This window comes from Pseudomonas sp. PLB05 (genome assembly GCF_021106615.1).
In the GTDB taxonomy this organism is placed as follows: Bacteria; Pseudomonadota; Gammaproteobacteria; order Pseudomonadales; family Pseudomonadaceae; genus Chryseomonas; species Chryseomonas benzopyrenica.
In genome coordinates this window covers 1-54,944 of the sequence record NZ_JAJOHO010000006.1, presented here as the reverse complement: position 1 = coordinate 54,944, position 54,944 = coordinate 1, and the positions used below count along the sequence as shown (strand labels likewise).

Genomic DNA, 54,944 nt, shown 5'->3' with positions numbered 1-54,944 from the left:
CGAGGAACCGGCGGCCTGTGCGGTTCCGGCCAGGAACAGCAGCAGCGCGGCCAGCAGCAGCCCTTGCCCCGCAGGGCGGGCCAGGCAGCGCAGCCGCGCAAGACGCAAAGCCGGATTTGCAGAAAAACGGAAAGCAGGAATGGTCATCTGCGTCATGGCAGTTCTCCAAGTGAGTCAGGGGATGGGGAAGTCGCCGCAGCGGGTGCGGCATCGGGAAGTGGCGGCAGCTCGGGAAACGGCGTTTCCAGCGCGTCCGCCAGTTGGTAGCCCACGCCGTCGAAGCCGACGACGCGAGCGATGCTCTCGATGCGGCGCTTGCGCCCGCGCCCGGCGATGTGGATCACCACGTTGACCGCTTCGGCGATCAGCGCACGGGGCGGATTCACCGCCACTTCGAGAATCAGTTGCTCCAGGCGCTGCAGCGCGCCGAGCGCGGAGCCGGCATGGATCGTGGCGATTCCGCCCGGATGGCCTGTGCCCCACACCTTGATGAGATCCAGTGCCTCGGCGCCGCGCACTTCGCCAACGACGACGCGATCAGGCCGCAGGCGCATGGACGAGCGAACCAGCTCGGTCATCGACACCACGCCTGCGCGGGTACGCAGGGGAACGTGGTCGCGGGCCGCGCATTGCAGCTCCACCGTGTCTTCGAGCACCAGCACGCGGTCGCCGGTGGCGGCGATTTCGGCGAGCAAAGCATTGGCGAGCGTGGTCTTGCCGCTGCTGGTGGCGCCGGCGATCAGCACGTTCTGCCGCTCGCGCACGGCGCGAACGAGAAAGCCCGCTTGCGCGCTGGTCATCATCCCGTCGATGACGTACCGCTCCAGCGGAATCACGCCGATGGCGCGCTTGCGCAGCGCGAAGACCGGCCCCGGCGCTGCCGGCGGCAAGATGCCCTCGAAGCGTTCGCCCGTTTCGGGCAACTCGGCGGACAACAGCGGCTGGCCGCGATGCACTTCCGCGCCAACGTGGGCGGCCACGAGGCGGATGATTCGCTCGCCGTCCGCCTCGGGCAGTTCCACGCCCATCGGCGCGCGCCCACTGGAAAGCCGATCCACCCAAAGGGTGCGATCGGGATTCAGCATCACCTCCACCACGTCCGGGTCTTCGAGCGCGGCGGCGATCAGCGGCCCCATCGCCGTGCGCAGCATCTGGATGCGGCGGTCGAGCGACGTGGCGGTTATGGATTGGGGAACGGCGCTCATGACGCACGCTCCCGCGCTTGGGCGGCTGCCGCCGCGTCCTCCATCCGCATCGGATCGGGATGCAGTTCCTCCACCACGTCGCGCACCAAGCTGCGGCCCCGCAGCAGGTGGCGGCCAAGCTTCTCGGTGAACTGCTCGAAGCGCGCTTTGCCCTGCGCGCGTGCCGCGTCTTGGTGCGCCTCGGGAACCGGCGTGCTCACGGTCAGGTAGTAGCGGATGAACAGCGCCAGCGTTTCGATGGCGATGTTCTGGTCGCGCTCCATTCGCTCGGCCTGGCGCGAGAGGCGATCCAGCCGCTTGGCAATGGCCGCCTCGCGCTGGTCGGCAGCGTCGGGCGACAGCCACGATGCGAGCGCCGCCGCGACAATGGACGACTTGGACACGCCTTTCTTGGCGGCCAGCTCGTCCAGGCGCTTGGCGTGCTCCGGCTGGATGAACAAGTTGAGGCGGTAGTGGCTCATAGCTCGATTCCGTCGTTGGGGTCGAGGGAAGCCAGCCGGGCCGTGCGCTGCATGGCTGGATCGAGCTGGCGAGGAAGGGGAAGCGGCAAATCGTCGTCGTCATCGAGTAGCCCAAGGTCGGCCGCGGGCGCGGCCAGCTCGGGGTCGTAGGCGACGGTTTCGGAGAGTTCGGGCTGACGGCGCGGGCCGCCGTCGTCGGCCGAAGCCGAGTTCTCCAGGCCATCGGCGGATGCCGTGGCAGGTGCAGCGGGCACGGACGGAATCGCCAGCCCGCTCCAGTCGTCGGGCCGCGACGGCGGCGCGTCGGCGTACTGCTGGTTCGCCAGCGTGGGCGGTGGCAGCACGCGACGCTTGAAATTGGCGTCCGCGTAGTAGCGCAGTTTCTTCGCCTTGATCGGCGCCACGCTGGACACCATCACCACGGCCTCGTCGGGCGGAAGCTGCATCACCTCGCCGGGCGTGAGGAGCGGTCGGGCCGTTTCCTGGCGCGACACCATGAGATGCCCGAGCCACGGCGCCAGCCGGTGGCCCGCATAGTTGCGCTGGGCGCGCAGCTCGGTGGCCGTACCCAGCGTCTCGGAGATGCGCTTGGCGGTGCGTTCGTCGTTCGTGGCGAACGTCACGCGCACATGGCAGTTGTCGAGGATGGAGTGGTTTTGCCCATACGCCTTGTCGATCTGATTGAGCGACTGCGCAATGAGGAAGCTGCGGATGCCATAGCCGGCCATGAAGGCCAGCGCCGTCTCGAAGAAGTCCAGGCGCCCCAGCGCCGGGAACTCATCGAGCATCAACAGCAGCTTGTGGCGGCGCTCGATGCCGTCGGAGCCGTCGAGCGATTCGGTGAGGCGCCGGCCGATCTGGTTGAGGATCAGGCGAATGAGCGGCTTCGTCCGCGAAATGTCCGAAGGCGGCACCACCAGGTACAGCGACACCGGATGCTCGGCAGCGATCAGGTCGGCGATGCGCCAATCGCAGCGCGAGGTGACTTCGGCCACCGTCGGGTCGCGGTACAGACCGAGGAACGACATGGCGGTGCTCAACACGCCAGAACGCTCGTTGTCCGATTTGTTGAGCACTTCGCGCGCCGCAGAGGCGACGACCGGATGCGGCCCATCGCCCAGGTGCGGCGTGGTCATCATCCGGTGCAAGGTCAGCTCGAACGGGCTGGCCGGGTCGGACAGGAAGTTGGCGACGCCGCGCAGCGTCTTGTCCTCGCCGGCGTAGAGCACATGCAAGATCGCACCGACCAACAGCGCGTGGCTGGTTTTCTCCCAATGGTTCCTGCGCTCCAGCGCGCCTTCGGGATCGACCAGAATGTCCGCGATGTTCTGAACGTCGCGCACCTCATGCGCGCCGCGCCGCACCTCCAGCAGCGGGTTGTAGGCCGCCGACTTCGCATCCGTGGGGTTGAACAGCAGGCAATGAGAGAAGCGCGAGCGCCAGCCGGCGGTGATCTGCCAGTTCTCGCCTTTGATGTCGTGGACGACGGCGGATGCAGGCCAGGAAAGCAGTGTCGGCACCACGAGGCCGACACCCTTGCCCGATCGCGTAGGCGCAAAGGTCAGGACGTGTTCCGGGCCTTCGTGGCGAAGGTACTGGCGGTCGTGCTGGCCCAGGAACACGCCGGCCGGCAGCGTGAGGCCCGCTTTGCGAATGTCATCCGCGTTCGCCCAACGGGCCGAGCCGTAGGTCGTGACCAGGCGCGACTGCCGCGAGCGCCAGATCGACATGCCGATGGCGACCACCACCGCCAGCAGGCCGCTGCCGCCCGCGATGGCGCCGCCGGTGTCGAACACGCGCGGCGCGTAGGCGTCGAAGAAGAACCACCACTCGAACAGGCGCCATGGGTGGTAGATCGGCGTGCCGAGAAGATCGAACCAGGGCGAGCCAAGGCGTAGCTGGTAGCCAAGGGCTGCTGCTGTCCATTGTGTGGCGCCCCACACTCCGGCGATCACGATGCCAAATACCACGGCGATCTGACCGAACAGCACGCTCGTCCCTTGCATGACCTGGCCTCCGATTTCTCCTGAGCTGATTCCTCATGGAAGAAGCGGCACAAAGGCGTGCCGCAAGCGTCAGAATCGGTGCCGGGTCGGTGCCGGTCAAAGACCGTTTCGAGCAGAAACGTCGAGCAAAAAGACAGAATTCGCGCGGCGTCGAACCAAAGAAAAACGCCGCAAGCGATAGCGCATTGCGGCGTGTCGAACAGAAAATTGAAACCGATGCGGCGAACTGCCAACGATCAGAACTTGGGCGATTCCTTCGGCCGCGTGTAGGGCGTTTCGCCGTCACCATAGAACCGTTTGCGCGTGGCCTCGGCCACCCGGTTGCAGAGCACGTCACCCAGCTTGGGCCGATCCGTCTTGCACTGCTGGCGTAGTTCCTTCAACCGTTCGGGATTGGCTGCCAGTTCCTCCATCGTTGGGATATTCGCTTCCGATGTGTTGGCCTTCTGAGGCGTTTCGGACTGGCCGCAGGCGGTCAACACCGCCACCAGCAAGAAAAGGATGATCTTCTTCATGGCGCAGGTTCCTCCGGGGGATCGAGATTGCGGCCCAGCATGGGCCTGGGAGATTCCAGAGATTCGATGGCCTGTACGCGCTCAATGAATCGAGCCAGAACCTCCGCTGGTTCGCCTATAGGGCGCAGCAGATAGGTTGTCAGGGGTGGGACACGTGATGCCAAGGGGCGAGCCACCACGCCCGGTTCTCTGCTAGCTGTAATGTGTGCTGCACCCGTAAGGCCAAGCGCGAAGCCGGCCGATACAAGCGCCATCATCAAATCGCAGGAGGCCACACGCTCCGCGATCAGGGGTTCCATGTCCGCACGGCGCAGTACCCGATCAACGTGTTTCGCGTGGCTTTCGCAAACCTGTGGATCGCACAGAACCAGAGGGTAGCGGAGCAGTTCCTCCAACGGAATGCGCTTATGCGCTAGCAGAGGATGTCGAGCAGGTACAGCGACCATGAGTGCATCGCTCCAGACGGGTATAGCGACGATGCCTTCGCCCACTTCGTCTGATTGCGCGAATCCTACGTCATAAAGATCGTCGTGTAGCCCCTTGATTTGTTGCGACAACGGCACTTCGGAGAAGCGAATCTCGACTTCAGGTTCTTCCTGTCGGCATAAGGCGAGCACTGCCGGAAGGCGCGACGGTGTAATGCCGTCCGATAAGGCCACCCGCAACTGACCGTGAAATCCATTGGCCGCTGCTTTTACGCTGTCGCGCGCTTGTTGCAGAACAGCAAATACTCGGCGGGCATGCTCCAGAAATAACTTACCTGCACGTGTTAGTCGAGTGCTGCGTGTGGTACGGGCAAACAGTACAACACCCAGTTCCTCCTCTAGCTCCTTAATGGCGCGAGAAAGTGGAGATTGTTCAATGTGCAGCTTCTCCGCAGCTCTAGCGAAGTGAAGCTCCTCCGCCACGGCGAGAAAGTATTTTAGATGTCTTAACTCCATAGACGAATAGCTCCCACGAGCGCGCATCGCAGGCGGTAGCCGCGACCTGTGAGTCGCGGCTACGCCCTGAACAATCAGTTGCCGCCGTTGGACGGGCGGCGTTCCGCAGAAGATTGCGCCACGTTTGGCTTCTTCTTCGTGGCGTCGCACTGCTCTTTCAGCTTCTTTACTTCGGGATAAGCCACGTCACTGATATACCGCTTCGTATCTGCCAATTGCTCGCATGTCTTCGGTATGGCCTTCGCATCGTCGTCATGCCCGCCGGTATGGGCCATCACGAATGGCGAAGCGAGCGAGGCGCTAGCTAGAGCTGCAATCAAAACCGGACGAATGTTCATTTCAATATCTCCTGGGGTAAGGCCCGGCCTACGTGGCAGGGCGGGAAACTTCGACTTCCTGCCATGCAATTGGCATGGCAGGAAAGCCGGAGTGCATGGGACATGTGCCCGTAACCAATTTGCCAATCACAAGACGCGCTTCATTTCCATGTATTGACCGCGAGTGCGAACAATCACCGTCACGTCAGCGTCGCCACGGTTCCGCCAGAACCAACCGTGATTTCCACTAAAGGCCGCCTGGATAACGCCATTGCTAGCGGGCACCGCGCGACCCTTTTCATAACTGATGGACTGGCCGCCACCATCGCCGTGGGTATCGAAGTTCACAACGCCCCCTTCGGCAACCCAATTGAACTCGACCTGCTCGCCGGCCTTCATACTCAACTTCACCTCCGCCCCTTGGCCGGGCTTGAGTACGACGCGCATTTCATCGCGCCAAGCGGCGCCGTTCTCCGCCTGCGCGGCGTTCTGTGCTTGTGCAGGCGCGGCGGTGCCTGCGTTCCCTGCCGTTGCGGCAGCGGGCTTGGCCGCATCCTTCGCGGCATCCGCAGCGGCTTCTTCGGCCAATTGCGTCTTGATCTCCCCCATTTCCTTCAGGCCGAGTACGCGACCAATCCCTGTTGGGTCGATCGCGTACTCGGAGGGAAGGACGATGCCGACCAAAATTGCGATGGCGGCGACGAGTGCAATAAGCGTCGAGCGCAGCAGTTGTTTCGATGATGGAAGGTCGTCGAGGGTTGGCTTGGATACGTTGTACATGGGTTTTTCTCCGTGTTTGATTCAGGAAACGAAATAGCCGGTGAGCTGATAGCCGATCAGAATGAATCCGGCACACATCATCGCTACGTTGGCGGTGTACGCATGGCGCCAGAAACTTGCTGTTCGGCGCCAGTAGCTGATTGCAATCAGAATGGTGCCGAGCGCGATCAACTGCCCGATTTCAACGCCGACATTGAATGCCAACAGGTTTGGAATCAGGCCATCAGGCGAGATGTTGTATTCGATAATCTTGGTTGACAGACCGAATCCGTGAAAGAGTCCGAATACGACTGTTGCGACTTTCGTATTGGGCTGGAAGCCGAGCCATCGCTGAAATGCGCCGATGTTGTCGAGCGCCTTGTAAACCACCGAAAGACCGATGATCGCGTCGATGATGTAGCTGTTTATCCCGACGTTGAAATACACGCCAAGCAGCATCGTGGTTGAGTGGCCCATGGCAAATAGCGTCACATACAGGGCGATATGCTTCATCCGGTACAGGAAGAAGATCACGCCAAGCAGGAACAGGATATGGTCGTATCCCGTCGCCATATGTTTCGCCCCTAGATACATAAAAGGGATGAGGTTGACGCCGGATATTTCCTGGATGTAGCCCTTATCGCCCTCCGCAACGGCATGGGCGAGCGCCTGATTCGCGCACGCGAACAGCAGGATAATCGTCGCCATAAGAAATAAAGAAGTCCGTTGCCAGGTCGGTCGATGGTGATCCGGCATTACTTCAAGTGATCTTTCACGCATGAATTTCATACCTCAATTACTCTCCTAAAAACCCTTGCGGTTCGGGTGCGGCAAGCACCTTTCCTGTTTGCCGCACCATGCGAACTGTTGAAATTGGCGTCGTGCTTACGCCGGCGCGGTGTCCTGGCTTTCGTTGCGCCCCCGATGAATGAGGCGATATAGGGCCGGCAGCACTAGCAACGTCAGCAGCGTCGAGGAAACAATGCCGCCAATGACGACAGTTGCGAGGGGTCGTTGCACTTCCGCGCCCGTTCCGACGTTGACGGCCATCGGTACGAAACCAAGGCTTGCAACCAGCGCAGTCATCAGCACCGGGCGTAGCCGCGTCATCGCTCCGTTCACGATGGCATCGTGAATCGGCGCGCCTTCGTGGTGCAGCTTGCGAATGAAGCTCACCATCACCAGGCCGTTGAGCACCGCCACACCGGATAGGGCGATGAATCCAACCCCTGCCGAAATCGAAAGCGGAATATCGCGCAGCCACAATGCGGCAATGCCGCCTGTCAGTGCCAATGGTACGCCGCTAAAGACGACCGTGGCGTCCCGGCCCGAGCCGAAGGCCATGAACAGAAGGCCGAAGATCAGAACCAGTACAGCCGGCACGACGACGGACAGCCGTTGGCTCGCCGAAATGAGTTGCTCGAACGTGCCCCCGTAGTTGACCCAATAGCCCTCTGGCAGTGTGATTTCGCGGCTTACGCGCTCACGCAGCTCTTCCACGAACGACCCTAGATCGCGTCCGCGCACATTGCTGGTAATGACGATCCGGCGTTTACCGTTCTCGCGGCTGATCTGATTGGGGCCGGGAGCCACTTCGATTGACGCAAGCTGGCCGAGCGGCACGTAAGCGGCTTGGCCCGGTGCGGCAGCAGCGCCGGTCGGAACGGGAATGGGCAGTGTCGCCAGTGCTTTAGGGTCTTGGCGCTGCGCTTCGGGCAGCCGAACCACAATATCGAAGCGGCGATCGCCCTCAAACACTTGGCCAGCGACGGCACCACCAAGAGCGATTGCCACCGTCTGCTGTATGTCGTCGATCGCCAGGCCGTACCGGGACAGTGCATCCACGTTCGGCGTGATTGTCATCAGCGGCAGGCCCGTAATCTGTTCGAGTGCCACGTCGGCAGATCCCTCGATACTCTCGGCCACGGCTTCAATCTTGGAGCCTAGTTGGGCCAGTTGCTCCATGTCATCGCCATACACCTTGATCGCCACCTCGGCACGGACACCCGCGATCAACTCATTCATGCGCATCTGCACGGGCTGAGTGAACTCGTAGTTGTTGCCGGGAATGGTGTTCACCGCCTTTTCCAGTTCGGCAAGCAGTACGGCTCTCGGTTTGCGCGGATCAGGCCATTCGCTGCGATCCTTGAGCATGATGAAGGTGTCAGCCACCGAAGGAGGCATGGGATCAGTCGCAACCTCGGCAGTACCGATCTTGGCAACGACTTCCTCAACCTCTGGAAACTCCTTGATCCGCGCTTCCAACTGGCGCTGCATGCCAATCGCCTGGGTCAGACTCGTTCCGGGAATCCGCATCGCGTGCAAGGCGATGTCGCCTTCATCCAGATTGGGGATGAACTCGGTGCCCAGGCGCGTCGCAAGCAAACCAGACAGCACTACCAACACTGACGCCGCCGCGACAACGGCGACCCTTAGCCTGATTGCCTTCTGGAGAAGTGGCGCATAGAAGCGGCTGATGCCGCGCATCACCTTGGTTTCCTTCTCGGAAACCTTGCCGGTGACAAACAGCGCGACCGCAGCGGGCACGAAAGTCAGGGACAACACCATCGCACCAGTCAATGCGATCACGACGGTAAGCGCCATCGGATGGAACATCTTTCCTTCCACACCCGACAACGCGAAGATTGGAAGGTAAACCGCCGTGATGATGAATAATCCGAACAGGGCAGGCTTGATGACCTCTGCACTGGCGCTCGAAACCAGCGAGAAACGCTCATCGCGGGTCAACAGCCGACCGAGCTGGTGCTGTCGTTCGCTGAACCTGCGCAAGCAGTTCTCCACGATGATGACCGCACCATCGACAATCAGGCCGAAATCCAGTGCGCCCAAGCTCATCAGGTTGGCCGAGATTCGGTTTTGCACCATGCCGGTGATCGTCAGCAGCATGGCAAGCGGAATGACCGCTGCGGTTATCAGGGCTGCACGCAGGTTGCCTAGCAACATGAACAGCACGGCAATCACCAGCAACGCGCCTTCCAGAAGATTCTTCTGCACGGTTGCGATGGTGCGGTCAACGAGTTGAGTGCGGTCATAAACCGCGTGTGCTCGGACTCCCTCGGGAAGTGTCGCGTCGATTTCAGCGAGCTTTTCCACCGTGCGCTGTGCAACCGCTCGGCTGTTCTCGCCAATCAGCATGAATGCCGTTCCCAGCACGACCTCCTTGCCGTCTTTCGTGGCCGCGCCGGTTCGTAGTTCGCTACCCTCCAGAACTTCCGCCACGTCGGATATTCGGAGTGGCAGCCCATCGCGCGTTGCCACGACAATTTTCCGCAGTCGCTCGATGTCGCCTACCTGTCCGGGGATGCGGATCAGGTACTGCTCGCCGTGACGTTCGATGTAGCCGGCACCGACGTTGGCGTTGTTCCGCGCAACGGCGTTCAGCACGTCGTTCATCGTCAACTCGTAGGCCAGCAGCTTGACCGGATCGGGTGTGATGTGGAACTGACGCACGTAACCGCCGATGGTGTTGACCTCGGTGACGCCTTTCAGATTGCGGAGCTGCGGACGCACCGACCAGTCTTGCAATGTGCGCAGCGCCGTCGGCGTCCAGATTTCCTCGTAGCCCTTCTCGGGTTCCAAGGTGTACATGAATATCTCGCCCAGGCCGGTTGCCACCGGGCCGAGAGAAGGATTCAGGCCCGCCGGAAGTTGCGAAGATGCCTGCTGCAAGCGTTCGGCAACCTGCTGGCGGGCAAAGTAAATGTCGGTGCCGTCCTCAAAGACCGCAGTGACTTGCGACAGGCCGTAGCGGGAAATCGAGCGGGTGTAGTCCAGCCGGGCGAGGCCAGCGAGCGCCGTCTCAACCGGGAAAGTGACGCGCTGCTCCGCCTCCATTGGCGAGTAGCCTGGTGCCTCGGTATTGATCTGTACCTGGACGTTGGTAATGTCCGGTATCGCGTCGATCGGCAAGCGGCTGTAGTTCCAGACGCCCAGCCCGGACAGGGCGAGCACCAATAGAAGCACGAGCCAGCGATGCGCGATGGACGCGCGAATGATACGTTCGAGCATGTCCGCGTCCTTAGTGATCGTGGCTTGCGCCAGACTTTTCGATGTCTTGGCGTATCAGGAAACTTTGCTCGGCCACGTAGTTCGTGCCGGGCTTGAGTCCGCTAGTCACTTCGGCGTATTCACCATCACGCTCGCCAAGTTCGAGCATTCGGACTTCGTATGTCTCGCCAACCTGTGCGAAAACCACGGTGAAGTCGCGGAATCGCTGCAACCCGGACTCTTTTACCGCCAGCGGTACGTTGCGCGTGCCTACTGTGACCTCGGCCGCCACGGTCATGCCGGGGCGCCAGCGCCCCTCCGGGTTCGGGATGCTGACGCGGGCAATGACGCTCTGGCCGCTGCCAGCCACCGGCAACAATCGCTGGATCTTTCCGCTGGCTTCGGTCTTCCCGGTGGCTGACCGGATTCGTACCGGCTGCCCTGGCTGTAGGGCTTCGGCATCGGTGCCGATGGCGCGCAGGTCGATCCATACGTAGGACGGGTCAGCCAGCTCGAACAGCGCACCTGCTTCGGCCACATCACCGACGTTCGTGTTGCGTGCGAGTACCACGCCGTCGAATGGTGCGGTAATCGGGTAGGTGCGCATGCTGTCGTTGCCCTCAACGATGGCCAGTGTCTGGCCGCGGCGGACTCGTTCGCCCTGCTGCACGTTCACTGATCGCACGATGCCAGGAAAGCGTGCGCGAACCGCTGCGTGTCTGTCGGCATCCAGAACAACGGTTCCCATCAGCCGCACAACGTCTCGGATGACCGCCGGCCCCGCTGATTCGGTTTTGATGCCGGCATCCTTGGCGATACCAGCCGGAATGCTTACGCGGCCCTCATAGGATTCATAAGACCAAGTGGACCTCTTTCCGGCGTGTTCGGCGGACACGGCGACATCGAAAGAATGCGGCTCGGTCACTTCACCGCTGCCGACCAGATAGTTGCCTTCTGGCCTGAACGTGAATTGGTTGACCTCGCCATCCAAACGGGAGAGCTTGATCGTTGCGGCAACATCAGCGGGGGCGACTGGCTTGCCGTCACGATAGGCGTAGAGCCTGTAATGTGGGGGGGCGTTGGTTTCGTAGATGGTGACTTCCAAAGCGAAGTCTCCATCGCGGAGTAGCCGGCCATTGTTTGGGCCGCGCTCATAGCTTCCGCTGGCTTGGGCGCTGGCCGCCTCTTTGGGCTTGTCGCCGCCAGGGCTGCATGCAGCGGCAAACACACAAAGTAGCAACAGGGAAAGAATGCGAATCATGGTGCGGTGTCCTCAACGGTGGCGGTGAGGCGTTCCACCTCGACCAGCAGAAGGTGATAGCGAGTGGCGGCTTCCACAGCGCGCGCGCGCAGATCGAATAGCGTTCGCTGCGCTTGAGCCAACGACAAATAGGAGAATCGGCCCTGCTCGAAACCGCGACGAGTCGTTGCCAAAGCGCTTTCAGCCATAGGCAGCATTCGTGCGCGTAGCGAGTCAGCCTCTGTCCGTGCGTGCGTGAGTTCCTGATATTTGTCGAACAGCGCCTGGTGGCGCTCGAAGCGCTCGGCGTCACGCCGCGCTTCAAGCGCAGCAAGCTCCGCATTGGCCTGGGACACCGCGTATCCAGAGCGCGTCGGGCTGCCCAGCGGCACCGAGATCGACATCACTACGCCGTGATCCTTGTAGTCTTCCAAACGCCGCACGCCCAAGCTGACGTCGATGTTGGGTTTGGCTTCGGCCTCCGCGAGCCGGCGGCGGGCGCCGATGGTGTCGGCCTGCAAACGCGAAGCCCACAGTTCCGGCGTCATGGGCAAACGGGCAGCCAGCGTCTCGAATGGCGCCACGGTCGGCAAGGTTTGGAGGTCACCGACGACCTCGCCGAAGTCGGGGATCGTTGCCCCCCAGCTCGCGGCCAAAGTCATCTTGGCGCTTGCCAATTCGTGTTCAGCACTCTCACGATTCAGTTGGGCCTCCGCGACCGCAATTTCGGCGGCCTGCAAATCTGAATCAGGATTGCGTGCGGCTTTGACCCATGCGGCGACCTCTTGCCGCGTGCGCTCCGCTTGCTTGATGCGTTCCTCGGCATAGGTCAATCGCTGTTGCCTGGCGAGCACTTCAATGAAGCGGGCCGTAGTTGAACTAGCCAAGTCAATCCGTGTTTTGGTGGCTTGGTGCTCTTGTTCTCTCAGCTCGGCTTGTCCCAGCGTTTGGCGAGCCTCGCGCTTGCCGCCGAGTTCTATGACCCGACCGATGCGCAATGTCGTTTCGGCCGAGCGGATACCTCGCAGGTTGCCGTTCCCAGCGACGTTCTCAACCTCGCCGCCAATGGTGTAAGGCGGTGGCAGGGCTTCGCGCTGTGTGCGCGCTCGAACGGCCTGGAGCTGCGCCGTTTCGGCGGCGATGGATGGGTGGGCGGCCAGTGCGCGGGAGACAGCCTCCTCCAATCGCAGGGGTTCGGCGGCCAGGGCGGTGGATGTACCGCAGGCTCCGACAAACACCAAGGCTACTAAGCGGATCAAATTCATGAAAATCCTCACGACGACGACAGGTGGCGAGCAAACGATTCCGCGTCACGGCTGCTCGCACACGCCTTAGTGGAATCGTCATAAACCGATCATCAATCGGTTTTTCAGGCAAAAAAACACAGCACGCGCGCATATGGACTTACCTCGTCATCACAGTGATGAGAGATTCGGTCACGGAATGCAGCCAGCCGGTAGATAGGCTGCAAAACGCCAGAACAAGAATGCCTAGCATCGGCCCCAGGTATGAGACAGACGTGTGCTTGGACGACAGCAACGCCTCGACACGCTCAGGGACGAAATCGGAAAAGAACGCCATAGCCAACGGCATCTGTTCCTTGGCGTGTTGCCGAAATATCTTTTCTACTGCAACGATGGTTTCGGCTACGGCGACAGGGCATCCCACTTCGTTTGCAGCAGCGAAATCACAACGCTGTTCCAAGGCGAGTTCCAGATCGCGCAACAGCCGGCGACGAGTGCCCGGCAACTGGATGCTCGACAACACGACAGCGATCAGGCGATGCAGCACATCTCGATTGGCGATATGAGCCTGTTCGTGCGCCAGCACCACGCGCAATTGCGTTGGGTCGAGTCGCCGCATCAACGAGGTTGAAAGCAGGATGTGGCCATTCCCGACGCCACAGGCCAGCGCCATAGGCTGATCGACATCAAGCACGCGAAGTTTGTCTGGATACCCCGGACGCCAGCTCAGGCGCACCATCGAGGCAAGGGTTCGACGAGCACGCCAAAGGCCCACTACGGCCCGTAATGCCAGCCAAACCGCGTATCCCGCCAACAATGCCAATGCTCCCCATAGCCAGGCACTTTGCCCATTGCCGCTCGGGTGCCAAACGCACAGGTGCAGGAGCGTGTCAGCGTGCGCAGAGCAGGCAGCGGCAAATCTGGCCGAATCATCAAACATCGACGGCATGGCGATAGTCATGGCCGTATAGGCAATACCCGCCAATGCGGGTGTTACCAGCATCCACCAAGACACTCTTGCTCGCTGATAGGGGCTCTTTCCTGACAGCGCACGGCGTAATGGGCGCTCGCAGGTTCCAATCAGCAGGGTAAGCGTTACTGCCAGCACGAAGCCGGATAGCAATGCGAACTGAAGTAGTGGGCCATAACTCATCATTACGGCTGATCCAATTCAGCGCGACGACGGGCAATCAACTCCTCCAGCCTCTTGAGCTGGTCATCATCCGCCCTTGCAGCAAGATCGACAAAGGCACTCAACAACGCATCCGGCTGCGGGCCTGCGACACGACGCACCGTGGACTCGACCAGCTTCTGGATCAGTTCCCGGCGAGATACTCGTGCCGAGTATTCGTAGGCATGGCTGATCTTTTCGCGCTGGAGCATGGCCTTGCGAAACAGACGTTCCAGCGTGGATTGCACTGTGTTCAAGGAAATCGAGCGAGACTTCCCAATGCGCGCGTACACCGCCTTGGTGTCGGACGGGCCGAAGCGCCAGATGTCTTCGAGCACGGCGATTTCGAGATCGCCAAGTGTTGGTACGCTGTGGTTGGTCAATGTTGTCGGCTCCGAGCTTTGACTCGAACTCAAGAGTATCCACCACGAAAAACCGACCGTCAATCGGTTTATTGTGCAACCCCCATGCCGGGCACTGCTATCGCGGGAAGTTAACCGACGGCAGGCCCACGTTGCCGTCCTATCTCCCAGGACACGCCGCCGCCGCGCACCGTAGCGGCAAGCTGCTGGCCCAGCCGCTGCTCGACCACCGGCCTCCACGGCACAAGGCTGAACCCCATGCCGTCATCGAGCATCGCGTAGCGCCCACTGGCGAGCATGACGCTACGCCGGTAGATACCCGCCACGCGCTGCCCGTCGGCCACCGGGCGATGCTCCAAGCCGGTATCGGCGGTGATGTCCTTAGCGGCCTGCGCCAGCTCCCGATTGCGCAGCGTGCCCAGCAGATTACGCGCCAGGATCACCCGCTGGCCGCGTCGCTCGGCCAGCCCTTGTTCGGCCAGGAAGTCGGCGCGCTGCTGCATCGCCTGCTTGGCCTCGCCACCAAAGCCCAGTTCGCCCAGGCCGGTGCCGCCGCCGATCAACTGCTGGTCGAGCCACGTGGCGCCGATCACGCGGGCCTGTCGCTCGATGGGTAGGTGCGATTTCAGTTCCACGGCCACGCCGCCTAGGCGTTGCGCGTCGTACTGACGGCCCTGCTCGGGCAGGTTGTCCGGCACCTTCCATAGACCTTCGGCGACACGTTCCACGATGCCGGCTCGGCGCAGGGCTTCGAGCCGGCGGACATGGGCGGCGACGACTTCCTGCGGATCGCGGCCCGGCACGGCCTGACTCTGCGCGATGGCGAGGTGGTGGTCGGTGAGGTACAGGCCATCGCTCGCCAGCGCGGCGATGTTGCGGTCGGCCGCACGCACGTCGGCCGATCCCTTCACCTCCACCACGGCGCCGGTCGGATAGTTCGCCAGTTCGTCGCGGGCGTTGAGCGCAACATAGTGGGCCTTGCCGTCCACCCCGTCGATGACCAGATAACCCCGGTCGCGCAGCTCGTCGGCCAGCCCCTTCGCGGCCACGCGGCCGAGGATGGTTCGGCCATCGTCGCCCGGGTCGAACACCGCCAGTTCGCGCGGCTCGCCGCGCATGGCCCGCTGCATGGTGCGGATGATGTCGCCACGCTCGCCCAGGGCGCGTAGCGTCTTTTCGGCATCGGTATGGACGGCCCAGGTGCCCGGCTGCATCTCGTCGGCCAGGCCCAGGCGCTGCAAGCGTTGCAGGCGGCCGATCAGCAGCAGGCGCTGGCGTTGCAATCTCGGCTCGTTGAGGCGTTCGACATGCACCAAGCCATCGTCGCCCAACTCGCGTTTGAGCGTGCGATCCAAGCTCGTCCATCGCTCTTGTTCCACCTCGCGTTGCAAGGTCTGCTGGATCTCCAGCTCGGTGCGCGGCCCCAGCCATTCGGTCGCCAGTTCGGCGGCGCGATGGCGGAAACCATCGGCGATGTAGTCGCCCGCGATGATGAGGTCTTTGCCGGTGTCGTCGCGTCCGCGCACGACGATGTGCGTGTGCGGGTTGTCGGTGTTCCAGTGGTTGACGGCCACCCAATCGAGGCCCGTGCCCAGGTCGGCCTCCATGCGGCCCATGAGGTGCCGCGTGTAGGTGCGCAGGTCTTCCAACTCGGCGCCGTCCTCCGGCGAGAGGATGAAGCGGAAATGGTGCCGGTCGTCGGCGCAGCGTTCCTTGAAGGCGTCGAGGTCGGCGGCATCGGTCTGCGGCCCGTAGGCTTGGCCTGGCTCGCCATCGCGGCCCACGCCATCGCGCTCGATGTAGCGCAGGTGCTTGGCGAGCGATTGCGGGCTGGCCTGGCGCTGATTGACCAACAGCGTCTTGATGGTCACGCGCCGCGACATGGGCGTCAGCTTCGCCCCGGCGAAGCGCGCCGCCGTGTGGCCGCGCCCCAGACGCGAGCCGGGCCGATGCCCGGTTCCTGCGCCCTTGCCAGCTCCCCCAGGACGACGCACCGACGACTTGCCGCTACTGGCCTTGCCCGCCTGCTTGAGCACCTTGGAGACGAAGCCCTGGCCCTGGTTCTTCGGGGCGCTGGGGCGGATGCGGAAATCATCGTCGCGGCGGTCGGTCATGGCTGCGCCCCCTGCAAGCTCTGGCATGTCCGGTCGTGCGAAGCACGCGGACATGCCTGCATTGGCGTGGGCCTCGCGCCCCAAGCGGCACGGCGGCGAAGCCGCTCCGTGCCGCGCCAACCCCATGTGCAGACAGGCTTTCGACGCGGCCCGGTGCCGCGTCCTTTTGTCTTGCCTTCCGCCTTTGCCCCTCGCTGTCGCTCCGGGCAGCGGCGGCCCGGCGGCGCTGCTGCGCGAGCAGCCAGCGCGCCGGCGAACGCGGACACGGCCGCAGGCCGGGCGCGTTCGAGGCAAGACGCCTGCACGTTGGACGGCTGCGCCGAAGGCAGCGCGAAGTGCGGTGCGAATGCACCCGCACTGCACGCGCGACGACACGGCGACGAACAGCAGAACGACACGCCCGATGGCACGATGAGATGCACGGCGGCGTGCAGCGAATCGACGGCCATCATGGGCGGGATTCCAGCCAGACCGGATGCGCGACGCCGATCACGGCGGATGTGCTGACCGGCCCGAAATACCGGCTGTCGAACGACGCCGGGTTGGTCACACTCAAGAGGAACAGTTCGCCGGGTTCGAGGCGACGGCATTGCTGCCGGGATGGCAGCGGCCGGCCCCAGCGGTCAGCAGGCAGCACGGCGGCCGAAGGCACGCCGTCGATGCGGACGATGCCGCCCGCGATGCACACTTCCTGCGGCGCGACGGCGCCCACACGCTTGAGCAGCGGCACGCGCGCCGGCAGGTAGCCGCGCTGCGCGGCCAGCGCAGCGGCATCTGGCGGCAGCGTGGTCAGGACGATGCTGCCCACGGACAAAGGACGTGGCAGCGAGCCGGTGCCGTTGCTCAGCGGATCGACGCGATACCAGCCGACCGCCACGCTGTCGGACGGGTTGTAGATCAGGCGCGGCAGTGGATGCACGAAGGACGCCCAGGCCAGCGCAGCGAGGCCGCAGGCGGACAGGCCCGCCAGCACGATGCGAGCGCGCAGGCGCGAGCGAGGACGCGGCGCGGTGCCGACAGTCGAAACGGCGTTCATGGCAGCGCCCTCCCGATGAGCCATGCGGCGTGCCGCTCGGCGGTGTATTCGGGCAGCGGCAGGCGTGCAGCGAGCCGGTTGGCGAGCGTGCGCCAGTACACGGGCGAGGCACCGATAGGCGCGATGCCCAGCGCCTCGATGGCGTCGATGCGCTCCAGCACGGCGCGCACCTGATTCTCGCCCTCGGCGTGCAGCAGCAGGCGTGCGCCCGGCTGCACGCCGGGAATGCGCTGCGCCGCATCGAACGGCGTGCAAGCCTGCATCACCATGAGCTGCCAGCGAATCGTGCCGTAGTCGTTGGCCTGCCAGCGGATGCGGCAGAACATGGCGCCCGGCTGGAACACCGCGCAGCGCCGCCAGCGGTCGAGCTGGTGCGTACGCGCGGGTTCGCCGAAGCGCAGGTAGAGCTTGAAGCGTGGTTCGGTGTAGGCCAGTGCCACGCGCGTCAACGGCGCGCTGGCAGGCTGGCCGGAAGGTGCTGCGAGCGCAGCCGTAGCCGCGCCAGCGGCAGGCGAAGCGGATGCGGTCATGGTGTGTTCTCCCTGCGATGCTCGGGAAACTCACGCTCCAGCAGGCCGCGCAGCAGATCGGCCACGGTCACGCCCTGCGTGAAGGCCGACACCTTGATGCGCGCGCGCAGCGCGGGCGTGATGTCGAGGGTCAGGCGAGCGGTGTAGAGGTCGCCCTTGCCCAGCGCATCGGCGTCGCCTTGGCGAATCCACGCCTCGGCGTGCGGATTCGCGGGCGGACGCGCGCCGATGCCGACGCGCTTTGCGCGTATCGGTGGCTTCGCTGTCATGTCGGCCACCGCAGCAGTTCGTCCACCAGTGCGGTGATTTCGCGGGCGGCGGCGCTGTCCGGCGCCGTCTCGCGTGCAAGCCGGCCAGCGGCCACGCTGTCGGCGAACACGATGCGCTGATGCACTTCCGCGCGCAGCGCAGGAAGCGGCTGGTCGGCGAGCGCCTGGCGCGCTTCGCGCCCGATCACGGTGGTACTGACGCGCCGATTGATGACGAAGGCCGCGCGCAGCGCAGGCCGAAACACCTGGGCCTCGCGGATCAGCGCCACCATCTCGGCGCTGGCCCACAGGTCGTAGGGGCTGGGCTGCACGGGGATCAGCACGCGCTCGGCCGCCAGCAGCGCGGAGCGCGCCAGTGCCGCGATGCGCGGCGGGCCGTCGATGATGACGTGATCGGTTCGCCTGGCGAGTTCTGGCGCCTCTTGGTGCAGCGTTTCGCGTGCGAGGCCCACGGCGCTGAAAAGCCTTGGCAAGCCTTGCTGGCTTCTGCGCTGTGTCCAGTCCAGCGACGAACCCTGCGGGTCGGCGTCCAGCAGGACGACGTGCTGGCCGCGCATCGCAAGCTCGCCGGCGATATGCGTGGCGAGCGTGGTCTTGCCCACGCCGCCTTTCTGGTTGAGCAGAGCGACGATCATGACGCGGCCCTCCGTGTTGGAGAGCCGGGCTTTTGCTGCTGCGCTTGTGGCCGCGTGGTGGTTGTCCACCGCAGCGGCGTTTCCCTACTAAAAGTTAGAGAAATTAAGTTAGGGAAGTTAGAGGGCGCGCAAACCCAATGCTGGCGCGGGTTTGCGGCCGATCGGCACGCCTGATAGCACGATAGTCCCACGCCTGATAGCACGATACCCCGCACGCCTGATAGCACGACACTGTTCACAGGTTTTCCCGGAGTTATCCCCGTGCCGTCTGCGGCACGGGCCGGAAGGTCAGCAGCTCCATGCCGTTGTCCGGCATCCGCTCGATGCCCAGGACGTAGCCGGGCAGCGACTGCCGCGCGACCAGCGCGCGCAGGTCGCAGGCGAAGTCGTAGGGCTTGGCGGTGCTGCCGGATTTCTGGTGCAGGTAGCGGAAGTCGAACTGCCAGCCGTGCTCCTGCCGCCCGCCATGCTTGCGCACCAGGCGGTACAGCCAGCGTTCGATGCCGCCGGTAAGCCGGAAGTACGCCGGGTCGATGGTCAGCACCAGGGCGGCGTCGAGCACGCCCGCATAGAACCAGTCCGGCAGGATCAGCTCGATGCCCAGCGGCGTGCCGCTGGCGTCGGCCAGTTCCTTCCACTCGTTGATCCAGGAGAAGCGGTGCAATCGCCGCCCGGTCGTCTCGCGGATGGACGTGGCTACCGTGGTCGATTGCAGGCGATCCAAGGCCGCCTTGAGGCGCTGGTAGTCGCGCAGCGACTTGCCGCGCCCGAAGAAGCGCAGGATCTCGTAGGGTGTGGCGTGCATCAGGCGCGAGGGCCGCAGGCCCGCGTCCTTCGCCTCCACGATCTGCGAGGCCGCCCAGATCAGCACGTCCGCGTCCCAGATCGTGGCGATGCCGTGCTCCTGCGTGCCTTCCACGCGAATCGTCACGTTGCCCGCACGGAAGTCGATGGGCTTGACCCGCTTGGACTTGGCGAGCGAAAAGAACGGATAGGCCATCAAATCCTGGCTGTCGCGCGGCGCCATGTCGCCGGGCAAGGCGCGGAACAGGTCGAGCTGTTCGCGCTCCTGCAACGGCCGCTGCCGGGACGGCAGCCCGGTGCTGGACATAGCGATGGCCTGCCGCGCGCCGCCGATCAGCGCGCACGGCTGTCGGCCGAGTGGTGCTCGGCGTATTCGGGATCGGAAGTCGTCTCGAAACTGCGGTCGGCAGCCCAGGCATCGAGGTCGGCCACGGCGTACATGACGCGACGGCCGAACTTGCGAAAGCGCGGGCCGCCGCCGATCACGCGCTGCTTTTCCAGCGTGCGCGGCGACAGGCGCAGGTACTCGGCGGCTTCGTCGTTGGTGAGATAGCGTTGTGGCTGCGCGGCAGCGGTCGAGACAGTGGCGGCAGGCCGCAAGGGAGCGGGACGCATGGTGTGAACCTCCATCGGTTGAAAGCGCCCGGCCACACAGCGCGACCGGATGGAGGCAGTCTCAAGAAGCGAGGGGTTTTAGATCAGGGCCGTTTTGCGTCCACATCAAAACGACCCTTCTCAAGCGGCGGAAGCTGTGCTAATCGGCGGTAGCCGCCGCGCATCAGCGCATCGCCGCGATGCACCAGGCGGCGCACCTTGGAGCGCAGCCCGCCATCGCTGTACCAATCGGCTGCGGCATCTACGCCGAACAGTCCTTCCGCGACTTCACGCAAGGACGCGCCCGCCAGGGCCGCGTCGAGCGCCTGCAAGGTGTGCAGTTCCAGCAGCGCGCCAGGCGTTGGCCTGGGCTTGGTATCGGCCAGGGCTGCGCCGGGCACCTGTCCGCGTGCAGGCGCGGCAGCGCCGCCGCGATAGGCATAGGCGACAGCCATGCCGTCCTCCAGGCCGGGCGCGAGCGCGAAGCGCAGGCAGTGGCCTGGGCTGCGCGCGATCAGCGCCAGCCCTTTGCCGTCATGCAACAGTTGCTTGTGGCCGGGGATGCGCCAGAACGCGAACGTCGCCGCGTCCAGCGGCGGATCGGCATCGGGGTAGAGCTGCACCACGGCGGCGTGGCCGGGCAGCCAGGCCGGATGCGCGTCGCGCGCATCCAAGGCCGGGTCTTCCAGCAGGCGCAAGCCCCAGCGATGCGCCGCTTGCGACCGGCGATGGTGGCGCAGCCAGTCGAGCCGATAGTCGGGATGCCGGCGCAGGAACTCCCAGGCGAGCGCAAGGCCGTCCAGATGCAGCACGTACAGATACGCGGCAGTCGGATACCAAGGCTCGGCGCTGTGATCGACCATGACGCCACCTCCCGCGAACAGGACTCGCCGCCACGGAAGGACTGCGCGCTACATCGCCATCGTCAAAAGGTCATGGGTCAAAAAGATGGATCGGGTTGTCAAGACCGATTGGCTCCGATGCGTTGCGGTATTCGTCTCAATGCTGCGGCGACAGCGCCCCGAGTTGGAGTGCTGCACAGGCCAGCCTGCCGCAGCCCGCGCCAGCCATCATGTCTATTTGGATCAGACTGGAGGGGCTACGCCGCAAGAATGCCGATTGAGACCTGGCCGGCATGACATCAGACTGAAAAAGTCACAGTAGGCTGTGTTCAGTCCGGGATGGCGCCGTCACGCTCGGCCGCGCGGGTGTACTCCGACAGCGTGCGCGTGGGACGGAAATAGAGGTCGCGCATCACGGGCTGCTGGCGCGGCCCAACGATGCCGGCCAGCTCGGACAGCTTGACGGTTCCCTGCGCCGGCATCCCGATTCCCAGGTCGATGAGTCCCCAGGCGGTGTCGCCATCGGCAGGATCGAGTGCGGCCAACAGCCAGGTCACATGCGCGTCCGGCGTGAACAGCCGTACCACGGGCACCGGGTCGATGACTTGGCCAGCAGCGCGGGCCTCGCCGTTGGCGAGCAGTTGCGCGCGCTCCGGGGCGGTGGCGAGTGGCTGGGGCATGGTCGGCAATCCCACAAATCCAATGATGCACGGATGCGGTTTCACGTTGAAGCGCAGAACCGCCAAACCGGATTTACGCCTTCGTGCGCAAGCACGGATGCGGTTCTATGGCTTTGCCGGAATCCGCCGATACGGATTTCCGTAAAGGCACAAAGACGTAGAACAACACCAAATGAACACTATAGATTGTAGCTCTATAGGGCGCAATGGGTTGTCATCTTGGTTTTGAGAGGAAACCATAGGTGGCGGCTGGGAACTCATTGGCGAAGGCGTTGAAGACAGTCAGGAAAGCGCGTGGCTTGAGCCAGGAAGCGTTCTCCGACGTGTCCAGCCGCACCTATATGAGTACCCTCGAACGCGACCTGAAAAGCCCCACCTTGAACAAGCTGGCCGAGCTGTGCGAGGTGATGGAGATCCACCCGCTCACGCTGCTGACGCTGGCCTACGCGGGCAATAGCCCGCACAAGGCCGACGAGCTGCTGGCGCAGGTGCGCCAAGAGCTGGAGGCGGTGTTGAGCGAACGCGACGCGGCGGAGCCGCGCGCGTGATGCGGTGATGTGCTGCTATTAGCAGCACAGCGCCCCGCCGCGATGGGCGGGGCGCTGCGGCGGTCACGCCGCCTGGGGCTTGCTGCGCGACCAGATCAGGTCGTGCGTGCCGTCCTCGCCTTCGATCAGGCGGGCATAGACCGCTGCCGGGAACGAAGGGTCATCGAGGGTCACGGACAGGTACTCGCGCCCAGCCTCGCTGGTCTTCTTCCACGCCGCGCCGATGTCGTGGCTGGCGGCCTGAACGCGGAAGTCCGGGGCTTTCTCGCTGTCCCCCTTGTCGTTGGGAACCAGCTTGACTTTGACGTTGAGCGTCAGGGTGCGAAGCGTGCCGGTGAAGCCGTCTTTGTCTGCGGTGAAGGTGCCGATGTTGGCCATGATGTTTCTCCTTTCGGTTGAACAAGGTTCGCGCCCATCGCGTCCTTGTTGTGATCCGGCCGGCGGGGGACGGGCTGGCTGCACCGCTTGCGGTCGCAACGCAGTGGAGAGCCGGGAGGCGAAAAGAATTTGCTGCGCGAGGAAGCCGCGTAGCGGCGGGGAAATTGTTTTCGCCGGACGGTTGCAGCCATAAGCCCGAGGCGCAGCCGCGCCACCGCCAGGATTCACAACGAGACAAGGACGCCTTGGGCCGAACCGCTCCGAAAGGAGATGGGGCCGACTCGGCACCCCCGCCCGAAGGCTTCTCCGGCTCGCCCGCTGATGCGGGCCAGGTCAACCATCCGACGACAGGCGAGAACGCCCCCGCCGCACCTTGCGGCGCCGCTCTTGAGGCGTGGCGTGGAAGCTCCATAGCGATGCCGGGCGGGTTGTCCGTGAACCGTCCTTCGTGACGTGATGGGCAGGAACCGCCAGCGTTGAGGACGGCACGCACCTGCACAACCTGTCGCAGCGAGCGCCAGCGTGTTCGCCAGCGCCCGTCCATCGCGGCGGGGCGCTGGCCGGGCCGATCCGGCGCAGCCGGTTCGGCCGCATCGAGGGGCGCCAAGCATCGCGCGGCGGGGATAGCCCGCAGGGCTTTCCCCTGGAGGCAAGCGAAGCGCGCAGCGCCGCAGGCGCGAAGGCGTGAGGGATTGAAGCCGAATGGCCGTGACGGCAAAGGCGGCACGGGGCGCAGCCCGAAAGCCCGGCGGCGCATCGCGCCAACACGCCCAGGCCGTTCTATATTTTCAGAAAGGAACCCAAGACAAGCCCATGACACTCCAGCTCCGACACGAAACCCCGGACGACATTGCTGCCATCGAGGCGGTCACGGTTTCCGCCTTTGCCGATGCGCCGCATACCAGCCACACCGAGCAATTCATCGTGCGGGCCTTGCGCGCTGCGAACGAACTGACGCTTTCCATCGTGGCCGAAGAACACGGGCAGGTTGTAGGCCACGTCGCGCTGTCGCCGGTGAAGATCACCGATGACAACGGGCGAAAGGCCGAAGGCTGGCACGGTTTGGGGCCTCTCTCCGTCCTGCCGCAAAGGCAGGGGCATGGCATCGGCTCGCGCCTGATGGAACAGGCGCTGTCCGAACTGCGAACTATGCGGGCCCCAGGCTGCGTGCTGCTGGGAGATCCCGCGTACTACGCGCGCTTTGGTTTTCAGGCCCACGCGAGCCTGCAACTGCCGGGCGTACCGCCCGGCTATTTCATGGCGCTGGCCCTGCATGGGCCAGTACCGGAAGGTATCGCGCACTATAGCGATGCCTTCACCGCCGCCGCCTGAGCCAGCGCGAAGGCGGCGGCGTTCTGATTCGGCTGTTGGCCTTCGACACCGGGCGCGGCCACTGCCGCGCCCGGTTTTGCTTTCCATTGCGCCCAGGACGGAACGGCCTGGGCGCGGTGCTAATCGGGTTATTCCTTCGTCTCGATGCGCCACCACACAAAGCGAAGCGCCCCGGTCAAGGCCGGGGCGCTTGCCTTCGGCGCGGGTCAAGCGGCCAGCGCCTCGGCGGGTTCATCCGCCATTGCCTCGGCTTCCTGCGGGGCGTCGTCCTGCTCCTGCGGTTCTTCCTGCGTGGCTTCCGGCGTTTCGGTCTTGAAGATGGCGGGCATCCAGCCCGTGCCATCCGCCAGCCGTTCGGCTTCGCTGGCAATGTCGGCCTTCTTCAACTTCGCCAGCCTAGTGACGTGCTCGGGCGCGTACTCGCCCACGGCTTGCAGGATCGCGGCCTTCGGAACGTGCTTGAAGTAGCCTTCTGCGGTCGGTTGCCACCATGCGGCCATGTCGAGGCCCACGGCCTGCGCCAGTTCCTCGCCGGGCCGGTGCGGCGTGGCGCGAGGCGTCACCACGTCCACCGTGGAAGCCACGCACACGGCAAGCAGCCGCACCAGTTCGTCTTGCGACTTCGCCAGCAGCACGGCGAACAGTTCGGCGCTGTCCTCCGGCAAGGCAACACCTGCCACCTGTTGCAGTTCGCGCAGCGCCACGGCGGCGGACGATTCCGGCCAGTCCGGGGCCATGCCTTCCAGCCGGTCTTGCACCGTGAGGCGCACGCCGAGCGGCAGTCCATCGCCGTAGGCGTCGGGCTGCAAGACCTTCTGCACCATGCCATGCACCAGCGCGGCCAGCGCGACCTGCGGATGCCGGGCGACTTCGATTTGCAGCGCCGCCGTGCGATGGGCACTCAACCGCTGCGCCAGCCGGTCGGACAGGCTCGCGGCCTTGGGTGCGTCGTCGGCGTCCTCGTGCTCGTCGTTGGCGGCTTCGCCTTCGGTGCTGCCGAAACCGCGCCGCAGCTTTTCCAGCGTGCGCAGCGCCTTGGCCTCGGCTTCGCGCAGCAAGCCGCGATGAATGACGGCCTCGCCGTTGCGGTCGATGGTGACGATGGCACCGGCCACCTCGCGCACCTCGGGGGCATAACCTTGCAAGGCGTCCTCCGCGTCTTGCAGTTCGCCGACCACCTGATCGCGCCGCTGTTCCAGTTTCTCGGCCTTGGCCTCGTCCTCGCTGCTTTCACCTTGGCAGGCTTCTTCCAGTTCGGCGTCGATCTTGTCGAGGCGGGTTTGCAGCGAGGCAATGCGGCGGGCCTCGCGGGTGGTCGGCTCGCGGCGCTGGCGCGGGGCGTTCTGGAAAGCCTGCCGTTCCTCGTAGGCCAGATGCGGCACGGCCTCCACCCATGCCCAGCCCTCGGCGCGCACGTCCTCGGCCAGCGTTGCCAGCTTGTCGCGCACCAGCGTTTCCAGCACTGCGGTATCGGTGAGGTAGGTTCCGGCATCGCCTTCCGCGAACAGGTCGCGGCGGATGCCGCCGCCTGCCTGCCGGTAGGCGTCCAGCCCGACGAAGCGCACCAGCGCGTGCGCGGCGTCGATTTCGCGCTCGGTCAGGCGCTCGCGCAGCTTGGACGGGCTGCGCTGCCATTCCGGCGCACCATAGAACGCGGCCTCCTGCGCGGCGTGGTCGTCGGTGATGGTCAAGGCCATCAACTGTTCCAGCGTCACGCCACCGGCCCGGTAGTCGGCCATGAGGCGCGGCGAGACGTTCGCCAGCTTCAAGCGGCGCTGCACCACCAGCGGGGACACGCCGAAATCGGCGGCAATGTCCTCGATGGGGCGTCCTTCCTTGACCAGCGCGGCGAAGGCCGCGAACTGGTCGGCGGGGTGCATGTTCTCGCGCTGCACGTTCTCGGCGAGGCTCACGGTACGGGCCGAAGCATCCGCCACTAGCAGGCACGGCACTTCGTAGTCGGCGGCGATGCGCTTCTTCCTTGCCAGCAGCTTCAAGGCGGTCAGGCGGCGGTCGCCTGCGACGACTTCGTATTGCTCGCCATCGGCGGCGAGGATGACGATCAGGTTTTGCAGCAGGCCGATGCGGGCAATGCTCGCGGCCAGTTCGGGAATGGACTGGCGCGGGGTCGTGCGGACGTTGCGCTTGGAACGGCGCGGCAGCAACTGCGACAGCGGAACCAAGATCAGGTTCTTGGTCGGGTCGGCCACTTCCAGTGGCGCGGCGGCTTCGATGGCGATGGCTTCGGTTTTGAGTACGGCGTTCATGGTGATAACTCCTTGCGGTTCAGGGATGCAGCAGCGAAGGAAGCGGCAAGGGCTGCTGCCTGCCCCTGCCGCGTGGGGATTCAGGCTTTCAACTGGCGCAGGCCATCGGCCAGCAGCCACAGGGCGCGATTCAGGCGCACGCTTTGGTCGATGCCCTGCACGGGCCGGGTGGTCTGACGGCGGCCATTCGCGGCGCGGGCGGACAGGCCGCCTTTGGTCAAGTTCTCCTGCGTGCGGTTGAACACGCTCCACAGGTCGCGGCGGTCGTCGTCATGGCGGCGCGGCATCAGGATTTGCGATTCCGTGATGGGCGCGGGCTTGTCCTCGTCGTACTTCAACGCCAGCGCAGCGCGGGCGAACACTTCCGATTCCCCGGCGTCCAGCGTGATGGCGCGCATGGCATCGCGCGATTCCTGCACCCGGTCGAAGCCGTGCAGGACTTCGTATGCGCCTTCGATGACGTGAGCGGCTACGTCGCCCTTGTGGGGTACGCGCACGTCGGCCACGGTGTCGCCGCAGACAAGGCCATTGCTGCAAACGAAGCGGAACATCCCGGCCAGCATCTGATAGCTGCTGGTGCCGTCATGGGAGTTCAGCAGGATGATTTCGTTGGCCTCGCGCCCGTTGATCTGGCTGGCGTGGCGCAGCCGGATCATGTGCTTGGTGTAGTCGCGGCGGTCGTCGTGGCGCACGCGGGTTTGCGTCACCATGAAAGGCTCGAAGCCTTCCCCGCGCAGTTCCTGCAGCACGGTGGCGGTGGGGATGTAGCTGTACCGCTCGGAGCGGCTTTCGTGCGGTGCCTTGGCGAAGATCGACGGGGCCACGGCCCGGATTTGGTCATCCGACAAGGGACGTTCCGAACGCAGCACCGGGGAGCGGGAAGCGAAGCGGGATGCGAGTTGCATGGCATTTCTCCTGACAAAGAAAAAAGGGTTTGCTGTTCACCGCACACCGGATTCCTAGATTCGGAAGCCCAGCCTTTCGGCTGTTCGGTGCGGTCGGCACGAGGAACCCGGTTGGCCCTGTTGCCACCGTCTTTCCTGAGTTCATCGCCCGCGACGGTCAGGAGCGCGCGGACGGGGGGCCGTCAAGGAGATAAGCGCAGGGTTGGTGCGGCCCGCAGGCGAAGCCGAGGACACGGCCCTGCGCGCCTTGACGGCACACGGCCGCGGGCTACAGTCGCGGTGAAGGTGATGAAGTCAGGGGAGACGGCTGGACATGGCAACGGCCCCTCAACACGCCGACCGCACGGCAAGCGAAGCGCGCAGGCCCGGATCTGGAAGCCGGGCCGGAGGCGTCAGCCGAGCGGAGCGAGGGAACGATGGAAGCCCGTCAGGGGCGAGACGCCGCAGGCGGCTCGATGCGCCACGCGCACGACAGCGTGACCGGCCATGTTTCTTGGCCGGGGACGCACAGCCTTCAATGCTTGATGCACAAGCTCATGCGCCAGTCATCGGGAAACAGGTTCGACAGCGACTACTGTGGTCAGGCCGATCCGGCGCAGCCGGTTCGGCGGTCTTTGAGGGGCGCCAAGCATCGCGCGGCGGGGATAGCCCGCAGGGCTTTCCCCTGGAGGCAAGCGCAGCGCGCAGCGCCCCGTCAGGGGTGCGAAGGCATCACGCCGAGTCGTCAGGGCGCAGGCTGGATTCCGAAACTGGCATCCAGGGCGATGACGAGTTCAGCAGGTAGCGCGCACCGCGCGCGTACAGGCCCGAAAGCGCGGTTGGCCGGTAGAACCCGGTAACGCGGCGCCGGAACTGTGCGCCAAATTCGTTGGTGTAGATCACCGCGTCGCCGATCTTGAAGCGCAAGGGCTGGCCGTTCTCCGGCGCGAACGGCTTGAGCGCATCGTGCTGCGCCGTGATTTCGATGATGTAGTCGTTATGGCTGCTCATGGCATTGATCTCCTGTGATGGTTGAGAAAGCACAAGGAGCGCCTTGCAGCGCTCCCAGGGCCGGGTCAGACAACGATCCGCCCGGCCAGCCGCGCATCGCGCGCATAGACGCTCAACCGCTTCTCGGCGCGGAAAGACAGGTCACGTTCGATCGGCAGGCCCAGCCCGCCGCGCACCGCCGCCAGCTCGTCCAGGCTGACCCAGCCGATTTCCGGCTCCCCCAGGCCCAGGTCGCAAAGACCAAAGGCGTGGTCGTGGTCGTCGGGATCAATCTCGGTCAGCAGCCAGGTCGCGCCAGCGTCCGGCGTGAACAGCTTGACCACGGGTGCCGGATCGAAGTCCGGGTTCTCCAAGGATTCGCGGCCGTTGGCCAGCAGCACGATGCGCTGCTCGTCGGTGATGAGTGCGTTGTTCATGGTGAACTCCTGGAAGGTTGCCGGGCGGAATTGCCCGACCCTTCCGGGGCACGGCGCAGCGCAAGCCGTCAGGGGTCAACGACGGCCGTCAGGACGCAAGCGCGCATGGCGCGCGCAGCCCTTGACGGCGAGAACGCCGTGGCACGATGAAGGGAACAGCAAGACCGCCCCCACTCACTCCGATTTTGGGCAAGCGAGCGCGCAGGCCCGGATCTAGCAATCCGGGCCGGAGGCGTTGGGGATGTGAAACGCTGACAGCCGCTAAACGCGCGTCCAGTCCCGGTGCAGGTCGTCCACGATCGCAGGGTGGCGATGCCCGCCGCGATCTGCGTGTTCGCGCAAGTGAGGATGATCTGACGGCAGATCAGGGTGATCGTGAGTGATGTCGGAAGAATCACTAGCGGGCCAGAGCCGCAACGCCAATCCCACTCCTACAAGACCGATCAGCGACATGACGATGAAGGTCGATTGCAGTCCAAAGGCAGCACCGAAGCGACCGGCCAAGGGGTAGCAGATGAGCCAGCACGCATGGGACAGGGCGAATTGCGCAGCAAAGACCGCAGGACGATCCTCGGGGTGAGCGGAGCGACGCAGCAACCGACCGGATGGCGTTTGCGCCACGCTGTAGCCAAAGCCGACCACCAGCCAGATCACCACTAGGACGGCATAGGTCGGAATCATCGCTCCGGCTGCTGTCCCCAACACCAGCATCGTTGCCCCCGCAATCATGGCTGGCCGATCAGCAATCTTGTCGAGCAAGCGAGGCAGCGCGAATGCCGCAATCATCGAGCCGCCTCCGAAGGCGGCCAGCGCCCACGCCACCTCGGATTCGCCCAGGCCGAAGCGCGCCTTGACGATAACCACCGTGTTGACGATCACCATTGATCCTGCTGCCGCCACGGCGAGGCTGATTGCCAGCAAACCTCGCAGGCGTGGCGTGGCGAGGTAAATGCGCGTGCCGCGCGTAGTGCGATCCCAGATGCCCCGGCGTGGGCCGGGTACGGTTGTGGGCAGCCCCACGCTGACCACGAGCGCGGCCGAGACGAGGAAGCCGAGAACCGTTCCCGCAAACAGATTGTGAAAGCTGATGACGGTCAGCAGCGCGGCGGCCAGCATTGGGGAAATCAGGCTTTCCAGATCGTAGGCCAGCCGGGAAAGAGACAGCGCCTTCGTGTATTCGTCTTCGTCGGGAAGGATGTCCGGGATGGTGGCTTGAAAGGTCGGCGTGAAGCCTGCGGACGCCGCCTGTAGCACGAAGATCAGCAGATAGATTTGCCAGATTTCGCTGACAAAGGGCAGGCAGAGCGCAACGGATGCTCGCACCAGGTCGAGGGCGACCAGCAACGACCGTCGCGGCAGCCGGTCGGCGAAAGCCTGCGCGACAGGTGCGACGCCGACATAGGCGAGCATCTTGATGGCCAGCGCCGTCCCGAGCACCGCGCCGGCATCCGCGCCGGCCAGATCGTAGGCAAGCAGGCCGAGCGCCACTGTCATCAGGCCGGTGCCGACGAGTGCGATCACCTGGGCGGAAAACAGGTGGCGATAGGTGCGGTTCTTCAGAACGGAGAGCATGGGATGGCCTCAGAGCAGTTTGGTCAGCGCCTTCATTTCGGCCAGAACGGAGTCCTCGTCATGGGACAGGCAGTGGTCGATGTGGTCGTGGATCAGGACGCGCTTTGCCGCCGTCACCGCGCTTTCCACCGCCGCGAGCTGGCGGGCGATGTCAAGGCAGGACTGACCACCTTCGATCATGCCGATGACGTGCCGAAGATGGCCCTCGGCGCGTTTGAGTCGCTTCACAAGGTCGGTGTGGGTTGAGTGCTTGTGCGTCGCTTTCATGCGGCAATTGTATCCCCCCAGGGGGGATATGACAAAATCGCCTTGCCGCCCTTCTGTCGGCCGCCGCAGGTGTGCTTTGTCAATCGGCACCGGATGCAGCAAAAAGGGGGCCGAAGCCCCCAAGGTCAAAGCAGGCCGCGTTCGGCGAATGACGTGGTACGGCTTCCAGCGACAATGATGTGATCCAGCGTGCGAACGTCCACCAGCGCCAGCGCCTGCCGAAGCTGCGAGGTCATCGCCTTATCGGCCGCGCTCGGCTCGGGGTTTCCGCTCGGATGGTTGTGCGAAACGATGACCGCCGCTGCATTGAGCCGCAGTGCCTGCTTCACCACCTCGCGCGGATGCACCTCGGCGGCGTCGATCGTGCCGTGGAACATCTCCACGTAGTCGATCAGCCGATGGCGCGTGTCGAGGAACAACACCGCGAAGACCTCGTGCTCGAAGCCGGCCAGCTTGGCGCGCAGGTAGTCCTTCACCGCCGCCGGCGAAGTGAACGCCTCGCCGCGCTGCATCTTCTGTTCGATGACCTGGCGCGCGGCTTCCAGAATCTGGTCGGCGTCCGCCGGCCGATAGCGCCCACGGCCATCGCGCACCATCAGCGGGGTATCGTGAGAGAGGGTCAGTTGCGACATGATCGTGCTCCGGTTGCTCGGGCGGAATTGCCCGGAACCGTGGCCAGCACGGCGCAGCGCAAGCAGTCAGGGGTCGCAGACGGCCGCCAGGACGCAAGCGCGCACAAGCGCGCGCCGCCCTTGACGGCGAGAACGCCGTGATACGGTGAAGGGAACAGCAAGACCGCCCACACCCGCCCACTGCACACAGTCGGCTTTTGGCAAGCGGAGTGCGCAGGCCCGGATCAGCGAGTCGGGCCGGAGGCGTCAGCCGAGCAAAGCGAGGGAACGATGGAAGCCCGGATGGGGCGAGAGTCGCGCAGCGAGGCTCGATGCGCAGCACGACAGCGCGACGGCGGCACGCCGGGACGCCCGACTGCTTGGGACAGGGCTACTCGTTGTCGATTTTGCGCTGCTCGATCTGCAACTGTGCCCGCTGCGTTGCCTGTTGCAGTCGCTCCACCAGCACGCCCCTCGGCGGCAAGGCGGTCAGGTACTCGGCGACGTGGATGCCCGACTTGTCCAGCTCCAGCAATTCGATCTGCTCGCGCTTCTTGCCGGTGCAAAGGATGATTCCCAGCGGCGAGGCTTCCTCCGGCTCCCGTTCGTGCTTGTCCAGCCAGCGAAGGTAAAGCTCCATCTGTCCCTTGAAAGCCGCCTTGAACTCGCCGACCTTCAACTCCACTGCCACGAGCCGGCGCAGCTTGCGGTTGTAAAACAGCAGGTCGAGGTGGAAATCCTCGCCGTCAATTTGGATGCGCTTCTGCCGGGCCACGAAGCTGAAACCCGCGCCCAGCTCCAGCAGGAAGGATTCCATTTCCCGGATGATCGCCGCTTCCAGGTCGCCTTCCTGCCAAGTGTCCCGCAGCCCCAGGAAGTCGAGGATGTACGGGTCGCGCATGACCAGGGCGGGCGACATGCGCTGCGCATCGCGCATCGTCGCCAACTCCTGTGCGATCGTCTCGCCCGGCTTTTGGGACAGTGCCGTGCGCTCGTACAGCATCGAGTCGATGCGCTCGCGCAGCGTCCGCACGCTCCAGCGTTCGACGCTCGCCATCTGCGCGTAATAGTCCCGCTGGAGCGGGTCTTTCAGCGGGATCAGGGCGATGAAGTGCGTCCAGCTCAATTCTCGTATCAGTGATACGAGAATCTGCTCGTCGGGGAAGGTGGCTGCGAACTGCACCATGCGGCGCAGGTTCTGCTCGGCAAAGCTGTTGCCGTACTCCTTCACCAACTGCGCCGCCAGGGTAGGCAGGACTTCCTTGCCATAAGCGCCCCGGCGCCCGTCCAAGACCTGCGTATGGATGCGCTGGCCGATGCGCCAGTAGAGCATCGTCAGTTCGCTATTCACCGTCGAGGCGGCGCGCTTGCGCGCCGCCTCGATCAGTGCCCGAATGTCGCCCAGCAGCGCCGAAGGCGCTGCGGACGATGCTGCGGATGACCGGCGCGTGTTCATGCTGCCGCCTCCGCAAGCTGGCGCGCGCCCGTGATGGCCTGGCGCCGGCTGGCCACCAGCTCGGCGGCATCGCGCACCGGCTTGTCCTCGGTATGGACGTAGTGCATGAACATCGCCACGGTCTTGTGGCCCGTCAGCTTCATCCCCACCTTGGTCGGTACGCCAGAATTGGCAATGTCGGTCGTCGAGCGATGGCGGATGCCGTGCGTGCCGACGTGCGGGACGCCGGCGGCCTTGAGCACCCGGCACCAGCCGCCATAGTGTTCGCCAAAGGTCAGGTGCTTGGCCGGGTCGTTGGGCGACGGCAGGACATAAGGGCAGCCCTCCCGGCGCGGCGCCGTCGAAAGCAGCCGATAGGCTTCCTCGCTCATGGGCTTGGAAATGCCGCCGACCTTGCTGTCGGGCCACACCACGCGCCGGTTCTCGAAGTCCAGCCAGCTCCATTCGAGCGGGCAGATTTCGGAGCGCCGGGCGGCGAACTCGAATTGCAGCCGGATCGCCAGAGGGATGACGTAGTTCTCCAGCCCTTCCGCCTCCAGCTTCTCCAGATGGCGGAAGAGCCGCACCATTTCCTCGTCCACGATGAGCCGGGTTTCCTTGCCCGGCGGGTACATCGGGACGTGGCGGCACGGATTTGTGCCGTCCGGGCGGTAGCCCCACACTTCGGCCAGGTTGAACATCTTGCGCAGCACGCCGAAGGTCTTGTTCGCCTCGGTCGGCTTGTAGGCCAGCTTCTCCATCAGCCCGGCAATGTCGGGCCGCTTCACGTCATGCACCTTCTTGCGGCCCAGCAGCGGGATGATGTTGCGGTCGATGACGCCCTGATAGCCGTCCTGCGTGCTGGGCTTGTTGCGCTTCTTGGAGTAGTCCTCCATGAACTTCTTGCACAACTCGGCCATCGTGGGCGCCTTGCGCGCCTCGGCCTTGGCGCCGCCGGGGTCGCCGCCCCGGCGAACCTCGGCCAGCCAGTCCTGTGCCTTGACTCGTGCCTGTTCGACGGTCAGTTCCCCGTACAGCCCCAGCGAGGGCTTGCGGGGCTGGCCGGAGTTCGTGCGGTACTGGAGCATGAACACCCGGCGGCCCGTCGGGGTAATCTTGCACAGGAAGCCGGGCACCACGGTATCCCGCAGTTCAACATCCTTGGCCTGGGGCTGGGCCGCCTCCACGGCGGTCTTGGTGAGCTTGATCTTTGCCATGATGACTCCTTGGAACGACCCGGATTCCAAGAGCCAGATAGGAGCGGCGCGAGGGAAAACCGGGTCAAGTTTCAGAAAGCACCGGCATATGATGGACGCGCGTAAGCTATTGATAAACCTGCTGTATCGAGCTGCGGCGCAGTCCAGCGAACTACCGGGCTGGAGTCATCGTGAAACAAAAAAGGCGCCTCGAAGGCGCCTTTTTTGTTCAGGTAGATCACGCCGCCGCGGTATCCAGTTCGCGGACCGCCGCTGCGGTTTGCTGATCGAGAGCGTTCTCTTCGCCGACTTCGCCCACGGAGCGAGCAATCTCCGCGGCATCCGGGCTCTTGCGCGCCTTGGCTCGGGCATCGGTCGCCATGGCCTGCAGTTTGCGCACGACACGCATGAGCTGACGCTTACGCTCGTTGCCCGTCATGTCGTTGCGGTCAGAAGGCAGCACGCCGAGCAGCCAGGCCGTCTGGGCCTGCACCAGCATCTCATCGAAGCTCTGGATTATATGGGCCAGGCGCATGATGAGAGGGGTCGAGATGGTGAAGGTGAACGTGGCGGCATTGTCATACCGAGCAACCATACCTTCTTGGCCAGCAGCCTTCAGGATGGCAACGAAGCGATCGCGCTCGTCGCTGATTTCCTTCTCGAGTTTGAGGATCAGGCTTTCCACTGCTTTCATCACGTCGGCGTGGCTGAACGCAGTGTTCCGGCGCGCAAGCGCACGAGCGATAACGTCTACCGTGTAGAGCGCCCGCGCGGCGCCTTCGAAGCAGCGGCGATGAACCTGCTGCGCCTGTTCGGTTTTGAGCACGTATTGGGATTGCAGCGTCGGAGCAGAATAGCTCCCTTCGGGTTTGAAATCGCTTCCGTTGGCCATGATCGGCTCCTTGGGTTGGGGAGCTTCCACCATAAGGCGACCGTCGCCCAGACCATGGGCAATTCACCCCGGTGGAGGGAGCGGATTAGGGGGTTTACAGGTGTAGTGGCACAGCGATATTCTGGACTCTACTTCGCCCAAGCATGTCGCTTGTGTGTCGTACCCACCTGATTCCATCAGGCGGGTCTATGTGTAGCTGGTCACTCTACTAGCACTATCTGGTCACGATTCGCGGTCGTGACTAATCCCAAAGGGGCTTCTATCCCTTTGGGATGGAGGCCTTTTTTCTTGGAGGCCTCCATTCATGAAGAAATTGATCCTTTGCATCGCTATCGCGTTTGCCTTCGTGCAATACGTTGTAGTCCCGTCTATACAGTCGTCCCCTGCTGCCAATCAGATCCGCGCGCACCATCAAGCGCTCGAGGAGGCTGGCAAATGAAACTGATTCCATACCTTCTGGTTCTGGCTTTCATCTGGGGTCTGTATCGTCTTTTCAAAAATCGCTCGAAAGCACCTGAACGTCAGGAGCCTACGATCGCCTTGCGAGAAGACATCGACGTCAAGCTCGAGTCGCCGCTCTCGGCCGCTCCAGCAAAAGCAGCACCTGCCCTTGTGATTGACCCGCCTGTTTCTGAACAGCCTCGGCTGTGCGGAGCTACGCGTGTCAGTTCTCTGCCGCCAGCAGTCGACTACTCCGAATACGAGTCGCCGGCCTGGCAGCGTAGCGGCAAGCCGCTCAGTTTCTGAGCCGTGGACTGCCCCTTCGGGGGCAGTGCTGCATGGACCTCCCTTGCGGGTGGTCCACCCAAGCGCCTTTGAAGAACGGGCGTTTCGGTGGACCACCCGACGAGGATTTCCACCATGCGACTGAATGTACAAGCCATCTATGAAGTGGATAGTCGGGAGCTACACCTCGGCGAGGAGTCGGTACCTGTACCTGACTACATCGCAGAGACTGTAGACCCGGACGCTTTGGACCTGCGCCGCCTAGCGCGCTGGGCCAAGTCGGTAGGACTGATCGCCGCGACCGCGCATGTGGCGGTTTGTCCTTGATCCCGCAATAGCCGAGGGGAGCCACTCCCCTCGGAAGCTTTTCCCGACTGGCCTTGCTTCAAGCCCAGCCGGAAGGAGCTTCTCCTGCCCAGACCATGACTTTCGAGCACCCTCTGCAGGGCGCTTGATTGCAGCAGCTGAACTGTTTCCGTCAGCACCTCCCTTCCACCCTGCGGGGCTTCCTCCCCATAGGGGCAAGGCGCCTCGGTTACCGGAGATTTCTCATGGCTCGTGGCGTCAACAAAGTCATCCTCGTCGGCAATGCCGGTGCGGATCCCGAAACTCGTTACATGCCCAACGGCAATGCCGTAACCAACGTCACCTTGGCCACCAGCGAAAGCTGGAAGGACAAGCAGACCGGGCAACAGCAAGATCGAACGGAATGGCACCGCGTGGTGTTCTTCGGCCGCTTGGCCGAGATCGCTGGCGAGTACATCCGTAAAGGCTCCCAGGTCTATGTCGAAGGCACGCTTCGCACGCGCAAATGGCAGGGGCAGGACGGCCAAGACCGCTATACCACTGAGGTAGTCGTCGACATCAACGGCAACATGCAGTTGCTCGGCGGCCGCGGCAATGGTGGTGGGCAAGGCGGTGACTACGACGATCAACAGAGCGCGCCAGCGCCCCAACGATCGCCGCGGTCCCAGCAGGCACCGGCATCGTCGGCGCCGGCGAATGATCGGCCGCAGCAAGCACCGCGGCCGCAGCAGCCTCGTGCTCAGCAGCAACCAACCCCTGGAGATTACGACTCGTTCGACGACGACATCCCGTTCGCGAAAGTGCCGTATCTCTGCATGCTGTAACGCTTCATTCCAATAACCCTTGCGGGCGTCTCCCGCTAGGGGGGCCTCCGCATCATTACCGGAGGTTCATATGTCCCGCTCTAACCATTCGCAAAGCACTCAGCAAGTAACTGCCCACGACCAGAAGGCGCAGGATCTGCTCAGCGGTATCGAGGCGGAATGCGTCCAGATCATCACGCGCTCACAGAGCGGGGTGAACTGGGGGCAGGAGGCGCTGTTTGCCTACCACGCTATGCTGGCCAACGACAAATTGCTGAATTGCGCGGTCAACAACACGCTCAGCTTCAAGCTTGCGATGCAGCAGATCGCAGCGACAGGGCTCACGCTCAATCCCACCGAGAAGATGGCCTTCCTGGTACCACGCCAGGGCAAGGTGATCTTCGAAGTTTCGTACCGCGGTTTGATCAAGGTGGCCACCGACAGCCGGGCTGTCGAGATGGTGGTAGCGGAAGTCGTCTACAGCGGCGATCGCTTCATCTACCGAGGCCCGACCGCAGAGCCTGAGCACATCTTCGACCCGTTCCTCGACGTGAGCGAGCGCGGGACGTTTCGCGGCGTATACACCACTGCCTACCTGGCAACAGGACGGGTCATGGTGAAGACGACACGAGCGGAAGATGTGTTCAAAGCTCGAGATATGTCAGCTGCCTGGACCTCACAAGGGTCCGGTAAGCGCGGTCCCTGGGAGACTCACTTCGAGTCGATGGCGATCAAGACGGGGATCAAGTCAGCGCGCAAGTATTGGCCAACGACCAACCCGGTGCTCGAACAGGTCATTGATTACCTCAACACTGAAGGTGGGGAGGGGATCGCTGGCACACCGTTGAGTGCTCTGGACGGTTTGGCCAACGCGTCGATGGTGCAGGCGTCAGCGCCGGTATCGCAGGCGCAGGGCGGCAACGTCTATGACCACGTCGGCGACCAGCCGCATGATCATCGCCAGCAGGAGACGGTCAATGAGCAGGCTCCACGTGAGCAGCCCGGTCGCACTCAGGTGCAGTCGGCCGCTCACGCGGCTTCTGGCCAAGGGCGTGAGGTGACGCGCGAGCGGATCCATAGCGTCTGCGATCGCGCTGCGCGAACCCGCAGCTGGGAAGGGGCCTGTTCCTGGGCAGAGCAGAACCTCACGGGTGAGGCTCTGACCTATGCTCTGGGTCTCTTCAAGCAGCAGCAAGCCGCGCAAGCACAGGCGGCGTAACGTAAACCCAACCCTAACGGGGCTTCATCCCCGTTGGGGCTGGGGTCCCTCCTAACCTGGAGGTGATGATGAAGATTGTCGACTTGCGCCAGCGCACGCCGGAATGGCATGCCTGGCGTCGGCAGGGCATTACAGCGACCGCAACAGCGGTGATCCTGGGCCAGCATGTTGAAAAGACGCGCTGGCGGTTGTGGGCGGAGCTCACTGGCCGGGTAGCGCCGCTGGATCTGTCCATGATTCCACAGGTCCGGCTGGGCATCCTCCATGAGCCGTACGCGGTCGCCTGGTTCGAGGAGCGGTACCAAACCACACTACTGCCGCTATGCGGCGAGTGCGCGACGTTTCCGCTCCTTCGCGCCAGCTTCGATGGCGTCGACGACGACGGTTGCCCGGTCGAGGTAAAGGTCCCCTCGGACAAGAACTTCGACCTGCTGCTGGAGCAGGGCGAGAAGAGCGAGCCCTACCGGCTCTATTGGTGGCAGGTACAGCATCAGATAGCGGTGGCGGGGTCGGCCAGGGGCTATCTCGTGTTTTACAGCACGACCCGGGAACCCCTGGTGTTCGAGATCCGGCGCGATCCGGACACCATCGAGCTCATCAAGCAGCAGGCGCAGTTGTTCTGGGAGTTGGTGGTCAGCGAAAAGGAACCTGAGAAGGATCCTCAGCGCGACTACTTCACCCCGGTCGACGGTGCCCTGGCACGCTGGGCAGCAACGGCGCAGCAGGTACGCGACGTCGATGCCTTGTCGAGCTCGCTGCAGGAACAGCTGAAAGCCCTGAAGGGCCAACGCGAAGCCCTGCAGGCGGATCTCGTCGAGCAGATGGGCGGCTACATGCTGGCAGAGGCGGAGGGCGTTCGCGTCGTCCGCTATCAGCAGGCCGGCAACATGCGGTGGAAGGATCTCTTCGAGAGCCGGAAGCTGCAGGCGACTGAGGAGGAGCGTCAGCGCTTCCGGCAGGCACCGTCTGAGCGGGTCCGGATCACCCTCGATTCGGATCATCCGATCACGACTGCCGCGCTGGAGGCCATGAGGCTGCCATCGGTTGACCAGGAGACAGAATCTAAGGCATTTTGCCTGTGAGGATGAGGGGGCGCGAAAGCGCCCCTGTCTCTTGCCTGGAACGTTGCGGTAAACCACCGGTTTACCAGAGCTTTCCCGGATCTGTTCTCTGGCTATGCGGCCCGAGAGCGATAGCGCAGCTGTGCGTCTTCACAGCAATCATTGAAACCCTACAGGGGCCACCACGCCCCGTAGGGGAGTGGTGCGCCTCCAACTCACTGGAGATTCACCATGAACCTTACCCCTTGCGTCCCGATGTCCGCCTACGGTGTTACTGGTAACAACGCTGGCATGATGTCGCCGGCATTTGCCGACGAAAATCACCCGCTGCTCGCCCTGGTACCCAAGCACAACGCGCAATTCCTGTTCCGCACCGAGCTGCGTATGCCCGTGATGAACTTCCTGACAGCGTCGGGCGGTGACTCACTAGCACTCGTAGGTCCTACCGGCGCCGGCAAAACGTCCGTCGTCGAGCAGATCGCGGCGCGGATGCGTTACCCACTGCGCAAGGTCAATGCCCACTCCCGCATGGAAATGCCGGAGCTCATTGGTCAGATGTCGCTGCAGTGTGATCCTGCCACCGGTGATCAGCAGACTGTGTTCGCACACGGGCCGCTGGCGCTGGCGATGAAAGAGGGCAGCATCTTCCTCCTGGATGAAGCTGACTTCCTGGATCCGGCCGTCATGGCCGGACTCAACGCGGTACTGGAAGGCGGCGCCCTGGTGCTGGCTGAAAACCGCGGTGAGGTCATCGTGCCGCACCCGAACTTCCGCTTCATCATCACCTGCAACACGCGGGGCCAAGGTGATGAGACGGGCCTCTACACGGGTACCCTGTCTCAGAACCTTGCGTCCTGGGATCGGTACCGCATGCTGGAAGTCTCCTACCTGACCAAGGAGGAGGAGCTCGCGGTTCTGCAGGCGACGCTTCCGCAGGTCGATGCAACGATCTTGAGCACCATGATCGATGTGGCCAACGGAGTGCGTCAGCAGTTCATCGGCAATCCTGACCAGGCGCTTCAAGCCGGCCAGTCGGGGCTGACGGTCACCTTCTCGACGCGGACCCTGCTGCGCTGGGCCCGTATCGCGACGACTTACAGCACCGCTGCCAGCAGGCAAGCGAACTTCCCGTTCGCCTGCCCTCTGGCGCAGGCGCTGCGCGAAGCACTGACCAACCGGACGGACAAGCCCATGCGACTGGTGATCCATACCATCGCCAAGGACAAGTTCGGCGCGGCCTGGGCGAACGATCCTGTCGTCGCCCCGGGGGTCTGACCGTGACGCTCTACTTTGCACTGGCCCCCGCGGACCAGAACGAGTTCGAGCAGGCCGATACGCAGTGGTGGGCTGGCCAGGCATTGTCTGGCTTGAGCGCTGCTGCGGCATCTCTCGGATTCTCCAGCGCCTTCGAGTCCGTACAAGCTTCCTTCAGGGGGATTGCCGCGGACTCGTTGGATCCAGAGTACGAGGTCGAAAAGGTTGTGATGCTCATAGCACTCAAGGTAGCTCTGGAGGAGCCGTCGAATCTGACCCTGTCAGACGATACCGGCGCCACGTTGGAGCCTGCTCGGCCGGATGGCTGGGACCTGGTGCTGCAGCGCGTCTGCAACCTCACCGATGCGTCGATGCCGAAATGGCGTGATGCCCTAGTTACCCTGGGCGTTATGCCAAGACCGATGGACCTCTCCAGCCTTGTGGTAGCCGATGTGGCTGCTGCAGGCGAGATGGATTTCTGCTTTTAAACCACCCTGGCGGGGCCACCCCGCTGGGGTGGCCTCCGTCCCTTACGATGGAGCGATGCAATGCAACTACCTCTTACCAGATCGGTTGAGCTATCCAATTCCCACATCACGCAGGATGACTTCGTGCTGCTGGAGCGATTCGCGGCTGACTATCGCGATCTGCTCGGTACCGACGGTGCAGCAATGCCTGTGGTGCTCGAAACGATCTTCGGCTTCGTGATTTGCATAGGTAGCGTGACGGTTGGCGGAATCATGGCAGCCGGTGCGTCAGACGCGTTCGTACGGATTTTGCGTTACTGCTTGGATTCAAACAGTGGCGCGATCATGTACCTGGCGTTCGACCGCGACGCTGATGTCGTGGAAGATCTGCCGACGTTTGATTGGTGAATAGGGGCCTTCGGGCCCCCGTTCTCTGAGCCCGATTTGCTATAGTCGGCTATAGCAAATCCGGTTCTCGGCCGCCTCCATGTGGAGGCAGCTGCGAAGTGCCAGCTGGGCACTCAAAACACCAGCAGCTCATCTCAAACCCAATGGGGGTCTCTCCCCATCGGGGAAGACTCCCGCCCAAACCGGAGTCTTCACCATGCAAACTGCTCAACCCATCAAGGAAATCGAAACCCTCAGCAAGCTCTTGCTGGTAGGTCTCGACGTCAACATCTGGTCCGGCCGCAAAAAGCTCCGTATCGAGGACCTCGGTCCTGGTGTGGATCTGCCGCCGGCGGAGCTCGCATCGCTGGGTAGCAAGCGGATCATGGATCCCGAGCAGATCAAGCGGTTCGACAACCTGAAGCGCCGCGCCCATCGTCTCCTTGAGAGCGAAGGCGTGCGCTTCCTGGGCGGCTACGGCATCCCGAACGACGCGGCTCCGGCCATCGCGAAGGAGCTCGATGACATCCAGCGCGAGTTCGGCCTTGAGATCAAATCCTTCCTCGACAACTACGACTCGAATTTCGACGCGTGGGCGCTGAAGTGGGACAAGGATCCGAAGTGGCAAGCTGCGATCGAAAAGGCCAAGACCCCGAAAGAGGTGGTGGCCCAACGTTTAGGCTTTCGCTACACCCTGGTGCGCGTGGTACCCGACAAATCCGATCCGGCCCTGAGCAAGGGTTTGGAGCAGGAAGTGGAGGGTCTTTCCGGACAGCTGTTCCGGGAGATCGCGGACGCGGCCGAGGACCTGGTGGATGGCAGTTTCGCCAACAAGTCCTCTGTCAGCCGCAAGGCGGTCAGCGCGATCCTGAAGATTCACCGCAAGCTCACCTCGCTTGCGTTCTTGAATCCTGGGATCCACCTGGTCGCCGAGCATATGATGTCTGTCATCGAACAGCTCCCCAAAAAGGGGCCGTACGAGGGTGGGCATTTCCAGACGCTGCAGACACTCATGCTGTCCTTGAGTGACGAGCGCAACATCTCGAAGTTGGCAGCCTCCTTCGCGGCTTCTGCTGCGCAGACCGCTACCACCGTTGGCGTGCCGGCGGCGAGTGTCGTGATCGACCAGGCACCGGCAGCTGCTGTTGCCGTCGTAGCTTCGGCTCCTGATAGCGAGCTGTCGCCATCCCCTGCGGACGACGGCGGCATGTCCGTCGGCGAGCTGCTGGATGAGATCGCCGGGCAACAGGCAGCACCTGGTCTTCAGGAGCTGACCTCAACAGCAGCGGAGCTGCAGGCCCGTGCAATCGACGGGCAGGTGATCGATGCCCAGATGTCGGCGCTGGGCGTTGCCACGTCTATTGCCAATATTCCAATGCCGACTACCCAGGACGCCTTGGACTTCTGCATGTAAACCAACCCCCCGGGGGCACCTGCCCCCTCCGGGGGTGGTGTGTCCTCCACTACTGGAGTGACAGCTATGCAACGTTCGCTGAGCAACGCCTTCCCGATCATCGCGCGCTACTTCTGCGACGACCTGGGGGTGCGCATCGAGTTTGGTGGAAACCAGCCGGCCACACAGGACAAGGTGATCTACCTGCCAGTGCTTAAAGATGAGTCGCCCCGCATGGTCAACGTCTCCCTCGGGTGGACGGCCCATGAGTCGGCGCACATCAAGTACACGGACGATGAGCCCTATGAGCTGGCCAATGCAGAAAGCCCCTTCATGGGTCGCTTTCTGAACCTGCTCGAAGACCTGCGAATCGAGAAACGCATGATGGAAGACCATTACTGCGCCATCGAGCCGCTGCGGGTGACTGCCCAAGAGGTGTTCCAGAAGCCTTGGAGCGCCGACGGCAAGTCCGAAGCGGTGGTTTTGCACGACGCCTGCCTGATCATCGGCCGGGCGCGCTTGCTCAACCAGCCGATCGAAGAGGTCGCTGTTGTCCTCGACGCTGCATTGGCCAGCACCTTTGGTGCCGGCCGGCGCGCGAAGATCCTGGGGCTACTGTCCACGGTCACCGGCTTGCCGGATACCGCAGGGGTGTACCAGCTCGCGCATCGGATACTCGATGTGCTGGATGAAGAGGAGCCTCAGCAGCCTGATGCTGGCGCGGATCCAGATCCTGCGCCGCAAGGTCAGGATCAGGGTCCTCAACAGGGCCAGGATCAAGGCGCTCAGCAAGGCCAGGGTCAACCTGGTCAGGGCGAACAGGGCGACTCCAGCAGCGGCGATCAGGCAGGTCAAGGCGACGCGCAAGCGGCGTCCGGCCAGCCTGGCGCCGATCAGCAGGGCGCTCAGCCAAGCCTGAAGCAGCGGGTGGTAAACGCTGACTCACAGGCCATGCAGGATGCGCTTGGGGATGTCTCATCCCAAGCCGCTACCCTGATCAGCGCCAACGCCGGCGGCACAAGCTCCAAGCCGAGTTCGGTGCTGGCGCACGCTGTCGGTTCACAGGCTCTGCAGCAGGACGTTGTCATCAACGGACGCGCCGCCTCCATGGGGCTGCGCCAGGTGCTCAATGGCCTCATTCAGGGCAGCCAGAACGCACGGGTCACTGTGCGCAAAACGGGCAGTCGCCTGGATACAGCGAGCCTTGCACGGGTGAGGGTTGGGGAAAACCGGATCTTCCGGAAACAGGAACCCGTGCAGCGCACCAACGCTGCTATCCAGTTGTTGCTCGATGGCTCTGGCTCTATGGGTGTGAAGACCGGCGGGCGCAAGCCTATCCAGGTTGCGGAGGAGGCGTGCTTTGCGATGCTCACGGCATTGGAGGGCATTGCCGGCGTTACTAGTGGTGCGATGGTTTTCCCTCGGGGAGATCGCGAGCAGGTCGGCGTTTTGAAACGGCACGGCCAGAACCTGGCCAGCGCCGTGGCAGAACAGCGCTTCGGCCTGACCGCTTCCGGCGGAACACCGTTGGCCAGCGCCATATGGCCGGCCGCCGGTGATCTGCTGCGCGCCAAGGGCCAGCGGAAGGTGCTGATCATCAGCACCGACGGTGACCCGCGAAACGTGACTGACGTAATCGATATGGTCGCCCGGTGCCGTGCTTCAGGAATCGAGGTATTCGCGATCGCCTATGGCGAGGCGAACGCCACGAAGCTGCAGCAGATGTTTGGTACGGGTCACTGGCAGCTGCTGGATGACCTCGGTCAGCTGCGCGGCGCCCTCCAGGCGCTCGTGCAGCGCGTGTTGACCCGGGCCGCCTAACCGCGGCCGCAGATCTACCAACCGCCTCACGGCGGACAACCCACCAGGGGACATACCCCCCTGGTGGGGGGTGTGTCTCCTCCTAACCGGAGGCATACCATGCAACTTGCGCTTTCTTTCACCGAAAGCTCGTTTTGCGAATTTCCCTTACCGCAGCGCTTGCCCAGGCCGCGGCTCAAACGGGCGCCTCGCAAGACGAACACCGCTGTTGATATCGAGCAGCTGTATTTCGACCTGCTGGCCATTCCGGACAGCGAAGTCGACACCTACGTCTGGACTGATGCAGACATCGATCGCATCCGCGAATACATGCTGCATCACGCGCTGGGGGTTCTGATGGACCGGCGAAATTCGCTGGTGTCTCGCCAGGAGCACTGGGCCTGGGTCATGGACGAGGAGGACTTCGGTCCCTTCTCATTCAAGACCCTGGCCTACTTCGCCGGCGTCGACAGTGAGTTGCTGCGCGAGGGGTTGATTCGAACCCTCACCAAGCACCAGGTCCTCGAGCAACTGACGGTGTGATTGCTTGACACCTCCCCCCTCACCGGGGGAGGCTTTTTCTCGAGTCTTATGGGCAGAGCGCCAGGCTGCGCCGATCAGATTCTCCTCGACCTCTGTTGGTCGAGAGATACCCAGCTGGAGGTTTCCAGCACCTACCGTTCCGGCCCGTCCGGAGCATCACACCCTTGGGGGCACGTTCCCCTGGGGGTGACGTGTCTCCTCTCTACGAGGAGTTCACCATGCGTTATGTACCTACCCACTCACCTGCGGTCGATGCCCTGCTTTTTCCCTATCGTGCTCCGGAGGTCTATCGCACCCGGGCGGATTACGAGCAGCTTGATCGGCTTCAACGTGAAGCACTGAAGGACCGGCAGCGCGAATTCGCGCAGCGTCTTCATGGGGTCATGCAAAGCGGGCCCTGCTCGCTGCGAAGCTTCCCTTCGCCAGTAGCTGACACCACCTGGCACGATTTGCCGCGCTTCCATCACGCCGCGCAGTTCATCCCGTTTGAGAGGTCTACCTCGGCGACCGGGCAGGACTATTTCGCAGCGCCGCCGGCGAGCCTTGCAGACTATGAGGGCTTCGACGTCGGCGAGGATCTGCCGACCTCCGATGAGGCACCTGCCGTCCCGCCCAGGGCGGCGCAGCGGCCGACCCTATCGACGGCGTCCTCGGACGTGATCGATTGGTCCGGTGCAAAAGAAGGGGTAGTCAAACGGCATGGCCGGCACCGCTACCGCTTCGAGCGAAATGCCTCATTCTCCTACCTGGTCCGTTTGGATACCGGTGGCGATGTGTGGGGCATCGAGCTGCAGCAGGTCGTCAATGAGCTGAACATCGAGGTTGGTGATCGGGTACAGCTCAAGCGCATGGGAAAGGAAACTGTCGAAGTCGACGAGAGAATCCTCGACGCCGATGGCAACCCGACCGGCACACGCAAGAAGCACGTCACGCGCACCATTTGGCGTGGCCGCATCCTGCAGAAGCACGCCTGATCGCCGCCGGCGTATCCGGCATCAACCTACCCTGAGCGGGCCACTCCCGCGTAGGGGGTGGCCCGCTCTTCAACTGGAGAGACGACCATGACACAAGCCGATTCGGTACCCGCTTTTCGCTTCAAGCAGCGCGCAAGCTTCGCTGGCCAGTGGGAACACGATGTGTGGGAGAACGGCCGGCACTACCTGGTGATCGTGGGGGACAACTCTCACCGGCACCTGCGTGACTGGATGAGCGGCCTTACCGATGAGCAGTACCTGCGCGATGTGGTTGGTCGCGAGAACCTCATCAGCTGCCTCAATCAGTCCGCGCCTAGCGCTGCGCTGGTGGATGCCTTCAACGCCTGGCGACAGGAGCTGTATACCGAGCGCCTCAACCGGCTATGCAGTCAACCCGAGCGCTATGGCGTGATTGAGCAAGACGATCCGGTTCGCGAGCCCTATCCCATAGTGCACGCGGCCAGATACGAACCTGGGATCGGTTGGGTGCGTACCTGATCGATCCCGATAGATCTTCAACCCTCTGCGGCCTTTCTCCCGCAGGGGGAGGGGCCGCTCTCTACCTTGGAGCTTCCCCATGACTATTACCCAAACGCTGCCATCTGCTGAGCTCAAGCGGACCATGCTCAACCTTCGGGTCCGCTGGCGCTCGAGCTACCAAGGCCGCCATTCGTTCAACTGTTTCTTGGACGGCGCGTCGTGCCGGTTTGAGGTGCAGACCGAGCGCAGGACGCGCGACGCATACTCGAATTGCTCGCCTGAGGAATTCGAGCGTGACGTCAACGGATCGGTCGGGCTGGTGCATTGCGGGTTGCCGCTGTCGCTCGAAGCCGTCGCTGGGTTCAACCGGTCACGCTACGACGAATACAAGGCGCAGATCGATCTGATCCTGGCTCAGCCTGAGAAGTATGGCCATTACACGCCGGAGCCGTTTCACGTGTACCTAGGCGGGGTGTGGAGCAAAGAGGCCGGCTGGTCTCGGCTCCACACGTTCGACGAGGTGCTGGCTCTCAGCGGTATTCCGGCCAGCGAAGCGGTAGACGGTACGCAACATCCTTAACCCACTGCGGGATCACCCCGCACTGGGATGGTCCCGCTCCCACCCAGGAGCAAAACCATGAATACCCATCAAGCCCTGCTGGTCTGCCAGCTGTTACTCAAGCGTGCAGGTTCGCGTGTGCGCCTCCGGCAGCCGTCGCATTGCGGGACCGATTTCTGGTCCTTCACCGTCGTCGGCCGTGGTCGCCTCGGCAACCGCATCGTGGTCCCGTTCGTCCATAGCTTCCAAGGCTATCGGATCCTGGGAATCCTCGATCAGACGGGCCGCAACGCTCGTTGGGGCGGCCTTGGCCAGGCGCTCACCGGATGCCGCCAGCTGGCGCACTACGGTGACATCGGCGAAGTGGTTGTCCGTTTCGGACAGCCTACGCTGCTCAAGGAGTATCACCTGGGTTCGCCCGAGGTGATTCCCAGGCTGTCGCCGACGCTGCGCAAGCTGCTCACGACGGCGCCCGCAGCCGATCAGCTGATCGTGCGGGACCGCCACACCGGTGACGACGTGGTCACCAGCACGCTGCCCGGGGAGGAGGTTGCTCAGCTGCTGAGCAGCTGCCTCGCCGGCGCCGCAGTTACAGCGCCGGGCAACGCTTCCCAGCTGATCGCTGAGTTCGGTTTGGACCTGTGCTTAGGCACCGGGACTGACCGCGGCATGTTGCTATCCAGGGAGACGCTACGGCGGACGCGTTCCGCCCTGCTGACTGTTGCGTGACACACCCGCCCCCACCCGGGGGCGGGCCTTTTACCGAGTCTTTTGAGCAAGCGAAGGCTTGCTGAGCAGACTTCTCCGTCATCGATGTCGATGCCGGGAAAGCCAGCTGACGCCTAGTCAGCACACCACCAACCCTACGCGGGGCTGCATGATCCCGCGTAGGGATCATGGCCTCGCTCCAAGGAGCAGACCATGAACGAACGTACCCTTCACACCCTCATCGCCGCTCTGCGTTTCTGGCAGCTGCACGAGGGCCAGCATCCAGCGCCTTTGGTGGATGTCGCCAGCAACGACGGTGAGGTCAACCCGCTCTCCTCGAAGGAGATCGATGACCTCATCGAGAATCACCTGAACGCAGGCGGCGCCGGCCAGGATTCCTGGTTGAGCGTTAAAAGGGAGGGATTTGGTGTCGCTGTCCTCTTGGATGATGGCAAGCCGACCCTTATCCATGCCACCGGCCTGCCGGCCGGCGCGCGTGTTCAGGTCTTTAACGAAGTCTGCCTCGATCACCTGAGCCTGTATGGCCCTGGCGAGCTGGGTACGCTTGTGATGCCCACCGGGCACAACCGCATCTACGTCAAAGACGTCACGCCCGAGCTGGAACAGATCGACAGCGTCGACGACCTGATGCATCTCGCAACGCGGTAGCTCTGGGGCGCCTGTGCGCGTGCAGGAGGCTTCGCCTCTCATGCGTAGCGTCGGCTGCAGCTACACCCAACACCCCGATCGCGTGATGAGCGGGATCGGCCAACTCAGCGCGTCCTCACCGGCGTGACCTGAGATTCAACCCTAGCGGGCATTCATGCCCGCTAGGGGCGTGCGTGCCCGCCTTTCTCGAGGTGCATGCATGACCATCATTCTTCAAGCCGCAAGGCTGTTGGGGCCACGCCAGATCGGCCGGCGCGCGAGCGTCACCACCGATACGATGAAGATCCTGCTCTGGGAGCTATCGGACGGTGCGGTTCTGGAGCTTCACCGCGAGGTGGTCTCCGGGAAGCGGCCGCGATTCACCCTGGTCCGAGAGCGAGGTGATCGCTTCGACGACCTGCTGGTGTACTACGAGCGCGGGCGTGCCCGGGTCTTCAGCCCCAACCGCTACGCAGCTGCGTAGATGCTCCCCTCTGGCCGCTTAGGCGTCCAGAGGGGGCTTTGCTGGCATTGGCCCAGCCGCTTCGCTATAGTCGGAGCGCGCATCGACGCCTGAGCTGGCAGCCCAGCACCCTTCCTGATCCATTCGAGATGGCTTTCCCAAGCCCGGCTTGCGAAAGCGATCTTTTCTGTCCCCGCATGTGCGGTGTCAGATTCCTCAGCTGACCTGGTCAGCACCTCACCCACCTGCGGGGCTACTGGCCCTGCAGGGTCATAGCCTCGCTTCACTCTGGAGCGATCGGCATGAACCTCTACCACTGCACGTTTGAAATGGCTGACTACCGGGTATCTGCCCAGGTAGCTGGTTCGAGCACGGTCGACGCGGCGAGTCGCTTCGTCGTGTCTCCCTTCGGCAAACGGCTATTTCGCCACATCGCACCGCGGGCATCGGCGGCCGGTTCCATCATCGGCTTCTTCGATGGCAGCCGGTACGTGATGGCCTTACCGCTGTGGCGCACCCCGGCGCGCGATCAGTTCGGAAAGCCCCGGTGCCATGTCTCGGCCTGGAGTCTCACGACTCAGGCCGTCGACTACCTCTGCTTCGATGCTTCGGCGGTTGCCCGCCGCAGCGTCTGCGTTTCCTAACCCCCTGGGTGGCCATGTCCCCCTCGGGGCATGGCCACCTCCTACTCCCGGAGATAGTCATGAAACTCACCTACACCTGTTCGCTCGTTTCCCGCGGTTTCAAACTGGTTGATCAAGCTGTCGGTTACGACATGCAAGATGCCGCCAGGCGGTTCCTAATGGACGGCATGGGGATGATAGCGGCGCAGCGGTTCAACATTGGCGTCGTCGACGACCTTCAACGTATTCCTAATGCGCACAGCTTGGATCCTTTTATCCTGAGCGGTGGCGTTGGTACACAACAGCCGTGGTCGCTCAAGGTCACCTCGGAAGGCGATGTGGACCAGGTCAATGTGGTGGTGCATCAGACAGATAGCGGTGACCTTCTGCTCTACAGTGACGGACGCGTGAACCTCTATCACCTGAAGGCCGGCGATAACAATTGGGACGCTGAGTCGGATCCGCAGAGCTGTGTGATGCTCGAACGCCAGGAGTTTTTCGTGGCCAGGGCTGTTTGCGGTCCGACCGATATAACGCGGCATTTGCAGGCGCTAGAGCACGTCGCGGCAAGCAACTGATCGACAACTCAAACCCTATCGGGGCATCACCCCCGATAGGGGGTGTGCCTCCTTCAACTGGAGCACATCATGAAATTTCCGAACTCGATCCTGTCTTTCCCGGACCGTGGACCCTGGGGCAATAGCCGCTACCGCGGCAACTGCAGTGGCCACGTCATCCAGGGCTTCTTCGCGACCTACCATCGGCGCAAGGATGGTCTGGCGTTCGATCCCAGCATTGGCGGGGGCACCTCGGTCGAGGTGGCTCAAGAGATGGGGCTGCGTTTCAAGGGTACCGACCTGCACCAGGGCTTCAACCTGCTGCTGGATGATCTGCAGACGTTCCTGGGCGAGGAGGCACATTCGTGCTTCTGGCACCCGGCGTACCTGGACATGATCCAGTACAGCGGGAACGTCTGGGGTGAACCCAATCGGTGGGACATGAGCCGCATGGCGATGGGGGAGTTCGTGGAGGCGCTGGAGCTGGCCTTGATGAACATCCACGACGCCATGGAGCGCGGCGGTACCTACGGCATCTTGATGGGCAACCTGCGCCGGCAGGGGGAGTACTTCAATCTCTCCTCGCTGGTGGAGCGGGTCGCGCCCGGCAAGCTGATCGATGAGCTGATCAAGGCGCAGCACAACTGCGTGTCTGACCGGCGAACCTATGGCGGCAACGTCGTACGCATCGCGCACGAAAAGCTGCTGGTCTTTCGCAAGGAGCGCGGTTCACTGCACTTCCTGGCCAAGGTCCAGCAGCGCGCTCAGGCCATGCAAGGCATCACCTGGCGCGCCGCAGTGCGTCGGTTGCTGCAGGGTGGCAAGACGCTGCACCTCAAGGAGATCAACACGCAGCTCGAAGCCTTCGCGGCTACCCGAGCGAACAACCATTGGGAGGCCAAGATTCGGCAGGTCGTCCAGGACGAGCGCTATTTCGAGCGCGTCGCGCCTGGCACCTATCGACTCGCGGCATGACGATCTCGCCCCCCTTCAGCCTGGCTGAGGGGGGCAGAGACCGCTTCGGCAAGAGCAGCTTGCTCAAGCGGTTTCAGGCAGACCCATGGTGGTCTGTTTTGAAAAGCTGGTACCACCAGCACTTACTAAACCGACGGGGTTTAACAACCCCGTCAGGGCGTTGTTATCCCGTCACAACCGGAGATAACAATGTTGAAAAAAATAGGTCTATTGGGCGCATTCGTCGCCCACGTGCTCGTAGGGGTGCTGTTCTTTCTGATCCTGGCTTCGGCCGCCTTGCTGCTCGCTTGGTTTACCCACCAGGTCGGCACATTGGATTACGGAAAGCCGCTCGTCCCTATTCTTACAGTGCTCGAAAAAGCGGTTCTCTACGGTGACTGTGCGTTTTTTCTGTGGTGGGTGATAAAATCCACCATCAAAGCGTGCAAGAACCTAGACTAAGATCAGTTGATGGGTTGCCTGGCAGCCCTTTAATAGGACATCACCAGAGGAAACAGCTATGAGTGAGTTCATTCGTGGCTTCAAGCGCGGCGCAAGAGAGACCATGTACGGCTACTGGGCGCCCGCCGTGGCTTTGTGGAGACTGCTGTCGAGCACTACGGACGATCTGATCCGGAAGGCGAACCAGGCAGAGAAATAGAGCTTTCCTTCTTCATTAGCGGCGGTCCAGGCTAGCCTGCGCCGCTGCACCCGTTCCTCTTGCTGGGAACGCCGATGTTGATCCAGGGCCCTCGTGGTTCTGGATCAACGGATCGGAAACCGTTTCGCAAAGCAGGCCTTTGCAAAGCGGTTTCAGCGTGGCCGATGGCGGCCGCGTCGAAAGGCAGCTGATCCTCTATCAGCACATCGATAAACCCTGGCGGGAGCTCTCCCGCAGGGACTGGTCTCGCCCTCTACCGGAGAGACCATGGAAGTTTCCGCTCCCCACCTTGCGAACTATCTCTACTCAGGCTTCGTCTCGACGTTTTCCGACGTCGAGCGTGAAAGGCTCTGCCAGGTGTACTCCTGGGTCAGAATCGACTTTGCCGAAGGAGAGGTGGATGTCCACACCAGCTTTCGCGCCCGCCTCACGGATGGGCGCACGTTGCTGTGTCTGTTCCCTGAGGCTCTTGGCGATCACGTGCTGATCGTCGACACCCCGATGGAGCTGCTCAAGCAGACCCTGATACCGCTCGTGTCCATCGAGCGCATCATCTACTCATAACCCCACCCAGCCGGGCCTAGTCCCGGTAGGGACGCGGCCTGGCTCTACCAAGGAGCTAGACCATGAATCACGAAAACGCCGTACGCCCCTCCGCTGAAGCTGATGCCCTCAAGCTCGTGCAGTCGATTCGCGGGCTCGACGCCAAACAGCTGCTGCAGGCGGCTATTGAACGAGGACTGACTTTCGGTGACTGCACCAACGCTTATGGAGTGACGCGTGAGGAAAGCGCGTTCGTAAGGGCTGCGCAGAGGGCGCCGGACGACGACATCGAGTTCGACGACCTAACCGTCATTGCCCGAAGCGAGCGCGGTGCTTTTGTGCACTGCTGGCAATTCGTGCCGAATGCCGCGGCCGGTATTCCGGAGCCGTCGGAGATGTTGGAGGAGTTGCTTCGCTTCGCTTCCAGCATTGAACAGCCTCAAAGCATGCGTTTGCAGATGTTGAGGGGAGCGATGGCCCAGGTTATGGAAGCCCTGGAAGACCAGCTCGACGAGCTTGAGGGCTTACCGTGTGAGGTCTCGCCCATGCGCATTGAGTTTGGCCCCTACGCTCTGGACATCCTCCCTTCTGCCCTCGTCATCGAGTTAGTGAGCGGCACGAAGGCCATGGGATTTTCGGGTGTTTTAGCTGAGGCACTGCTGAACTGGATCGATTACCAGGGCAACCTGCTCGACCAGTTGGCTGCCGAGATGTTCGTGGCCGCCGCCTGAAGCCAGGCCGCTTTGTAAGAATCTTTCACGCGATCATGTGATCGGTGAAGACGATGTAGCTGAGCATCTTCCTTCAGCACTTCAACCCACCGCGGGGATCTCTGTCCCCGTGGGGCAGGGGTCTCTGCATTTTCGATGGAGGCCTGTTATGGGAGACCATAGCAAGAAAGACCCTGCTGTCCGCGTTCCCTGGTACCACCCATTGATGCACTTTGCCGGCCATAGCCTGGTCGGTACCGGCATCTTCCTCATCGTCGCCATGCCGGCGGTGCTGCTGGGATACCTGGTGCACAAGCTGCGGGAGTACAACGTCGCTGAGTTCACGCTCACGGTGCTGTTCTTCCTCGAGCACACCATCCTGGTGGTCGATGCTTTGCTGTTCCTGTCCTACCTGGGCTTCACGTCCTGGAAGGCATTCAAGGAGATCAAAGATGATCACTGAAGGCTCGAAGGTAAGAAGGGCGGTAGCGGAGTTCATCACGGCGGCCCGCGAGGCGCCGCGCATCTACTTCGCTCCGTTACGCGGGGCTATAACCGGTGTCACTTTGCAGTGGCGACAGCTGCAAAACTGCCACCAGAACAGTGGCACAAAGCCGTTGTGATGGCACCAGCCCGGGCGTATGCTCGGGACATGTACTGGCGAGGAGCCGACCATGTTCCGACATCACCTGGTGCGTTTCTTCAAAACCTTCGCTGCTGAGTTCGTCAGCGCTGCCAAGCAGGCGCCGGCGATCTACTTCGCACCCCTGCGGGGCGCGATCAACGCGGTAAAGGCGCAAGCCCGCAAGGCTTGAGCGTAATCCTGGCCAGCCTCTCTTCCGGGAGGCTGTGCTTTCACCGATAGACGTATCAGCGGGCCGCAAGGCCTTTCCCCACGGGACTTCTGCTCCCGATGGGGGCAGGGTCCCTCCCAACCAGGAGGTGCACCATGGCCGAGATCATCAATCTGGTGATTGTCGTTCTCGATCTGCTTCTGTGAAGCGATCACTCAAGCGAGTCCCCGCCCATGCGGCGGGGCTTGCCTTGAGTCTACTGCGGAGTGCCCATCAGGCAGCCCACAGTGGATTCTCGATGGCGCCATGGTGCGCTTTCGTGATGCAGCAGCTGAGCTCTTCAGCACCGGCCTCTCGTTCTGATTGGCCAACCCTTAACCCGCGCGGGGTCCATCCCCGTCGGGGCTGGATTTCGTGCTTACCGGAGATCCAGAAATGTCTATTCGCGCTATCCCGATCCACTGATGGTCCACCGGCGTTTTGCTGGTGCCTGTCACCGTGAGTTGGCTGCGTCTGCGTAGTTTCTCTCTCAACCCGCGCGGGGTCCATCCCCGTCGGGGCCGGACTCCGCGCTTACCGGAGATCCAGGAATGTCTATTCGCTCTATCCTGATCCACTGATCGGTTACTGGCGTTTTGCTGGTGCCTGTCACCTTGAGTCGGCTAGGTCTGCATAGCTCCTCACACAACCCGCGCGGGGTCCATCCCCGTCGGGGCCGGATTCCGTGCTTGCCGGAGATCCAGAAATGCCTATTCGCTTTAACCCGACCCACTAGTGGTGCGCCGGCGCTCTGCTGACAACCATCACCTTTAAGTTTGCTGCGTTTGCGCAGCACCTCTCTTTAACCCGCGCGGGCTTCGTCCCCGCCGGGGCCGGACTCCGCGCTTACCGGAGATCCAGGAATGTCTATCACCACCGCGCTTACCACCATGATGGCCCGCCAGCTCAACAAGCTTGGCTACCCGTCTGACGACGTGCGCTTCTCCCTCGGCTACTGCCAGGGCGATGGCGCAAGCTTCACCGGTACGCTCGACATCGAAAAGCTTGGCCCACGCCTGGTACCGGAGATTCTTCCGGCGATCTGGAGCGAGCTCAAGGAAAACGCTGACCAAGACGAGGAGCTCACGCTGTCTCGAGGTCCAGGTCGCTATGTACACGAGCGGTCGACGTCCTTGAGTGAGTCTGCGCGCAGCGTCGAAGGCACTGCCGCGGACGTCTACGGCAGCCCGACGCACAAGGTAGCCTTTTACCGCTTCATGAAGGCCTTGGAGGAGGATGTCGTGTCCACCGGGGCGATGCTAGCGCGTATGGGCTATTCGCTCTCTGAGTGCTACATCGAGCAAACAGAAGATCTGCGGATCTTCAAGCTCGATCGCTTTCGCGTGGAGCTCAGCGCCTTCAAGGATGAATCCTACGATCCGTTCGAGTCGGAGACCACGAACGAGGAGTTCGATGAGCGGGTTGCTCAGGTCCTGAAGGGCGATCTGCGCTTCTGCGCGCTCGAGGCCAGGGTCTACCTGGTATCGAGCGACGGGGAGGGTGGTGACATCCTTCTCGCGGGCAAGCACGTCTACGGCGTAGAGCTTTCGGAGGGTCGGCGCGTTTGCAGCGCCGGCCGCGAGCTCATTCACGAAACTATCGGTACGGGTTCTACCCCATTTCCACGGACGGTTTGAAAAGGGCTGAAAACTTCAGAGCTTGCCGGGCGACTCTACGGCGCATTCGTGGGTTATGAAACCGCTCGATGTAGTCGAATAAATCCGCCCGTG

At 63.2% G+C, this 54,944-nt stretch carries 62 protein-coding genes (1 of these 62 running past the window's edge); 28 read left to right on the top strand and 34 right to left on the bottom strand.

What is annotated here, in order from left to right:
* From LRS53_RS21745 to LRS53_RS21635, 23 genes are all read right to left on the bottom strand, one after another.
* Window positions 1-156 carry the beginning of a TrbC/VirB2 family protein gene (locus tag LRS53_RS21745; protein WP_003103996.1) on the bottom strand. Its footprint begins 228 nt before the window's first position, so 156 of the gene's 384 nt are visible here — the first part of the coding sequence; it begins with the start codon at window positions 154-156; its stop codon lies beyond the left edge, outside the window.
* Window positions 153-1,205, bottom strand: coding sequence for a P-type conjugative transfer ATPase TrbB (trbB, locus tag LRS53_RS21740; protein ID WP_003103998.1), 1,053 nt, complete (start codon window positions 1,203-1,205; stop codon window positions 153-155). The genes LRS53_RS21745 and trbB overlap by 4 nt, the downstream gene beginning before the upstream one ends.
* Window positions 1,202-1,666 (bottom strand): ribbon-helix-helix protein, CopG family, encoded by a 465-nt coding sequence (locus LRS53_RS21735; RefSeq protein WP_003104000.1) that lies wholly within the window; start codon window positions 1,664-1,666, stop codon window positions 1,202-1,204. Before LRS53_RS21735 ends, trbB begins: the two co-directional genes overlap by 4 nt.
* On the bottom strand, window positions 1,663-3,672 hold the full coding sequence (locus tag LRS53_RS21730) for a conjugal transfer protein TraG (RefSeq protein WP_003104002.1): 2,010 nt from the start codon (window positions 3,670-3,672) through the stop codon (window positions 1,663-1,665). Before LRS53_RS21730 ends, LRS53_RS21735 begins: the two co-directional genes overlap by 4 nt.
* A 236-nt stretch (window positions 3,673-3,908) precedes the next feature.
* Entirely contained in the window at window positions 3,909-4,187 is a 279-nt protein-coding gene (locus tag LRS53_RS21725) for an EexN family lipoprotein (RefSeq protein ID WP_010791837.1), read from the bottom strand.
* Window positions 4,184-5,128 carry a LysR family transcriptional regulator gene (locus tag LRS53_RS21720; RefSeq protein WP_010791838.1) on the bottom strand — a complete coding sequence of 315 codons (945 nt, stop codon included), beginning with the start codon at window positions 5,126-5,128 and terminating at the stop codon, window positions 4,184-4,186. Before LRS53_RS21720 ends, LRS53_RS21725 begins: the two co-directional genes overlap by 4 nt.
* A gap of 74 nt (window positions 5,129-5,202) precedes the next feature.
* Window positions 5,203-5,466, bottom strand: coding sequence for a hypothetical protein (locus tag LRS53_RS21715; RefSeq protein ID WP_010791839.1), 264 nt, complete (start codon window positions 5,464-5,466; stop codon window positions 5,203-5,205).
* Between the two features lie 126 nt (window positions 5,467-5,592).
* Window positions 5,593-6,225, bottom strand: coding sequence for a hypothetical protein (locus tag LRS53_RS21710; RefSeq protein ID WP_010791840.1), 633 nt, complete (start codon window positions 6,223-6,225; stop codon window positions 5,593-5,595).
* 21 nt (window positions 6,226-6,246) lie between these two features.
* Window positions 6,247-6,912, bottom strand: coding sequence for a HupE/UreJ family protein (locus LRS53_RS21705; protein WP_228291978.1), 666 nt, complete (start codon window positions 6,910-6,912; stop codon window positions 6,247-6,249).
* 177 nt (window positions 6,913-7,089) lie between these two features.
* On the bottom strand, window positions 7,090-10,233 hold the full coding sequence (locus tag LRS53_RS21700) for an efflux RND transporter permease subunit (RefSeq protein ID WP_010791842.1): 3,144 nt from the start codon (window positions 10,231-10,233) through the stop codon (window positions 7,090-7,092).
* Window positions 10,234-10,243: 10 nt separating this feature from the next.
* On the bottom strand, window positions 10,244-11,473 hold the full coding sequence (locus tag LRS53_RS21695) for an efflux RND transporter periplasmic adaptor subunit (RefSeq protein WP_003104017.1): 1,230 nt from the start codon (window positions 11,471-11,473) through the stop codon (window positions 10,244-10,246).
* A complete protein-coding gene (locus LRS53_RS21690) occupies window positions 11,470-12,717 on the bottom strand; it encodes a TolC family protein (RefSeq protein WP_010791843.1) in 1,248 nt (415 codons plus the stop codon). The genes LRS53_RS21695 and LRS53_RS21690 overlap by 4 nt, the downstream gene beginning before the upstream one ends.
* Before the next feature lie 139 nt (window positions 12,718-12,856).
* The gene (locus LRS53_RS21685; RefSeq protein WP_020750593.1) at window positions 12,857-13,852 is read right to left on the bottom strand and encodes a M56 family metallopeptidase; all 996 of its coding nucleotides are present in this window, start codon (window positions 13,850-13,852) and stop codon (window positions 12,857-12,859) included.
* A complete protein-coding gene (locus LRS53_RS21680) occupies window positions 13,852-14,250 on the bottom strand; it encodes a BlaI/MecI/CopY family transcriptional regulator (protein WP_003104024.1) in 399 nt (132 codons plus the stop codon). Before LRS53_RS21680 ends, LRS53_RS21685 begins: the two co-directional genes overlap by 1 nt.
* Before the next feature lie 110 nt (window positions 14,251-14,360).
* Window positions 14,361-16,343 carry a relaxase/mobilization nuclease domain-containing protein gene (locus LRS53_RS21675; RefSeq protein WP_003104027.1) on the bottom strand — a complete coding sequence of 661 codons (1,983 nt, stop codon included), beginning with the start codon at window positions 16,341-16,343 and terminating at the stop codon, window positions 14,361-14,363.
* Between the two features lie 448 nt (window positions 16,344-16,791).
* On the bottom strand, window positions 16,792-17,379 hold the full coding sequence (locus LRS53_RS21670; protein ID WP_003107118.1) for a S26 family signal peptidase: 588 nt from the start codon (window positions 17,377-17,379) through the stop codon (window positions 16,792-16,794).
* On the bottom strand, window positions 17,376-17,909 hold the full coding sequence (locus LRS53_RS21665) for a DUF2840 domain-containing protein (RefSeq protein WP_003107117.1): 534 nt from the start codon (window positions 17,907-17,909) through the stop codon (window positions 17,376-17,378). The genes LRS53_RS21670 and LRS53_RS21665 overlap by 4 nt, the downstream gene beginning before the upstream one ends.
* Entirely contained in the window at window positions 17,906-18,178 is a 273-nt protein-coding gene (locus LRS53_RS21660) for a hypothetical protein (RefSeq protein WP_003107114.1), read from the bottom strand. The genes LRS53_RS21665 and LRS53_RS21660 overlap by 4 nt, the downstream gene beginning before the upstream one ends.
* Entirely contained in the window at window positions 18,175-18,813 is a 639-nt protein-coding gene (gene parA / locus LRS53_RS21655; protein ID WP_003107112.1) for a ParA family partition ATPase, read from the bottom strand. The genes LRS53_RS21660 and parA overlap by 4 nt, the downstream gene beginning before the upstream one ends.
* A 253-nt stretch (window positions 18,814-19,066) precedes the next feature.
* On the bottom strand, window positions 19,067-19,924 hold the full coding sequence (locus LRS53_RS21650) for a replication initiator protein A (RefSeq protein WP_003107111.1): 858 nt from the start codon (window positions 19,922-19,924) through the stop codon (window positions 19,067-19,069).
* Between the two features lie 26 nt (window positions 19,925-19,950).
* Window positions 19,951-20,217, bottom strand: a complete 267-nt coding sequence (locus tag LRS53_RS21645) for a helix-turn-helix domain-containing protein (protein ID WP_020228437.1) — start codon at window positions 20,215-20,217, stop codon at window positions 19,951-19,953.
* A 98-nt stretch (window positions 20,218-20,315) separates the two neighbouring features.
* Window positions 20,316-21,074 (bottom strand): DUF2285 domain-containing protein, encoded by a 759-nt coding sequence (locus LRS53_RS21640; protein WP_010791845.1) that lies wholly within the window; start codon window positions 21,072-21,074, stop codon window positions 20,316-20,318.
* Between the two features lie 308 nt (window positions 21,075-21,382).
* Complete coding sequence (locus tag LRS53_RS21635; protein ID WP_010791846.1) at window positions 21,383-21,733, bottom strand: DUF2958 domain-containing protein; 351 nt, start codon at window positions 21,731-21,733, stop codon at window positions 21,383-21,385.
* A gap of 242 nt (window positions 21,734-21,975) precedes the next feature.
* Here LRS53_RS21635 and LRS53_RS21630 point away from each other — a divergent pair, with 242 nt between their 5' ends.
* Window positions 21,976-22,281, top strand: a complete 306-nt coding sequence (locus LRS53_RS21630; protein WP_010791847.1) for a helix-turn-helix domain-containing protein — start codon at window positions 21,976-21,978, stop codon at window positions 22,279-22,281.
* 63 nt (window positions 22,282-22,344) lie between these two features.
* On the opposite strand, the gene LRS53_RS21625 is transcribed toward LRS53_RS21630, so the two are convergent.
* Entirely contained in the window at window positions 22,345-22,659 is a 315-nt protein-coding gene (locus LRS53_RS21625) for a DUF736 domain-containing protein (RefSeq protein ID WP_010791848.1), read from the bottom strand.
* 813 nt (window positions 22,660-23,472) lie between these two features.
* On the opposite strand from LRS53_RS21625, the gene LRS53_RS21620 reads away from it, so the two are divergent.
* Window positions 23,473-23,991: a GNAT family N-acetyltransferase gene (locus LRS53_RS21620; RefSeq protein ID WP_003107955.1), complete on the top strand. Its 519-nt coding sequence runs from the start codon at window positions 23,473-23,475 to the stop codon at window positions 23,989-23,991.
* 206 nt (window positions 23,992-24,197) lie between these two features.
* Here the strand turns inward: LRS53_RS21620 and LRS53_RS21615 are convergent, their stop codons facing one another.
* The 10 genes from LRS53_RS21615 to LRS53_RS21570 form a co-directional block, all read right to left on the bottom strand.
* Complete coding sequence (locus LRS53_RS21615; protein ID WP_010791849.1) at window positions 24,198-26,258, bottom strand: ParB/RepB/Spo0J family partition protein; 2,061 nt, start codon at window positions 26,256-26,258, stop codon at window positions 24,198-24,200.
* A gap of 80 nt (window positions 26,259-26,338) precedes the next feature.
* The gene (locus LRS53_RS21610; protein ID WP_003107836.1) at window positions 26,339-27,163 is read right to left on the bottom strand and encodes a DUF932 domain-containing protein; all 825 of its coding nucleotides are present in this window, start codon (window positions 27,161-27,163) and stop codon (window positions 26,339-26,341) included.
* 711 nt (window positions 27,164-27,874) lie between these two features.
* Window positions 27,875-28,153 carry a hypothetical protein gene (locus tag LRS53_RS21605; RefSeq protein ID WP_003103165.1) on the bottom strand — a complete coding sequence of 93 codons (279 nt, stop codon included), beginning with the start codon at window positions 28,151-28,153 and terminating at the stop codon, window positions 27,875-27,877.
* Window positions 28,154-28,218: 65 nt separating this feature from the next.
* The gene (locus LRS53_RS21600) at window positions 28,219-28,569 is read right to left on the bottom strand and encodes a DUF2958 domain-containing protein (protein WP_003103166.1); all 351 of its coding nucleotides are present in this window, start codon (window positions 28,567-28,569) and stop codon (window positions 28,219-28,221) included.
* Between the two features lie 261 nt (window positions 28,570-28,830).
* Window positions 28,831-30,141, bottom strand: coding sequence for an MFS transporter (locus tag LRS53_RS21595; RefSeq protein WP_003103168.1), 1,311 nt, complete (start codon window positions 30,139-30,141; stop codon window positions 28,831-28,833).
* 9 nt (window positions 30,142-30,150) lie between these two features.
* The gene (locus LRS53_RS21590) at window positions 30,151-30,408 is read right to left on the bottom strand and encodes a metal-sensing transcriptional repressor (protein ID WP_003103170.1); all 258 of its coding nucleotides are present in this window, start codon (window positions 30,406-30,408) and stop codon (window positions 30,151-30,153) included.
* 125 nt (window positions 30,409-30,533) lie between these two features.
* On the bottom strand, window positions 30,534-31,040 hold the full coding sequence (radC, locus tag LRS53_RS21585; protein WP_003103172.1) for a RadC family protein: 507 nt from the start codon (window positions 31,038-31,040) through the stop codon (window positions 30,534-30,536).
* Between the two features lie 370 nt (window positions 31,041-31,410).
* Window positions 31,411-32,475 (bottom strand): PDDEXK nuclease domain-containing protein, encoded by a 1,065-nt coding sequence (locus LRS53_RS21580; protein WP_003103173.1) that lies wholly within the window; start codon window positions 32,473-32,475, stop codon window positions 31,411-31,413.
* Entirely contained in the window at window positions 32,472-33,671 is a 1,200-nt protein-coding gene (locus LRS53_RS21575) for a tyrosine-type recombinase/integrase (protein WP_003103175.1), read from the bottom strand. The genes LRS53_RS21580 and LRS53_RS21575 overlap by 4 nt, the downstream gene beginning before the upstream one ends.
* 217 nt (window positions 33,672-33,888) lie before the next feature.
* Entirely contained in the window at window positions 33,889-34,542 is a 654-nt protein-coding gene (locus tag LRS53_RS21570; RefSeq protein ID WP_231357279.1) for a hypothetical protein, read from the bottom strand.
* A 435-nt stretch (window positions 34,543-34,977) separates the two neighbouring features.
* On the opposite strand from LRS53_RS21570, the gene LRS53_RS21565 reads away from it, so the two are divergent.
* From LRS53_RS21565 to LRS53_RS21440, 26 genes are all read left to right on the top strand, one after another.
* Window positions 34,978-35,289 carry a hypothetical protein gene (locus LRS53_RS21565; protein WP_231357278.1) on the top strand — a complete coding sequence of 104 codons (312 nt, stop codon included), beginning with the start codon at window positions 34,978-34,980 and terminating at the stop codon, window positions 35,287-35,289.
* 530 nt (window positions 35,290-35,819) lie between these two features.
* Complete coding sequence (ssb, locus tag LRS53_RS21560; RefSeq protein ID WP_231357277.1) at window positions 35,820-36,398, top strand: single-stranded DNA-binding protein; 579 nt, start codon at window positions 35,820-35,822, stop codon at window positions 36,396-36,398.
* Between the two features lie 70 nt (window positions 36,399-36,468).
* The gene (locus tag LRS53_RS21555; RefSeq protein ID WP_231357276.1) at window positions 36,469-37,596 is read left to right on the top strand and encodes a recombinase RecT; all 1,128 of its coding nucleotides are present in this window, start codon (window positions 36,469-36,471) and stop codon (window positions 37,594-37,596) included.
* 68 nt (window positions 37,597-37,664) lie between these two features.
* Window positions 37,665-38,678, top strand: a complete 1,014-nt coding sequence (locus LRS53_RS21550; RefSeq protein WP_231357275.1) for a YqaJ viral recombinase family nuclease — start codon at window positions 37,665-37,667, stop codon at window positions 38,676-38,678.
* Window positions 38,679-38,888: 210 nt separating this feature from the next.
* The gene (locus tag LRS53_RS21545; RefSeq protein WP_231357274.1) at window positions 38,889-39,932 is read left to right on the top strand and encodes an AAA family ATPase; all 1,044 of its coding nucleotides are present in this window, start codon (window positions 38,889-38,891) and stop codon (window positions 39,930-39,932) included.
* A gap of 2 nt (window positions 39,933-39,934) precedes the next feature.
* On the top strand, window positions 39,935-40,399 hold the full coding sequence (locus LRS53_RS21540) for a hypothetical protein (RefSeq protein ID WP_231357273.1): 465 nt from the start codon (window positions 39,935-39,937) through the stop codon (window positions 40,397-40,399).
* Window positions 40,400-40,459: 60 nt separating this feature from the next.
* Window positions 40,460-40,786: a DUF5983 family protein gene (locus LRS53_RS21535; protein WP_064307020.1), complete on the top strand. Its 327-nt coding sequence runs from the start codon at window positions 40,460-40,462 to the stop codon at window positions 40,784-40,786.
* Window positions 40,787-40,982: 196 nt separating this feature from the next.
* Window positions 40,983-42,179 (top strand): DUF3150 domain-containing protein, encoded by a 1,197-nt coding sequence (locus LRS53_RS21530; RefSeq protein WP_231357272.1) that lies wholly within the window; start codon window positions 40,983-40,985, stop codon window positions 42,177-42,179.
* Between the two features lie 66 nt (window positions 42,180-42,245).
* Window positions 42,246-43,979: a VWA domain-containing protein gene (locus tag LRS53_RS21525; protein ID WP_231357271.1), complete on the top strand. Its 1,734-nt coding sequence runs from the start codon at window positions 42,246-42,248 to the stop codon at window positions 43,977-43,979.
* 99 nt (window positions 43,980-44,078) lie between these two features.
* The gene (locus LRS53_RS21520; RefSeq protein WP_231357270.1) at window positions 44,079-44,501 is read left to right on the top strand and encodes a hypothetical protein; all 423 of its coding nucleotides are present in this window, start codon (window positions 44,079-44,081) and stop codon (window positions 44,499-44,501) included.
* Window positions 44,502-44,719: 218 nt separating this feature from the next.
* Window positions 44,720-45,475, top strand: coding sequence for a hypothetical protein (locus tag LRS53_RS21515; RefSeq protein WP_231357269.1), 756 nt, complete (start codon window positions 44,720-44,722; stop codon window positions 45,473-45,475).
* An 87-nt stretch (window positions 45,476-45,562) separates the two neighbouring features.
* Window positions 45,563-45,973 (top strand): hypothetical protein, encoded by a 411-nt coding sequence (locus LRS53_RS21510; protein ID WP_231357268.1) that lies wholly within the window; start codon window positions 45,563-45,565, stop codon window positions 45,971-45,973.
* 79 nt (window positions 45,974-46,052) lie between these two features.
* Window positions 46,053-46,535: a hypothetical protein gene (locus tag LRS53_RS21505; RefSeq protein ID WP_231357267.1), complete on the top strand. Its 483-nt coding sequence runs from the start codon at window positions 46,053-46,055 to the stop codon at window positions 46,533-46,535.
* A gap of 57 nt (window positions 46,536-46,592) precedes the next feature.
* Complete coding sequence (locus LRS53_RS21500) at window positions 46,593-47,243, top strand: hypothetical protein (protein ID WP_231357266.1); 651 nt, start codon at window positions 46,593-46,595, stop codon at window positions 47,241-47,243.
* 192 nt (window positions 47,244-47,435) lie between these two features.
* On the top strand, window positions 47,436-47,891 hold the full coding sequence (locus LRS53_RS21495) for a hypothetical protein (protein ID WP_231357265.1): 456 nt from the start codon (window positions 47,436-47,438) through the stop codon (window positions 47,889-47,891).
* Window positions 47,892-48,090: 199 nt separating this feature from the next.
* Window positions 48,091-48,354, top strand: a complete 264-nt coding sequence (locus tag LRS53_RS21490) for a hypothetical protein (RefSeq protein ID WP_231357264.1) — start codon at window positions 48,091-48,093, stop codon at window positions 48,352-48,354.
* 281 nt (window positions 48,355-48,635) lie between these two features.
* Window positions 48,636-48,977 (top strand): hypothetical protein, encoded by a 342-nt coding sequence (locus LRS53_RS21485; protein WP_231357263.1) that lies wholly within the window; start codon window positions 48,636-48,638, stop codon window positions 48,975-48,977.
* A gap of 59 nt (window positions 48,978-49,036) precedes the next feature.
* A complete protein-coding gene (locus LRS53_RS21480) occupies window positions 49,037-49,534 on the top strand; it encodes a hypothetical protein (protein WP_231357262.1) in 498 nt (165 codons plus the stop codon).
* A 69-nt stretch (window positions 49,535-49,603) separates the two neighbouring features.
* Window positions 49,604-50,488: a DNA adenine modification methylase gene (locus tag LRS53_RS21475; protein WP_231357261.1), complete on the top strand. Its 885-nt coding sequence runs from the start codon at window positions 49,604-49,606 to the stop codon at window positions 50,486-50,488.
* Window positions 50,489-50,677: 189 nt separating this feature from the next.
* Window positions 50,678-50,929: a hypothetical protein gene (locus tag LRS53_RS21470; protein WP_064307008.1), complete on the top strand. Its 252-nt coding sequence runs from the start codon at window positions 50,678-50,680 to the stop codon at window positions 50,927-50,929.
* Window positions 50,930-50,987: 58 nt separating this feature from the next.
* Complete coding sequence (locus LRS53_RS21465) at window positions 50,988-51,128, top strand: hypothetical protein (protein WP_156522274.1); 141 nt, start codon at window positions 50,988-50,990, stop codon at window positions 51,126-51,128.
* Between the two features lie 267 nt (window positions 51,129-51,395).
* Window positions 51,396-51,692: a hypothetical protein gene (locus LRS53_RS21460; RefSeq protein ID WP_231357260.1), complete on the top strand. Its 297-nt coding sequence runs from the start codon at window positions 51,396-51,398 to the stop codon at window positions 51,690-51,692.
* A 62-nt stretch (window positions 51,693-51,754) separates the two neighbouring features.
* A complete protein-coding gene (locus tag LRS53_RS21455) occupies window positions 51,755-52,402 on the top strand; it encodes a hypothetical protein (RefSeq protein WP_231357259.1) in 648 nt (215 codons plus the stop codon).
* A 148-nt stretch (window positions 52,403-52,550) separates the two neighbouring features.
* Window positions 52,551-52,844, top strand: a complete 294-nt coding sequence (locus LRS53_RS21450) for a hypothetical protein (RefSeq protein ID WP_064307005.1) — start codon at window positions 52,551-52,553, stop codon at window positions 52,842-52,844.
* A 211-nt stretch (window positions 52,845-53,055) separates the two neighbouring features.
* Window positions 53,056-53,196, top strand: coding sequence for a hypothetical protein (locus LRS53_RS21445; RefSeq protein WP_156522273.1), 141 nt, complete (start codon window positions 53,056-53,058; stop codon window positions 53,194-53,196).
* Between the two features lie 881 nt (window positions 53,197-54,077).
* Window positions 54,078-54,851: a hypothetical protein gene (locus tag LRS53_RS21440; protein ID WP_231357258.1), complete on the top strand. Its 774-nt coding sequence runs from the start codon at window positions 54,078-54,080 to the stop codon at window positions 54,849-54,851.
* Window positions 54,852-54,944 lie beyond the last annotated feature (93 nt).

Bases quoted from the DNA above. Each gene is read 5' to 3' on its own strand.
- trbB (WP_003103998.1), bottom strand. From the start codon at position 1,205: ATGAGCGCCGTTCCCCAATCCATAACCGCCACGTCGCTCGACCGCCGC.
- LRS53_RS21735 (WP_003104000.1), bottom strand. From the start codon at position 1,666: ATGAGCCACTACCGCCTCAACTTGTTCATCCAGCCGGAGCACGCCAAG.
- LRS53_RS21730 (WP_003104002.1), bottom strand. From the start codon at position 3,672: ATGCAAGGGACGAGCGTGCTGTTCGGTCAGATCGCCGTGGTATTTGGC.
- LRS53_RS21725 (WP_010791837.1), bottom strand. From the start codon at position 4,187: ATGAAGAAGATCATCCTTTTCTTGCTGGTGGCGGTGTTGACCGCCTGC.
- LRS53_RS21720 (WP_010791838.1), bottom strand. From the start codon at position 5,128: ATGGAGTTAAGACATCTAAAATACTTTCTCGCCGTGGCGGAGGAGCTT.
- LRS53_RS21715 (WP_010791839.1), bottom strand. From the start codon at position 5,466: ATGAACATTCGTCCGGTTTTGATTGCAGCTCTAGCTAGCGCCTCGCTC.
- LRS53_RS21710 (WP_010791840.1), bottom strand. From the start codon at position 6,225: ATGTACAACGTATCCAAGCCAACCCTCGACGACCTTCCATCATCGAAA.
- LRS53_RS21705 (WP_228291978.1), bottom strand. From the start codon at position 6,912: ATGGCGACGATTATCCTGCTGTTCGCGTGCGCGAATCAGGCGCTCGCC.
- LRS53_RS21700 (WP_010791842.1), bottom strand. From the start codon at position 10,233: ATGCTCGAACGTATCATTCGCGCGTCCATCGCGCATCGCTGGCTCGTG.
- LRS53_RS21695 (WP_003104017.1), bottom strand. From the start codon at position 11,473: ATGATTCGCATTCTTTCCCTGTTGCTACTTTGTGTGTTTGCCGCTGCA.
- LRS53_RS21690 (WP_010791843.1), bottom strand. From the start codon at position 12,717: ATGAATTTGATCCGCTTAGTAGCCTTGGTGTTTGTCGGAGCCTGCGGT.
- LRS53_RS21685 (WP_020750593.1), bottom strand. From the start codon at position 13,852: ATGATGAGTTATGGCCCACTACTTCAGTTCGCATTGCTATCCGGCTTC.
- LRS53_RS21675 (WP_003104027.1), bottom strand. From the start codon at position 16,343: ATGACCGACCGCCGCGACGATGATTTCCGCATCCGCCCCAGCGCCCCG.
- LRS53_RS21670 (WP_003107118.1), bottom strand. From the start codon at position 17,379: ATGAACGCCGTTTCGACTGTCGGCACCGCGCCGCGTCCTCGCTCGCGC.
- LRS53_RS21665 (WP_003107117.1), bottom strand. From the start codon at position 17,909: ATGACCGCATCCGCTTCGCCTGCCGCTGGCGCGGCTACGGCTGCGCTC.
- LRS53_RS21660 (WP_003107114.1), bottom strand. From the start codon at position 18,178: ATGACAGCGAAGCCACCGATACGCGCAAAGCGCGTCGGCATCGGCGCG.
- parA (WP_003107112.1), bottom strand. From the start codon at position 18,813: ATGATCGTCGCTCTGCTCAACCAGAAAGGCGGCGTGGGCAAGACCACG.
- LRS53_RS21650 (WP_003107111.1), bottom strand. From the start codon at position 19,924: ATGTCCAGCACCGGGCTGCCGTCCCGGCAGCGGCCGTTGCAGGAGCGC.
- LRS53_RS21640 (WP_010791845.1), bottom strand. From the start codon at position 21,074: ATGGTCGATCACAGCGCCGAGCCTTGGTATCCGACTGCCGCGTATCTG.
- LRS53_RS21635 (WP_010791846.1), bottom strand. From the start codon at position 21,733: ATGCCCCAGCCACTCGCCACCGCCCCGGAGCGCGCGCAACTGCTCGCC.
- LRS53_RS21625 (WP_010791848.1), bottom strand. From the start codon at position 22,659: ATGGCCAACATCGGCACCTTCACCGCAGACAAAGACGGCTTCACCGGC.
- LRS53_RS21620 (WP_003107955.1), top strand. From the start codon at position 23,473: ATGACACTCCAGCTCCGACACGAAACCCCGGACGACATTGCTGCCATC.
- LRS53_RS21615 (WP_010791849.1), bottom strand. From the start codon at position 26,258: ATGAACGCCGTACTCAAAACCGAAGCCATCGCCATCGAAGCCGCCGCG.
- LRS53_RS21610 (WP_003107836.1), bottom strand. From the start codon at position 27,163: ATGCAACTCGCATCCCGCTTCGCTTCCCGCTCCCCGGTGCTGCGTTCG.
- LRS53_RS21605 (WP_003103165.1), bottom strand. From the start codon at position 28,153: ATGAGCAGCCATAACGACTACATCATCGAAATCACGGCGCAGCACGAT.
- LRS53_RS21600 (WP_003103166.1), bottom strand. From the start codon at position 28,569: ATGAACAACGCACTCATCACCGACGAGCAGCGCATCGTGCTGCTGGCC.
- LRS53_RS21595 (WP_003103168.1), bottom strand. From the start codon at position 30,141: ATGCTCTCCGTTCTGAAGAACCGCACCTATCGCCACCTGTTTTCCGCC.
- LRS53_RS21590 (WP_003103170.1), bottom strand. From the start codon at position 30,408: ATGAAAGCGACGCACAAGCACTCAACCCACACCGACCTTGTGAAGCGA.
- radC (WP_003103172.1), bottom strand. From the start codon at position 31,040: ATGTCGCAACTGACCCTCTCTCACGATACCCCGCTGATGGTGCGCGAT.
- LRS53_RS21580 (WP_003103173.1), bottom strand. From the start codon at position 32,475: ATGAACACGCGCCGGTCATCCGCAGCATCGTCCGCAGCGCCTTCGGCG.
- LRS53_RS21575 (WP_003103175.1), bottom strand. From the start codon at position 33,671: ATGGCAAAGATCAAGCTCACCAAGACCGCCGTGGAGGCGGCCCAGCCC.
- LRS53_RS21570 (WP_231357279.1), bottom strand. From the start codon at position 34,542: ATGGCCAACGGAAGCGATTTCAAACCCGAAGGGAGCTATTCTGCTCCG.
- LRS53_RS21565 (WP_231357278.1), top strand. From the start codon at position 34,978: ATGAAACTGATTCCATACCTTCTGGTTCTGGCTTTCATCTGGGGTCTG.
- ssb (WP_231357277.1), top strand. From the start codon at position 35,820: ATGGCTCGTGGCGTCAACAAAGTCATCCTCGTCGGCAATGCCGGTGCG.
- LRS53_RS21555 (WP_231357276.1), top strand. From the start codon at position 36,469: ATGTCCCGCTCTAACCATTCGCAAAGCACTCAGCAAGTAACTGCCCAC.
- LRS53_RS21550 (WP_231357275.1), top strand. From the start codon at position 37,665: ATGAAGATTGTCGACTTGCGCCAGCGCACGCCGGAATGGCATGCCTGG.
- LRS53_RS21545 (WP_231357274.1), top strand. From the start codon at position 38,889: ATGAACCTTACCCCTTGCGTCCCGATGTCCGCCTACGGTGTTACTGGT.
- LRS53_RS21535 (WP_064307020.1), top strand. From the start codon at position 40,460: ATGCAACTACCTCTTACCAGATCGGTTGAGCTATCCAATTCCCACATC.
- LRS53_RS21530 (WP_231357272.1), top strand. From the start codon at position 40,983: ATGCAAACTGCTCAACCCATCAAGGAAATCGAAACCCTCAGCAAGCTC.
- LRS53_RS21525 (WP_231357271.1), top strand. From the start codon at position 42,246: ATGCAACGTTCGCTGAGCAACGCCTTCCCGATCATCGCGCGCTACTTC.
- LRS53_RS21520 (WP_231357270.1), top strand. From the start codon at position 44,079: ATGCAACTTGCGCTTTCTTTCACCGAAAGCTCGTTTTGCGAATTTCCC.
- LRS53_RS21515 (WP_231357269.1), top strand. From the start codon at position 44,720: ATGCGTTATGTACCTACCCACTCACCTGCGGTCGATGCCCTGCTTTTT.
- LRS53_RS21510 (WP_231357268.1), top strand. From the start codon at position 45,563: ATGACACAAGCCGATTCGGTACCCGCTTTTCGCTTCAAGCAGCGCGCA.
- LRS53_RS21505 (WP_231357267.1), top strand. From the start codon at position 46,053: ATGACTATTACCCAAACGCTGCCATCTGCTGAGCTCAAGCGGACCATG.
- LRS53_RS21500 (WP_231357266.1), top strand. From the start codon at position 46,593: ATGAATACCCATCAAGCCCTGCTGGTCTGCCAGCTGTTACTCAAGCGT.
- LRS53_RS21495 (WP_231357265.1), top strand. From the start codon at position 47,436: ATGAACGAACGTACCCTTCACACCCTCATCGCCGCTCTGCGTTTCTGG.
- LRS53_RS21490 (WP_231357264.1), top strand. From the start codon at position 48,091: ATGACCATCATTCTTCAAGCCGCAAGGCTGTTGGGGCCACGCCAGATC.
- LRS53_RS21485 (WP_231357263.1), top strand. From the start codon at position 48,636: ATGAACCTCTACCACTGCACGTTTGAAATGGCTGACTACCGGGTATCT.
- LRS53_RS21480 (WP_231357262.1), top strand. From the start codon at position 49,037: ATGAAACTCACCTACACCTGTTCGCTCGTTTCCCGCGGTTTCAAACTG.
- LRS53_RS21475 (WP_231357261.1), top strand. From the start codon at position 49,604: ATGAAATTTCCGAACTCGATCCTGTCTTTCCCGGACCGTGGACCCTGG.
- LRS53_RS21470 (WP_064307008.1), top strand. From the start codon at position 50,678: ATGTTGAAAAAAATAGGTCTATTGGGCGCATTCGTCGCCCACGTGCTC.
- LRS53_RS21465 (WP_156522274.1), top strand. From the start codon at position 50,988: ATGAGTGAGTTCATTCGTGGCTTCAAGCGCGGCGCAAGAGAGACCATG.
- LRS53_RS21460 (WP_231357260.1), top strand. From the start codon at position 51,396: ATGGAAGTTTCCGCTCCCCACCTTGCGAACTATCTCTACTCAGGCTTC.
- LRS53_RS21455 (WP_231357259.1), top strand. From the start codon at position 51,755: ATGAATCACGAAAACGCCGTACGCCCCTCCGCTGAAGCTGATGCCCTC.
- LRS53_RS21450 (WP_064307005.1), top strand. From the start codon at position 52,551: ATGGGAGACCATAGCAAGAAAGACCCTGCTGTCCGCGTTCCCTGGTAC.
- LRS53_RS21445 (WP_156522273.1), top strand. From the start codon at position 53,056: ATGTTCCGACATCACCTGGTGCGTTTCTTCAAAACCTTCGCTGCTGAG.
- LRS53_RS21440 (WP_231357258.1), top strand. From the start codon at position 54,078: ATGTCTATCACCACCGCGCTTACCACCATGATGGCCCGCCAGCTCAAC.